We start from the raw sequence: 55,430 nt of genomic DNA on the forward strand, positions 1-55,430 counted from the left end.
CCGCGGTGTACTGCGTCTTCGCCGGCATGCCGGTGTCTGCGCAGCGTGCGCTGGTGATGACCGCCGTGGGGCTCGGGGCCTTGTTGTGCAGGCGTGGCGGGTCCGTCCCTGCTGCGTTCGGGCTCGCCCTGGCGCTGGTGCTGGCAGCCGATCCCCTTGCGGTGCTCGATCCCGGGCTGTGGCTTTCTTTCGGTGCCGTCGCCACCATCATCGCCGCAGTTGCCGGCCGCCGCGCCAGCCCGGGCCTGTTGCCCGCAGCGCTGCGTATCCAGGCAGCCCTGGCCGTGGGGATGCTGGTGTGCACGGTGGCCTGGTTCGGTCGCGTCTCCCTGGTGGCGCCCTTCGCCAACCTGCTGGCCGTACCTTGGTTCAGCCTGTTCGTGGTGCCGCCGGCGCTGGCGGGCGTGGTATTGAGCTGGGCATTGCCTCCGGCCGGCACTGCCGCATTGCTGTTCGCCGCCGAGGCCACGGCGCAGGGGCTGGCCGTGATCGAGCGCGTGGCGGCGTGGCCGTGGGCGGCTCATGCCCCCGCGACGCCGTCCGCCGCGGCGTTGCTGCTGGCGGCCGTCGGGGCCGCGTGGAGCCTCGCGCCGCGGCCGGCGCCGGCGCGCTGGTGCGCGGCCTTGCTGTTTGCGCCGCTGTTCCTGCCGGCGGCGCCACCCGTGGCGCCGGGGGGCTTCGAGCTGCGCGTGTTCGACATCGGTCACGGCCTGTCGGTACTGGTGCGCACGCGGGACCACGCGCTGCTGTATGACGCGGGCCCCGCCTGGCCGGGCGGAGACGCGGCAACCTGGAGCGTGTTGCCGGCGTTGCGCGCGCTCGGTGTGCGTCGGCTCGATCTCATGGTGCTGAGCCACGGGCATGCGGACCATGCCGGCGGTGCGCCGACCGTGCAGGCGAGATTCCCGGGGACGCCGGTCATGGGCGGGCATGGCACCGAGGCCGCGGCCGGCCGCCGTTGCCCGGCCGGCGCTTCATGGGCCTGGGACGGCGTGCGGTTCACGCTGCTGCACCCGGAGCCCGGTTTCCGCGGCGGCACCAACGACGGTTCCTGCGTGCTGCTGGTCGCCGGCGCCGGGGGCAGGGCGCTGCTCACCGGCGACATCGAGGCGCGCGGCGAGCGCGTCCTGCTCGGCCGGCGGGCCCGGCTGCCGGTGGACGTGGTCGTGGCGCCGCATCACGGCAGCAACACGTCCTCCGGTCCTGCGCTGGTGGCCGCGACGCGGCCGGCATGGGTGGTGTTCTCGACCAACTGGAAAAATCGCTGGGGATTCCCCAGCGCACCCGTGCTGGCGCGCTGGCAGTCAGCCGGTGCGACGCTGTTGTCGACCGAGCGTCATGGCGAGATTGTGCTGCGCTTCGATGCGGCCGGTCCGGCACCGCCGGCGCTGCGGCGACGGCAGGCCTGCCGGCCGTGGCTGGACTGCCCCGGCGACGACGTGCGCCGCGTCGCTGCACGCTCCGACGTGTCTCCGCGTCCGCAGCCCTGAGCAGCCTGATGCGGTATCATCCGCGGCAGTCCTGAGGTCGCGAGACGCCATGATCGAAATCATCCGCGCCGGCGGGTGGCTCATGCTGCCCATCATCCTGTGCTCCATCATCGCCGTGGCCATCACGATCGAGCGCGTCTGGACCCTGCAGCGACGGCGCGTGCTGCCCAAGGACCTCGCCACCCGGGTCTGGGAATGGGCGCGGGACCGCCAGCTCGACCAGAAGCACCTCGACATCCTCGCCGCCAACTCGCCGATGGGGCAGGTGCTGGCCGCCGGGCTGGCCAGTCGCGGCCAGGCACGGGACGTGCTCAAGGAAAAGGTCCAGGACACCGGGCGCCACGTGGTGCACGAGCTGGAGCGCTATCTCAACACCCTCGGCACGATCGCCGCCGTCACGCCGCTGCTCGGCCTGCTCGGCACGGTGATCGGCATGGTGAAGGTGTTCACCGCCATCACCACCGCGGGCGTCGGTAACCCGGGTGTCCTGGCGGGCGGAATTTCGGAGGCCCTGATCACGACGGCGGCCGGCCTGTCGGTCGCCATTCCCTCGCTGATCGCATATCGCTACCTGCGCGGTCGCGTGGACGCCCTGGTGGTGGAGATCGAGAAGGAAGCGATGAAACTGATCGACGCCCTGCACCGGTCGGGCCAGCGGGAGGGCGCCGCCTGATGGACCTGCGCACCCGCCCGCGCGAGGACCCGGAGATCAACCTCACCTCGTTGATCGACGTGGTCCTGTTGCTGCTGGTGTTCTTCATGGTGTCGACCAGCTTCCTCAAGGCCACCGAGGTGCGCCTGCAGCTGCCCCAGGCCGAGGCGCTGCCGCGGGAGGAGCCGGCGCGGGAGATCGAGATCATCGTCACTGCCTCGGGCGATTATTTCGTCGACGGCCAGGAACTGGTGAACCGCCGGCCGGAGACGCTGCAGCGGGCCTTGCAGCGCGTCGCCGGCGAGGGCCGCGAGCTGCCCGTGACCATCCGTGCGGATGCACGCGCCAGCCACCAGTCCGTGGTGACGGCCATGGACATCGTCGGCCGCCTCGGCTTTCGCGAGATCCTCATCGCCACGGTCAGCGAACCCGAGTGAAGACGTCCGCGGAGCAGGTCCAGGTCGACGAGGCGGGCAAGGTGTACCGCCGGTTGTGGAGCTACTCCGGTGCCTACCGCGCGATGTTCGCTGCCGCGATCCTTGCCATGGCGGTTTACGCCGGCAGCCAGACGGCTTTCGTCTACATCACCAAGCTGGTGACCGACCAGAGTTTCGTCGAGCGGGACATGCAGTTCATACGCTGGGTGCCCTTCATGATCCTCGGCGTTTTCTTCATCCGCGGTATCGCCGATTACGTTGCCACCTATTCCATGAGCTGGGTGGGGCGCCAGGTGATCAAGCGCATGCGCGAGGAGGTGTTCGCCAAGTTCCTCGCGCTGCCGACGCGCTTCTACGACCAGAGCTCTTCCGGCGCCTTGCTGTCGCGCCTCACTTTCAACATCGAGCAGGTCGCACAGGCCGCCAGCCAGGTGCTCACGACGCTGTTCAAGGATCTGCTCACCATCGTCGGCCTGGTGATCTACATGTTCTGGGTCAGCCCGCGGCTGTCGCTGTTCGTGCTCGTGGTGGGGCCGCTGATCGGCTTGATCATCCGCGGCCTGTCGAAGCGCTTCCGGCGCTACAGCACCCGCATACAGAATTCCATGGGCGATGTGACGCAGGCCGCCGAGCAGGTGCTCGAGGCGCACAAGGTGGTGAAGGTCTTCAACGGCGAGGCCCAGGAAATCGAGGGTTTCGAGCGGGTCAACGAGAAGAACCGGCGCCTGAACATGAAGCTGGCGGCGGCCAAGGCGGCCAGCGGCCCGATCATCCAGCTGGTGGCGGCCATCGGCCTGTCCTCGGTGGTCTTCGTGGCGACGCGCGACGACCTGTCCGGCGGCATGAGCGTGGGCGAGTTCGTCTCTTTCATCGGCGCGATGCTCCTGATCATGGCGCCGCTCAAGCACCTCACCAACATCAACGGCCCGCTGCAGCAGGGTATTGCGGCCGGCCAGAGTATCTTCGAGTTGCTGGATGCGCCGGCCGAGGACGCAGGCGGGGCGCGCCGCGTCGAGCGTGCGCGCGGCGAGCTGGAGTTCCGCGACGTGAATTTCCTCTACCAGGAGGAAAAGGGCGCCGTGCTGCGCGACATCCAGCTGCGCGTGGCCCCGGGCGAGCGGCTCGCCATCGTCGGTCGCTCCGGCAGCGGCAAGAGCACCCTGGTGAGCCTGATCCCGCGCTTCTACGACCCCACGGCCGGCGCGGTGCTCCTCGACGGGCATGACCTGCGCGAATACCGGCGCGACGACCTGCGGCGGCAGGTGAGCCTGGTGAGCCAGGACGTGAAGCTGTTCGACGACACCATCCGCGCCAACATTGCCTACGGGGCCATGCGCGATGCGAGCCCAGAGGAGATCGAGCAGGCGGCCCGTGCGGCGCACGTGTTGGAATTCACGGAGCGGTTCCCGGAAGGGCTCGAGACCCAGGTGGGCGACCGCGGCGTCACCCTGTCGGGCGGCCAGCGCCAGCGCGTCGCAATCGCCCGCGCGCTGTTGAAGAACGCCCCGGTGCTGATTCTCGACGAGGCGACCTCGGCGCTGGACACGGAATCCGAGCGGCACATCCAGCAGGCGCTCGAGGTCCTGATGGAGAATCGCACCACCCTCGTGATCGCGCATCGACTCTCCACCATCGAGAACGCCGACCGGATCGTGGTCATGGACCATGGCCGTATCGTGGAGATGGGGAGTCATGCCGAGCTGATGGCGCGCGACGGCGCGTACTCCGCCCTCCACCGCATGCAGTTCGCCGGCGAGGCGGGTGACCGGGCCGACGCGTGAGCCGGGTGGAGCAACGCTTGCTGGAGGCCTGGTACCAGGGCGGGCCGGTGCCCTGGTGGGCAGCGGCGCTGGAGCCCGCTTATCGCCTGGTCGCCGCCATGCGCCGCAGCGCCTACCGTCGTGGCTGGAAGCGCTCCGGGCACCCGGGCCGTCCCGTCATCGTCATCGGCAACCTCACGGCAGGCGGCGCCGGCAAGACACCGCTGGCCATCTGGCTGCTGCAGGCCCTGGCGCGCAACGGCCGGCGTCCGGCCCTGGTGAGCCGCGGCTACGGTGGGGCCGAGCCCGCTGTGCCCCATCGCGTGGCAGCGAGCGACCCGCCCGGGCTGGCGGGAGATGAGCCCCTGCTGGTGCTGCGTGAGACGGGGGTCCCGGTGTGGGTGTGCCGCGATCGCCTCGCCGCCGCGCGCGCCGCCGTGGCGGACGGGGCCGACGTGATCGTCGCGGATGATGGCCTGCAGCACTACCGGCTGCGGCGCGACTTCGAGATCGTGGTGGTGGACGCGCAGCGCGGCTTCGGCAACGGCCGGCGCCTGCCCGCGGGCCCGTTGCGCGAGTCCGTCGAACGCCTGGCGGGGGTCGACGCAGTGGTGTGTAACGGCAGCGGACCGCATTGCCCCGCGGGGTCCCTGCGCATGACCTTGTCCGGCAGCGAAGCGGTGCGGCTCGACGGCGGCGCGCGGCGCGCGCTGGCATCCTTCGCCGGCGGACCGGTGCACGCGGTGGCCGGTATCGGGCACCCTGAGCGGTTCTTCGCCTTGCTGGAAGCACAGGGCCTGCAGGTGCAGCGCCATCCCTTGCCGGATCACGGCGAGGTTCCGCCCGGGGCGCTGGCGCCGGCCGACGGGCGGCCGGTGCTCATGACCTCGAAGGACGCCATGCGCTGCCGCGGCAGCGCAGCCGCCGCAGCCGCCTGGGAGGTCCCGGTGGCCGCGACGCTGCAGGACGGCGGTGCGCCGCTCCTGGCGCGACTGGCAACCTGCCTCGCCTTGAGCGAAGCTTGAGCGCATGGATCACGGGCTACTGGATATCCTGGCCTGCCCCATCTGCAAGGGGCCGCTGCTCTATCGCCGCGAGCAGCAGGAGCTCGTATGCCGCGGCGACCGGCTCGCCTGGCCGCTGCGGGACGGCGTGCCCTGCCTGCGCGTGGCGGACGCGCGCGAAATCTCCCAGCCGGAACTGCTGGCGATGGAGCGGCGGTGAGCGGTTTTCATGTCGTCATCCCGGCCCGCTACGCGTCGGTACGGCTGCCTGCCAAGCCGCTGGCACGGATTGCCGGGCGGCCGATGATCCAGTGGGTTTGGGAGCGCGCCCGCGCGGCCGGGGCGGAATCGGTCACCGTGGCGACGGATCACGCTGCCATCGCCAGCGCCTGCGAGGCGTTCGGCGCCGAGGTGTGCATCACGGACGCTGCCCATGCCAGCGGCACCGACCGCATTGCTGAGGTGGCTGCGCGGCGTGGTTGGGACGAATCGCTGGTGGTGGTCAACGTGCAGGGCGATGAGCCGCTGTTGCCGCCCGCGCTGGTGGTGCAGGTGGCCGAGTTGCTGCGCCTGCAACCGGAGGCAGACATGGCCACGCTCGGGACACCCATCCACGACCTGGCCGAGTACCTCGATCCGAATGTCGTGAAGCTCGTGGCCGCGGCCGACGGCCGCGCCCTGTATTTCAGCCGCGCGCCGATTCCCTGGCATCGCGACGGAGCGCCGTCCGGCCTTGGCTCACAGCAGCACTGCGCGGGGGCGCTGCGACACCTCGGGCTGTATGGCTATCGCGTCGGGGCGCTGCAACGCCTGGCGGCCACGCCGCCGTGCCATCTCGAGCAGGTCGAGCGCCTCGAGCAGCTGCGGGCCTTGTGGCTGGGGATGCGCATACAGGTCGACACGGCGCTGGAGGTGCCGCCCGCGGGTATCGATACGCCCGAGGATCTCGACCGGGTCAACCGCCTGCTGGCGACGGGTCCTCCGGCAGCTTGACCAGCCGCATTTCCGCGGACAGGGAGCAACCGTCCGGTCCGAACACCGGCAGCTCGTAAAGCTGGGGCGCGTGGCGCATCGGCTTGCCGAAGTTGTCTGCCTGGATCACCGGCGCCGCATCTGCCGGCCTGAGCACGAGCACCGGCGGGTCGGACAGCAGGTCCAGTACCGTGCATCGCATCCCCTGGTAATTCACTTCCCGGCCCACGAAGGGCGCCAGCCGCGCCAGGATTTCACTGCTCGTGTTCACCCGTGCATCATAGCCTGACACGGGTCACGGTATCAGCGCGGCCGGTGTGATTAGGATGAGCGTATCGCCATGGAAAAGGCCGCCTGCGGGCGGGGACACGAGACATGACATCGCAAATGGACCGTCCGGAACACTCGGTGCTGTTTGTCTGCCTCGGAAACATCTGCCGGTCGCCTACGGCGGAAGGTGTGTTCCGACACCTGGCGCGTGAAGCCGGGCTGGAAGAGCGCATTCGCATCGACTCCGCCGGCACCGGCGGTTACCACATTGGCGCGCCGCCCGATGCGCGCGCGATGGCTGCGGCGCAGGCGCGCGGTTACGACCTGGCGGCAATCCGCGCGCGCAAGATCGCGCCGGAGGATTTCGAGCAATTCAACCTGATCCTGGCCATGGACGAGGACAACCTCGTGCATTTGCGCGGGATCGCGCCGGAGACCAGCCGCGCCCGACTCGGGCTGCTGCTGGACTACGCGCCGGGCCGACAGGAACGCGAGGTGCCCGACCCGTACTACGGCGGCCGCAATGGCTTCGAGCAGGTGCTCGACCTTGTGAACGAGGCCTGCGCCGGGCTCCTCGAGGAGCTCCGGCGCAACCTGCCCTAGGGCCTCACCCTTCCCGCGGCGGCTCAGGCCTCGGCTCAGGCCTCGGCTCGGGCTTCGGCTCGGGCTTCGGCTCGGGCTTCGGCTCGGGCTTCGGCTCGGGCTTCGGCTCGGGCTTCGGCTCGGGCTTCGGCTCGGGCTTGGGCTCAGGCCTCGGCTCAGGCCTCGGCTCAGGCTTCGGCTCAGGCTTCGGCTCAGGCTTCGGCTCAGGCTTCGGCTCAGGCTTCGGCTCAGGCTTCGGCTCAGGCTTCGGCTCAGGCTTCGGCTCGGGCTTCGGCTCAGGCCTCGGCTCGGGGGCCACGGCAACAGGCGTGCCGGGCACCGGCGCCTTCATGGGGAGCGACTGTTGCCTGGGCGTTTCGGGTGCCTTGTCGGCCGGGGATGGTTGGGCGGCACCAGCCGGCTGGTCGCCCGGCGCCGGCTTTTCCGCACGCCCGGAGGTGTCATTCCCCCCGGCACCTGGCCCCGCATCGCCTTCAGCGTGGGTTGATTGCTGCTGAGCGCCGTCCTGGCGCGACTTGCCACGACCGCCGCGGCGGCGCCGACGGCGCTTACTCGTCGACTGGCCGCCGCCGCCATCCTGCGCCGCGCCCTTGTCCTGTCCCTCGGGCTGCGTCTGCGGCTGGGGCTGGGGCTGGGGCTGGGCTTGGGACTGCGGCTGCGACGGCTGCTCGGCCGCTTCGCGCTTGTCCGCACGACCTTCCTTTTCGCGCTCGCGATCCTTGTCGCGCTGCTGTCCCTGGCGCTGGCGTTCGTCGCGCCGGCCCTCGCCGCCCTGGTCGCTGCGGTCACGGCTCCGAGTGCGCTTGTTGCCGTCGGGCTTCTGCCGCTCACCGCGGCGGCGGCGCGTGTCATCGCGCTGCTGCGGCTTGCGCCCGGGCTCGGACCTGCGTGCAGGTTTGGGCTTGCGCTCTGGCTCATCCGCCTGCGGCTTGCTCGCGCCAAGGCTGTTGAACCAGGCCGCGATCCTGGCCCACAGGCCGGGTCGCGATGGCTCGCTCGGCTCGCTGCGCTGTGGCGTCGGCGCCGGCGTGGCGGGCACGATGCCGGATACCGCCGGCTGCTCCGGGGCGCGGCGGGGCTTGAGCCCCGGGGTCGTGCTGTCCACCGCCTCGGCTTCGCTCGGCGGCATCTGGTAGCTGATACCGGAGTTCTCCGGCAGCGCCACCGCATCGTCCCGAACGCGCCGGATGAAGAACTTCGGCGACTCGAGCTGCTGGCGCGGCACCACGATGATCTGCACTTCGTCGCGCTGCTCGATCTCGCCCAGCCACTCGCGCTTCTCGTTCAGCAGGTAGGTGCCGACATCCACAGGCACTTCCGTGATGATGCGCGAGCTGCGCTCCTTGCGGGCTTCCTCGCCGATGAGCCGCAGGATGGACAGGGAGAGGGACTCCACGCTGCGGATGGCACCCCAGCCCTGGCAGCGCGGACAGGTGATGTGGCTCGACTCGCCCAGCGAGGGGCGCAGGCGCTGGCGCGACATTTCCAGCAGGCCGAAGCGCGAGATGCGGCCGATCTGGATGCGCGCACGGTCCATCTTGACCGCGTCGCGCAGGCGGTTCTCAACCTCGCGCTGGTTGCGCTGCGGTCCCATGTCGATGAAGTCGATGACGATCAGGCCGCCGAGGTCGCGGATGCGCAGCTGGCGTGCGATCTCGTCGGCCGCCTCCAGGTTGGTGTTGAGCGCCGTGGTCTCGATGTCCTCGCCCTTGGTGGCGCGCGCGGAGTTGATGTCGATGGACAGCAGCGCCTCGGTGTGGTCGATGACGATGCTGCCGCCGGACGGCAGCTCGACCATGTGCGAATAGGCGCTCTCGATCTGGCTCTCGATCTGGAAGCGCGTGAACAGGGGGACCGGGTCGTCGTAGCGCTTGAGCTTGCGCAGGTTGTGCGGCATCACCCGTTCCATGAACAGGCGCGCTTCCTCGAAGACATCCTCGTCATCGACCAGGATCTCGCCGATCTCGGCCGAGAAATGGTCGCGCAGGGCGCGCAGGATGGCGTTGCTTTCCTGGTAGATGAGGAACGGTGCCGGGCGTTCCACTGCGGTCCGCTTAATGGCCTCCCAGACCTGCAGCAGCGTGTCCAGGTCCCACTGCAGTTCCTCGAGGCTGCGGCCGACGCCGGCCGTGCGCACGATGGCGCCCATGCCGTCGGGCACTTCCAGGCCTTCCATGGCTTCGCGCACCGCCTCGCGGTCGTCGCCCTGGATGCGGCGCGACACGCCGCCGGCCTTGGGATTGTTGGGCATCAGCACGAGGAAGCGGCCGGCCAGGCTGAGGTAGGTGGTGAGGGCGGCGCCCTTGTTGCCGCGCTCGTCCTTTTCCACCTGCACGACGATTTCCTGGCCTTCGCGCAGTGCCTCGCGGATGTTGACGCGGCCGCCGTTGCGGTCGGCGTCGCCGACGAAGTACTCCGGCGAAATTTCTTTCAGCGGGAGAAAGCCGTGCCGGTCGGCGCCGAAATCGACGAAGGCGGCCTCCAGGCTGGGCTCGAGACGCGTGATGCGTCCCTTGTAGATGTTCGCCTTACGCTGCTCGCGCGAGGGAATCTCGATATCGAGGTCGTAGAGCTTCTGGCCGTCGACGACGGCCACGCGCAACTCTTCGCGTTGAGTTGCGTTCACCAGCATTCTTTTCATTAATCTTGACTCGCTGATCGGGGTCGGCCACACATCCACCTTTTCCGGAGGAGCGTGTCGTGGCGCGGGGCAGGTGGGGGCACGGCGCAACGGTCCCGGCAGATGTCGGGATGCGCAGCCAAGCGATCAGGACCCAAGTCAGAATGCCGGTCATGTCGTCCGTGCCGGTCACCGCCCGCGGCCTGCTGTGCGCTCCTCGCGCCTGGTGACCCGGATTCGGGGCCAGGGTGGGCGCTGCGGCCGAGCGATGGGAAGAAACCTGTTGCATGCCGGTCAACGAATGCTTCGCGACCGGCCCGTATCCAGGGCCCGCGACTCACCTCACGACGCCTTAGCGTCGAGCAGTGCACGCGGTCCATGGCGTACTATAGCAACCGCCCGAGCCCCCAGCAATCGCTAAGCCCCTGAATCCGGGAGGAGAATTTGGCTTCGTCATCGAGTCCCGTGCGTCCCGCGGTGGAATACGTCGAGATTACGGCGGAGGCAGCCGGCCAGCGGCTGGACAATTTCCTCGTCACCCGGCTCAAGGGGGTGCCCAAGTCCCATGTGTACCGGCTGCTGCGCAAGGGGGAGGTGCGGGTCAACAAGGGCCGTGCGAAGCCGGAATATCGGCTGGCAGCCGGTGACGTCGTGCGCCTGCCCCCGGTGCGACGCCCCGGGCCGGAGCAGGCTTCGCCGCGGGGACGGGCGGCCGGCCTCCGGCTCGAGACTGCCATCCTGCACGAGGACGAGCGGCTCATCGTGCTCGACAAGCCTGCGGGCATCGCGGTGCACGGTGGCAGCGGTCTCTCCCACGGGGTCATCGAGGCGCTGCGGGCGGCCCGTCCGGATGCGCCCTACCTCGAACTCGTGCACCGGCTCGACCGCGAGACCAGCGGCTGCCTTCTCGTTGCCAAGCGCCGCAGCGCCCTGCGGGCCTTGCACGAGCTGTTGCGCAACGGCCAGATCGAGAAGCGCTATCTCGCGCTGGTGCAGGGCCGCTGGGACCTGGGCCAGGTCAAGCTCGAAGACCGCCTGCGCAAGACGATCCGCGGCGGCGAGCGCGTGGTGACGGTGGACGAGAGCGGCAAGGCCGCGGCGAGCATTTTTCGTCCGGTGGAGATCCGCAACATCGCCAGCCTGCTGGAAGTGCACATCATGACCGGCCGTACGCACCAGATCCGGGTGCAGGCTGCTGAGGCGGGCCATCCGCTGGCCGGGGACGAGCGTTATGGCGACCGCGAGTTCAACCGGCTCATGAAGACGCTCGGCCTGGAGCGGCTGTTCCTGCATGCAGCGTCCATCGGCTGGGAAGATCCGGCCAGCGGCGAGTGGCGCATGTACTCGGCGCCGTTGCCGGATGACCTGCGCGCCGTGCTGTCCCGCCTGGAGGCTCGTGGTGGCTGAGCCGCGCCGGCTGGTGGTGTTCGACTGGGACGGCACGCTGATGGATTCCACCGGCCAGATCGTGGCCGCCGCCATGGCGACCATCAGCGACCTTGGCCTGCCGGAGCGTTCGCCGGACGCCGTGCGCGACATCATCGGCCTCGGCTTGCGCGAAGGCTGGCACCGGTTGTTCCCGGAGCTCGACGCCGCCGGTTTCGCCGCTTTCGTCGATGCTTACCGGGAGCGCTTCCTGTCGCCGGCTTTCCAGACGGCGCGCCTGTTCGAGCGCGCTGCGGAGGTGGTGGAGGAACTCGCGGGGCGTGGGCTGGTGCTGGCCGTGGCCACCGGGAAGAGTCGGCGCGGGCTGGACCGGGACCTGGTGGCCACCGGCCTCGGCCGCTTCATGGCGGCGTCGCGCACCGCGGAAGAGACACGCTCGAAGCCCGATCCCGCCATGTTGCTGGAGCTGATGAAAGGCACCGGCGCCGCGCCCGAGACCACCGTGATGGTGGGTGACACGGAATGGGACCTGGAAATGGCGCGCCGCGCCGGCGTCCGCGCGGTGGCGGCGGGCTACGGCGCCCATGCGCCGGAGCGGCTGCAGCGTTATGCGCCTTTGGCGTGCATGGACAGCATTGCGGCGTTGCCCACCCTGCTCACCTGAGCGTTCAGATGACCTCGACGCCGAGCCGGCGCAAGGCCTGCGCCACCCAGATCAAGGGCAGCCCGATCAGGCCGGTGGGGTCCTGGCTGTCGATGCGCTCGAACAGGGCGATTCCGAGCCCCTCGGCGCGGAAGCTGCCGGCGCAATCCAGCGGGCGCTCGACCTCGACATAGCGCCGGATTTCCCCGGCTTCCAGCGGGCGGAAGACGACGCGGGTGATGTCGATGTGTTCTTCGGGCTCATCCGCGCGGCCGGGCGCGAGGATGCACACGCCGGTGAGAAACTCGACGTGGCGGCCGGCGGAGCGTGCCAGTTGGGCCATGGCCTCGTCCGCATTACCCGGCTTGCCGAGGATATCGTCGCCCCGAACCGCGACCTGGTCCGAGCCGATCACGATGGCGTCCGTTGCGGTGCTGGCGACGGCCTGGGCCTTGCTCCGCGCCAGGCGCATCACCAGGTCAGCAGGCGATTCCCCGCGCCGCGGCGTCTCATCGATGTCGGCGCTGCGCTGGCGGAAGGGCAGCCCGAGCCGTTCCAGCAGCGCCCGACGATAGGGCGAGGCGGAGGCGAGTACCAGTTCGGGCTTGGCAGCGGAAGATGAGGTGCTCATGTGCGCCAGACTATATCGGCCGGGCTTCCGCCGCAAAACCTCCCTGCTTTCAGGGCTTTGACAGGAAAGTGGGGGACAGATATTCTAGCCGGCTTATGTCTGCCGAGCTGGACCGTCTGCTTGAGCCTGCCGGGCTGGCCGCGAAGGGCTGGCGCTGGGCGGGGGAGACGCCGTTGGCGCAATGGCCGCGACTGGCAGCGGTCGATGCCGTCGGCGCCGAGGCGGGCCATGATGTGACGCTCGAGTTGTCATGGCGGGAAGACGAGCACGGCGTGCCCATGCTCGAGGCCGAGCTGGCATGGCGCGTGAATGCGACCTGCCAGCGCTGCCTGGAAGAGATGGAACTGGCCTTGCGGGCCAGCTCGCGACTCTTCTTCGGAACGCAGGCGCAGCTCGACGCCAGCATGGCCGGTGCGGGGTTCGAGCCGTGCGAACTGGAGCCCGGCACGACGTTGCGACAGCTGCTGGAAGACGAATTGCTGCTCACGCTACCGGCGTTCCCGGCGCATGAGCAGGCTGAGGAATGCGGCGCGCTGGCGAAAAAGCTGGCGCAACTTGAGCCCGATAACGACGGGCAGAGCGGATCGAGCCCCTTTGCGGTGCTCGCTGAACTGAAGCGCAAGAACTGACAGACGGAGCATCGCCACCATGGCTGTACAACAGAATCGGAAGAGCTCTTCCAAGCGCGACATGCGGCGTTCGCACGATGCCCTCGGCACGCCGACGGTGTCGGTCGACCCCACCAGCGGCGAAACCCATCGGCGTCACCACGTGACGGCCGACGGTTTTTATCGCGGCAAGAAGGTGATCCAGACGGCTGCGGTACCGGACGAGGAATAGCACAGCGGCGTCCGCGCGGCTGATTGCCGCGCAAGACGCGCTGGCACCTCACCATGCCCGAGGCGCTGACCATAGCGATCGACGCCATGGGTGGCGACAGTGCGCCGTCCGTGCCTGTCGGCGCGACGCTGTCCCTGCTGCGGCGCCAACCTCGTCTCCATGCCATCCTGGTCGGCCCGCCTGACCAGATCGAGCCATTGCTGCAGCATCGCTCCGCGGCGCTGCGCGAGCGCGTCACCGTCGCGCCGGCGAGCCAGGTGGTGGCCATGGACGAGCCGCCCGGTGATGCCCTGCGGCGCAAGAAAGACTCTTCCATGCGCGTGGCCATCAACCTGGTCAAGGAAGGCAGTGCGCAGGCCTGTGTCAGTGCGGGGAACACCGGCGCGCTGATGGCCACCGCGAAATTCGTGCTCAAGACGCTGCCCGGGGTGGACCGCCCGGCGATCATTTCCGCCATCCCCGCGCTGGGTGGCCAGACACTCATGCTGGACCTCGGGGCCAACGCGATCTGCACCGCCCGGCAACTCTGCGAGTTCGCCGTCATGGGCGACATCGTGGCCTGCGACATGCACGCCGTGGAGAAGCCGCGGATCGGGCTGCTCAACATCGGCACCGAGGACATCAAGGGCAACCCCACGCTCAAGCAGGCGCACCAGTGGCTGCGCCGCAGCGACCTGAATTACCAGGGCTTCGTCGAGGGCACGGACATCATGTCGGGTCGCGTCGACGTGGTGGTGACGGACGGGTTCACCGGCAACGTGGCGCTGAAGACCATCGAGGGCACGGCGCGCATGCTGTCCCAGGTGACGCGCGAAGAGATCCGCCGCAGCATTCTCAGCCGGGCCATGGCGCTCGGTGCAGCGCCGCTGTTTCGCTCCCTTGCAGCAAGAGTCGACCCGCGCCGCTACAATGGAGCCAGCTTCGTCGGCCTGCAGGGCATCGTCATCAAGAGCCACGGCGGCGCCGACGAGACCGCGTTCGCCACCGCAATCGAAACCGCGGTGCTCGAAGTCGAGCAGGGCGTCCCGACGCGCATCGGCCAGGTGATGGCCGCGCAGTCCTTCGGCGAGGAGTGATAGTGATCTATTCGCGCATCATCGGCACCGGCCGCTATCTTCCCGAGAAGGTGCTGACCAATGCCGACCTCGAGAAGATGGTCGACACCAGCGACGAATGGATCCGCTCGCGCAGCGGGATCGAGCGGCGCCACATCGCGGTCGAGGGCGAAGGCACCACGGACCTGTGCGAGCACGCCGCCCGCGCAGCCATCGAGGCGGCCGGCATCGAACCGGGTGAGATCGACCTGATCGTGGTCGGAACCACGACCCCCGACCAGGTGTTCCCCAACGCCGGCGTGCTGCTGCAGGCGCGACTGGGCATTCACGGCTGCCCCGCGTTCAGCCTGGAGGCGGCATGCACCGGCTTCATCTACGCGCTGGCGGTGGCCGACAAGTTCATCCAGACCGGCGCCGCGAAGACGGCGCTGGTCGTCGGCGCCGAAACGATCAGTCGCATCGTGGACTGGACGGACCGGGCTACCGCCGTGCTGTTCGGCGACGGTGCCGGCGCCGTGGTGCTGCGCGCCGATACGGCGCCCGGTGTCGTCTCCACCCACCTGCACGCTGACGGGCAGTACCGGGACCTGCTGTATTTTCCCTCGGGCGTGGGTAACGGCATGAAGCCCGTGGGCGGCGAGAACGCCATCCAGATGAAGGGCAACGAGGTGTTCAAGGTGGCCGTGAACACCCTCGGCCGGATCGTGGACGAGACCCTGGAGGCGAACGGCCTGCAGAAGCAGGACATCGACTGGCTGATCCCGCACCAGGCCAACATCCGCATCATCCAGGCGACGGCCAAGAAGCTGGAGCTCCCCATGGAGCGGGTCGTCGTCACGGTGCAGGAGACCGGCAACACCTCGGCGGCCTCGGTACCGATGGCCCTGGACGTGGCAGTGCGCGACGGCCGCATCAGGAGCGGCGACCTGCTGCTGCTGGAGGCTTTCGGCGGCGGCTTTACCTGGGGCTCAGCCCTGGTACGCTGGTAAGCGCGGACGCGCTAGCGCAGCCGTCAGCCACATCAACGCTGGCAGGGCCACCGCCCAGCACAGGCCGACCGCAACGCCGTAGAACCAGCCCGGCACCGCCAGTTCCACCGCGCCGATCCGGGCGCCTACCCAGTACGAGAACCCCCCGCCGAGAAGTCCGAAGACGGACGCCAGGGCCGGCCGCGGCCGCAGCCACGCCAGGGAGTGGCCGAGCGTGAGGGCGAAGGCGGCCCATAACGTGACCAGCCAGATCGGGGCGAAGTAGGGGGACGGCCAGCCGGCCGCATAGCTCAGCGCGCCGGACAGCGACCAGGCGCTGTCGATGAGGATGCCGGCGAGCGCAAACACGGTCATGGCGGCGACATCGTAGCGCCGCTGCGTCGAGATGCGCAGTTGCAGGACGGCAAAGGCGGCCAGGGCCAGCGGGCCGGCCCAGGCCAGTCCCGCTGCGGCCCCGAACACCGTGGCCGCCCAGACGATGTTGAAGGCGACGGCATTGAAGACGGTCGGCAGCCAGGGCGAAGCGGTCAGTCGTGGCGTGTTCATGTAAGCTATTTCGGTTAGTGCCGCGGCACGGATTCGCGGCGCGTTACCCAGAGGTTTCCGACAGCATGAACGACAAAGACCGCTCCGCCCAGTTTCACAGCTGGCGGCCCCACCCCTGGCATGGCCTGGCCCCGGGTCCCAACCCGCCGCTGGAGGTCCGGGCCTACATCGAGATCACGCCCTTCGACCTGGTGAAGTACGAAGTGGACAAGGAGTCCGGTTACACCATCGTCGATCGTCCGCAGCGCACGTCGGCGGCGCCGCCGGTGCTGTACGGCTTTATCCCGCAGACCTACTGCGACGAGCGCGTGCGCAAGCTGACGCCGGGCGCCAAGCGTGCCGACGGCGACCCGCTGGACATCTGCGTGATCAGCGAGCGCCAGATCGAGCGGGGCGACATCCTGCTGAACTCCCGCGTCATCGGCGGCATCCAGATGATCGACGGCGGCGAGGCGGACGACAAGATCATCGCCGTGCTGCGCAACGACTACATCTGGAGCGAGGCGCACGACATCAAGGACCTGCCCGACGTGCTGATCCAGCGCCTGCAACACTACTTCAGCACTTACAAGATGGGCGCGAACATGACCTCCGGGGTCGAGATCACCGCCACCTACGGTCGCGACCATGCCGCCAGGGTGGTGACTGCCGCGATCGAGGATTACACGGACGTGTTCGGTCCCAGCCAGCGTGCCTGGGAGCAGCTCGAGGAGCGCATGCTGCTGGATAACGTTGAGGCGCAGGGCAAGGGCTGAGACACCGGCGGCGGGGCGCTCAGCGGTGCAACTCGTCGTAGAGCGCCTCGAACTCCGCGGTCAGCTTGTGGCGCGGCGCGAGATGTATCAGCGGCAGGCATTGCTCGTGTGACTCGCGCATCTTGACGCTGGACGACAGCAGGGTGTCGAGCACCGGCAGTCCCTCGTCGCGCAACTCGTCTACCAGGCGCTGCGGCAGGTTGGCGCGGGACAGGAACTGGTTGATCACGATCCCTTCCAGCTTCAGGTCCGGGTTGTGGTCGGCCCGCGTTTCCTCGAGATTGTCCATCAGGGTGTAGAGGGCGCGGCGCGAGAAATCGTCGCAGTCGAACGGGATCAGGCAACTGTCGGCGGCGATGAGCGCGGACAGCGTGTAGAAGTTGAATGCGGGCGGCGTATCGATGTAGATGGCGTCGAACTGTTCCGACAGGCGCAGCAGCAGTTCCTTCAGCTTGAAGATCTTGTGCTTCGACTCCAGCTTGGCCTGCAGCTCTGCCAGCTCAGGCGAGGAGGCCAGCACGTGCAGCCCGTCGAACTCCGTCGGCGTCAGGTAACGCAGGGGGTCGCGCGGCAGCAGCCGGATGGAGAGCGCGTCGTTGAAGAAGGCCGCGATGTCACTTTCCGCGGTCTCCCAGGCGTCGCCGAGCAGGTACTGGCTGGCGTTGCCCTGCGCATCGAGGTCCACCACCAGCGTATCGCGACCGCGCGCCGCACTGATGGCTGCGAGGTTCGCCGTGATGCTCGACTTGCCGACGCCGCCCTTCTGGTTGAAGACAACCCTTCGCATGATCTCTCCGTGCGCAGCGTGCGGCGGCTAAAGTACGGGCGCGGGGTCTTTCTCGCGCCGGCGCGCCATGCGCTCCCGCAGCTGGTCGCGCCGGTCACCGAGCTTCCTGGCCCGCGTGGCCGGGTCCCGGCGCAGGCGGAAGCCGGAGTCGTACTTCTGGCGGAACTCGCAGAAATCCTGGTAGGCCTCGACCTCGTGGCGCAGGTCGCGGAAGGCAAGCTCGATCATGATCGCGTCGTCGAGCAGGCCGATGCCGGGGATGTCGTCCGGAATCATGTCGTCGGGGTCGGAGAAATAGGCCAGCACCGCCAGCATGCGTTCGCGTTCGCCGCGCGTGAGGGGCCATTCCTTGTCTTCCATCATGCCGATCATCGCCTGCAGGCGGTCGGTGCGCTCGCGCACGTAATTCGGCAACTTGCGGTTCTTCAGGTCCAGCAGCAGGGTGCGCGCGGCCTCGAGGATGTCGTCGTCGTCCGTGTCCCGCACGGTATGCCGCGCCTTGCGCATGGCGTCGCGCATGTGCTTGACGTCCTTCGGGCTGAGTTCGATCGAGATCCTGAGGCTCATGACGCGTCTCCCTGTGGGTGCAGGAAGCCTAAGGTTCGCTCGTCGGAGCGTCAACTGCTTGCTGGAAGGGGGGTATGCCGCAGCGGGGCCGCAGCGGTTAAAATGTCGCCACGACTTGTACTGGCTGCCGGATGAAGAACTTGATCAAGACGCTGCGCTCAGTTGTGTTGCCCGCATGGCTGCTGCTTGCTGCCGTCCCTGTGGCGGCGGCGAGTTTCATCCTGCCGCCCGAAGGCGTGGATCTCGTCGGCGCCCCGAACTGGATGCACACGCGGCACGAGGACACGCTGCTCGACGTGGCGCGCGACTACAGCGTCGGCTACCACGAGCTGCAACGCGCAAACCAGGGCGTGGACACCTGGATCCCGGGCGGCGGCACCCGCGTCCTGCTGCCGACGCGCTACGTGCTGCCGCCGGGGCCGCGCGAGGGCATCATCATCAACCTGCCGGAATACCGGTTGTACTACTTCCCCAAGCCCGCCAAGGGTGAGCGCGCCGAGGTCCAGACCTATCCCATCAGCATCGGCAAGATGGACTGGAACACGCCGCTCGGCACGCACCGGATCATCGGCAAGCAGGAAAAGCCGTCCTGGTATCCGCCCGAGTCGATCCGCCAGGCGCGGGCCGAGCGCGGCGAAATCCTGCCCCGCGTGGTCCCGCCGGGCCCGGATAACCCGCTCGGCAACTACGCCATGCGGCTCAACCTGACCTCGTACCTGATTCACGGCACCAACAATCCCGACGGCGTAGGGATGCGCGTGACCTCGGGCTGCATCCGCATGTTCCCCGAGCATATCGAGCGGCTGTTTCCGCTGGTGCCGGTGGGCACGCCGGTGCGCATCATGAGCGAGCCGATCAAGGTCGGCTGGGCGGCGGACACGCTGTATGCGGAGGTGCATCCGCCGCTGGAAGAGGAGAGCGAATCGCAGCTGCGCATGCGCTTTACCAGCCTGCTGCGCGCCGCGGCCTACGAGCGTGGCGTGGAGATCGACTGGGCGCGGGCTGATGTCATCTTTGCGGCGGCGACCGGGGTGCCGACGGAGGTGCCGCTGCGGGAGCTGAGAGTGGCGACGCCGTAGCGGAGCCTGTAGCGGAGCCCGTGGCGGAGCAAGGAATCCCGGGCAAGAAAAAAGGCCGCAGCAAGCTGCGGCCTTTTTTGTGGGTGCGAACCCGTCTTACTTCGACATGGAGCGCTGGAACATCCGCTCGATGCGATCCGTGTTGGCAGCAGCAGCAGCCTGGGCTTCGCTGGCGGCCTGGGCGGCACGGTTGGCGGTGTTCTGCGCGTTGGTGGCGATGCGCTTGGCTTCCTCGGCACCGGCGGTGGCGGCACGCGCCTCGCTCAGGGCCTGCTCAGCAGTGGCGCGCACGGCGTCCAGCTGTTCGGAAGTCACGGACGCACAGCCGCTGGTCACGCCGAGCGCGAGGATGGCGGCGCCGGCATACAGAAAATTCTTCTTCATGGATTGCAATCCCCTGGTAACTACGTTGGTTCTTAGCATGCTTGGTCTGCGGCGGAGTCGTTCCACCGCGCATATGCGCACCAATTAAGTTACATAACGCCGGCGACTAATACAAGCCGGAGCCTGGCTGCGGAAGACAGGGCTTGCCAGCTGTTGGGGGCTGTATATAATCCCAATACTGTCCATGAATACAGGTAACAGCCGATGGTCGAGGGTCTCACTGCACGCCAGCGCCAGGTACTCGAACTGGTGCGAGAACACATCGAGGAATCAGGCATGCCGCCGACCCGGGCGGAGATCGCCACGGCGCTCGGCTTCCGTTCCGCCAATGCCGCCGAGGAGCACCTGCGGGCGCTGGCCCGCAAGGGGGTGATCGAGCTTGTGCCCGGCGCCTCGCGTGGCATCCGCCTGAAGGACAGCGTCCAGGAAGGCGACAGCCTGCCGCTGGTCGGCCGCGTGGCTGCCGGCCGGCCGATCCTGGCCGAGGAGCACATCCAGGGGCGTTACCGGGTCGATCCGGCGCTGTTCCGGCCGCGTCCCCACTACCTGCTGCAGGTGCAGGGCATGAGCATGAAAGACGCCGGCATCTTCGACGGCGACCTGGTGGCGGTGCATCGCACGCCGGAGGTGCGCAGCCGCCAGATCGTGGTCGCGCGGCTTGAAGACGAGGTGACGGTGAAACGCTACCGCCAGGAGGGGAAGATCGTCTGGCTGCTGCCGGAGAACGCCGATTTCGAGCCTATCCGCGTCGACCTCGACCGCCAGCCCATCGTCATCGAGGGCGTGGTGGTGGGCGTCGTGCGGCGCAGCTGAGGGCGCGGCAACCCTTGCATCATGACCAAGACTGCGGTGCATGCACTCCTGGAGGACCCGCGTGTCTGGCGTGCCGGGCGCCGGGACGCGCGCTGGCCCGTCCTCTCCAGCGGTCACCCGCAGCTCGATGCCTGGCTCCCCGGGGGTGGCTGGCCTGCCGGCCGCCTGACCGAGTTTGCCGTGGAGCGCTGGGGCAGCGGCGAGCTGGCGCTCCTCATGCCGCTGCTGGCCCGGCTGTCGTCCGGGAGTGCGGACCGTAGCGGGCGCTGGATTGCCTGGATCGCGCCGCCCTTCCTGCCTTATGCCCCGGCGCTGGCGGCGGCCGGGCTCGAGCTGGCGCAGCAGCTGCTGGTGCGGCCTGCCCATGATGACGAGACCCTGTGGGCGGCCGAGCAGGCCCTGCGCTCGGGCAGCTGCGCGGTGGTATTGGCCTGGGTCCGGCATGCGGCCGGGACCTGCCTGCGTCGCCTCCAGCTGGCAGCCGAGGCCGGCGACACGCCGCTGCTGTTGTTCCGCCCTCCCGCCGCGCTGGCGACCCCGTCACCAGCGTCTTTGCGGCTGAGTATCGAAGCCGCCGCGCAAGGCGCCAGCCTGCGACTGCACAAGCACCAGGGGGGCGCGACCGGCACATTGCCGCTCGCTGCGCTGCAACCGCGATGAGGCAGGCTGCCGCGCAGGCGCGCCCGGCAATGTCCGGGGCGCCGGATGCCCCGTCCGCATCTGCCGGTGATGACCGCGCTCGTCCTGCGCCGTTGTGGCTCTGTCTCGGCTTGCCGCGCCTGCCGCTGGAGGTGCGTGCAGCCGGTCGGGAAGCACACGAGCCCTGCGTGCTGGTTGGCTCCGACGGCCGGGTGGTGCAGGCCGGCGAAGCGGCGGCAGAAGCGGGAGTCGCACCCGGATTGCCGCTCAATGCCGCCCTGGCGTTGTGCCCGGGGATGGTCGTGCTGGCGCGCGACGAGGCGGCGGAAGCGGCGGCGCTGGCGCGCCTCGCGGCCTGGGCCGGGGCGTTCACTTCCATGGTGAGCCTGGAACCGCCGGCGGCGCTGCTGCTGGAGGTGCGCGGCAGCCTGCGGCTGTTCGGCGGCCTGGAGCCGTTGCGGCATCGGCTGCGCCGGGCCCTGGCCCGGACCGGGCATGCGGGACGCGATGCCGTGGCGCCGACGCCGCTGGCGGCCTTGTGGCTGGCGCGCGCCGGCGAGCGGGAGGCCGTCACCGAGCCGGCTGCGCTGGCCGGCCGGCTCGGGCGCCTGCGCCCCGCGGTCACTGCCTGGCCGCAGGCTACGCTGGAAAAGCTGCAGAGCCTCGGTGTCGAGACCCTGGCGGACTGCCTGCGCCTGCCCCGCGACGGCTTTGCGCGCCGCGTCGGCCGCGGCCCGCTGGCAGACCTCGACCGGGCACTGGGCCGCCTGGCCGATCCGCGTCCTGCCTTCCGCCTGCCGCCGCGTTACCGCGCCGAGGTGGAACTGGCGGCAGAGACGGGCGACACGGCCCGGCTGCAACAGGTGGCAGAGGGCCTGTTTGCGGAACTGGAAGGCTTCCTGCGCGCCTGCCAGCGCGCCGTCACCCGCATCGTGGTGCGCTTCCGGCACCTCGGCCGTGCGCCGAGCGCGCTGGGTATCGGCCTGGCGGCGCCGGGGCTGGAGGCGGCCAGGTTCGGGGCGTTGTTCGCCGCACGCCTGGAGCGGCTGGCGCTGCCGGCACCGGTGATCGCGCTGTCGGTGGAGGCTGAGCCCGGCGAAGCGCTGATCCCCGTTCGCGTCGGATTGTTCGGCGACGAGCCCGGCAGCGAAGCCGGGCTGCAGCTGGTCGAGCGCCTGCGGGCACGACTCGGGCGCGAGGCGGTGCAGGGGCTGGCGCTGGGCGACGACCATCGTCCCGAGGCGTCCTGGGTGGTGCGGGAGCCGGGGTCGGGGGCCTGGCCGGCTGTGGACTCCCGCGCGGCTGCGGCGACGCGGGCGGGGGCGCTCGCGGCCGCCTTGCCGCGCGCCGCCAGGCCGAGCTGGCTGCTCGATCCGCCGCAGCGCCTGAGGAGTCGCGGTGGCCGACCCTGGCACGAGGGCGAACTGGTGCTGGAGCGCGGGCCTGAACGCATCGAGACCGGCTGGTGGGACGGGCAGGGGATCGCGCGCGACTACTGGGTGGCGCGGACGCCGGCCGGGGCGCGGCTGTGGGTGTTCCGACAACGGCCGGACGCGGCAGACGTCCGCCCGCAATGGTTCCTGCACGGGGTGTTCGGATGAGCATGCCGCCGTATGCCGAGTTGCATTGCCTGTCGAACTTCAGTTTCCTGCGCGGCGCCTCCCACCCGGCCGAGCTGGTGGAGCGGGCGGCCGAGCTTGGCTACCGCGCCCTGGCCCTGACCGACGAGTGCTCGGTGGCCGGCGTGGTGCGGGCCTGGGAGGCGGCGCGCGAATGCGGGCTGAAGCTGATCATCGGCAGCGAGTTCCGGCTCGAGGACGGGCTGCGGCTGGTGCTGCTGGCGGCCGACCGCGAGGGCTATGGCCGCCTGTGCCGGCTCATCACGCGCGGCCGGCGCGCGGCGCCCAAGGGCGATTACCGGCTCAGCCGCGACGACCTGGTGGATGGCCAGGCCGGGGGGCCGCCCGGCTGCCTGGCGTTGTGGCTGCCGGGACAGGCGCCGGACGAGGACGAAGGTCGCTGGGTGGCGGCGCAGTTCCCCGGGCGGGCCTGGCTGGCAGTGGAGCTGTTTGCCGGTGGCGACGACGCCGCGCGGCTGGCTGCGCTCGAGGCGCTGGGTGAACGGCTCGGCCTGCCGCGCGTGGCGGCGGGCGACGTGCACATGCACGACCCGGCGCGTCGTCCACTTCAGGACCTGGTGACCGCCATCCGACTCAACACCCCACTGCACGCGCTCGGCCGGCGACTGTTTCCTAATGGCGAGCGTCACCTGCGCCCGCGCAACCGCCTGGCGCGGCTGTACCCGGCAGCACTGCTGGAAGAGAGCGTGGCCATCGCGGCACGCTGTGGCTTCACCCTCGACGAGCTCGACTGGCGTTACCCGGCGGAGCTCGTCCCCGCCGGACAGACGCCGGCCTCCTGGCTGCGTCGACTGACGCGGGACGGCATGGCGCGACGCTGGCCCGGCGGCGCGCCGGAGACGGTGCGCCAGACCGTCGACCGCGAGCTGGCGCTGATCGAGGAACTCGGTTACGAGGCCTACTTCCTCACCGTGCACGACATCGTGCGGCACGCCCGCAGCCTGGGCATCCTGTGCCAGGGTCGCGGCTCCGCGGCGAACTCGGCAGTGTGCTTCTGCCTCGGTATCACCGAGGTGGATCCCGCACGCATGTCGGTGCTGTTCGAGCGGTTCATTTCCAAGGAGCGCAACGAGCCGCCGGACATCGACGTGGACTTCGAGCACGAGCGGCGCGAGGAAGTGATCCAGTACATCTACGCCAAGTACGGCCGCCACCGCGCCGCGCTGGCCGCCACCGTGATCCGCTACCGGCCGCGCAGCGCCCTGCGTGACGCCGGCAAGGCGCTCGGCCTGGCGCCGCTGCAGTACGACGCACTGGCGCGGGCCATGCGCTGGTGGGACGGCCGCGAGATCGCGCCGGAGCGGGTGCGCGACGCCGGCTTCGACCCGGACAACCCCGTGATCGCACGCGTGCTGGCGCTGGCGCGGCAGCTGGTCGGCAGCCCGCGTCACCTGTCCCAGCATGTCGGCGGCTTCGTCATCGCCGACGGCTGCCTGGAGGACCTGGTGCCGGTGGAGAACGCCGCCATGTCCGAGCGCACGGTGATCCAGTGGGACAAGGACGACCTCGACGCCGTCGGCATGATCAAGGTGGATGTGCTCGGGCTGGGCATGTTAAGCGCCATCCGCCGCAGCTTCGCGCTGGTCGAGAAGTTCTGCGGCCGGGGCTGGACTCTGGCCACCGTGCCGGCCGAGGACCCGGCGGTGTACGAGATGATCTCGGATGCCGACACCATGGGCGTGTTCCAGGTCGAGTCGCGCGCCCAGATGGCCATGCTGCCGCGCCTCAGGCCGCGCTGTTTCTACGACCTCGTGATCGAGATCGCCCTCATCCGCCCGGGGCCGATCCAGGGCGACATGGTGCATCCCTACCTGCGGCGCCGGAACGGCGAGGAGGCGGTGAGCTATCCCAGCGAGGAGGTGCGCCAGGTGCTGGAGCGGACGCTGGGCGTGCCCATCTTCCAGGAGCAGGTGATGCAGCTCGCCATCGTCGCGGCCGGCTTCAGCGCCGGCGAGGCCGACCAGCTGCGCCGCGCCATGGCCGCCTGGCGGCGCAAGGGCGGGCTGGGCCCCTTCGAAGAGCGTCTCATCGAGGGCATGCGTGCGCGCGGCTACACCGCGGACTTCGCCCAGCGCATCTTCCGCCAGATCACCGGCTTCGGCGAATACGGCTTTCCCGAGTCCCATTCCGCCAGCTTCGCGCTCCTGGTCTACGTGTCCGCCTGGCTCAAGCGCCATGAGCCGGCGGCTTTCCTGTGCGCGCTCATCAACAGCCAGCCCATGGGCTTCTACGCGCCCTCGCAGCTGGTGCAGGACGCCCGGCGGCACGGCGTGGAAGTGCGGCCAGTCGACGTCGCCGCCAGCGACTGGGACTGCACCCTGGAGCCGGGCGAGGCCGGCCACGAGGAGCAGCCGGCGGCGCGGCTGGGAATGCGGCTGGTCGCGGAATTGTCCGCCGCCGGGGCGGCGCGGCTGGTGGCGGCGCGGCGCGAGCAGCCTTTCCAGGACGTGGACGACCTGGCGCGGCGGGCCCGGCTGGATCGCGGTGATCTCGGCGCGCTGGCGCGCGCCGGGGCGCTACGCGGGCTGTCCGGCCATCGCCATCGCGCCGCCTGGGCCGTGGCAGGGATCGAGGCGCCCCTGCCGCTGCTCGAGGAGGCGTCCATCCGCGAGGGGCTGCCGCTGCTCAGGGCGCCGACCGAGGGCCGCGACATCGTCGCCGACTACCGCAGCACCGGCCTGACGCTGGGCCGCCATCCGCTGGCGCTGCTGCGTGAGCGGCTGGCCGAGGACGGCCTGGTGAGCACCGGCGAGCTGAATGCCGCGCCGCATGGCGCCTACGCCGCCTGCGCCGGCGTCGTCATCAACCGGCAGCGGCCCGGCAGCGCCAAGGGGGTGATGTTCGTGACCCTGGAGGACGAGACCGGCCAGGCCAACATCGTGGTTTGGCAGCAGGTCTCCGAGGCCTGGCGCAAGCCGCTGCTCGGCGCGCGGCTCTTGGAAGTTGCGGGGCGGGTGCAGCGGGAAGGGCAGGTGGTGCACCTGGTGGCCGAGCGCATGCGCGATCGCAGTGCGCTGCTCGGGCAGCTCGACGTGCGCTCGCGGGACTTTCACTGACCGCGGCCGTGGCGCCTGCGCCGCGTCGCTGTCCCCGTGCCTGGCCGCGGCAGCGACCGCGCACGCTTCCCGCTTGGCTCAGATGCCTGCGCGTGAGGCGTGCGCGTCCGCTGCCGCTGCATCGGGGCGCCTAAGCCGCCGCGTTGCATGGCCGCTGTCGTGGCTGTGCTGGCGGGCCAGGTTCAGTGAGCGGGCGGTGGTTGTGCTGTTAACAGCCCGCGGCTTGACAATCTCGATTACATTCGTAATCTGTAGGTAAGTTTACGGGTGTAATCAAACATGCAAATCAGTGAAGCGGAATCTGTGGTGATGCAGGCCCTTTGGCAGTCGAGCCCCTTGACGGCAGAAGACGTCTTCGCGGCGGTGGCGGAAGATCAGGACTGGCAGGTGCCGACAGTAAAGACCCTGCTCAATCGCTTACTCAAGAAGGGCGCGATCACCGCCAGGCGCGACGGCCGGCGGTTCCTTTACAGCCCCGTGCTGGACCGGGAGACATGGCTGGACCAGCAAAGCGAGAGCCTGCTTGACCGATTGTTTGGCGGACGGGTCGGGCCGATGGTTGCGCACTTCAGCGAGCGCGGCCGGCTGACGGAGAAAGACGTGGTGGAGCTGCGCCAAATCCTGGAGAAGTTGGATGACGGCAATTGAGAGCTGGTCTCTGTTAGCGGAAATCACGTTGGCGACATCAGTTGCCGTCCTACTGGTACTGGCGATGCGACGCCCTGTGCGCCATGCCTTCGGCGCGGGCGCGGCCTACGGGCTGTGGGCGATGGTGCCCGTGATGCTGCTGGCAGCGCTTCTCCCAGCGGCAATCGAGCCGGTGCTTCCGCTACAGGGCGTGGCTGCCCCGGTACTGGATGCCATCACGCCGTCGGCATCCTCACAGGATACGGGCACAGATGCCTTCGCTTGGATGCCCTGGGCTTGGGGCAGCGGCGTCATGACAATGCTCGCCATCCTGGGGTGGCAACAGCACCGTTTCTTGGCTGGCCTGGGCCCGCTGCGCCGGCGCCCGGATGGCCTCTACCAGAGCCTTGCGACGCGTGGTCTGCCCGCAGTGGTGGGCTGGCGGCCGCGCATCGTGCTGCCAGGTGATTTCGAACAGCGCTACAGCGCGGCGGAATGTGAGCTGGTACTGGCGCATGAGCGTGAACACCTGCGCCGCGGCGATCTCCCAGCCTGCCTGGTGGCCGCCCTGTTTTGCTGCCTGTTCTGGTTCAACCCCCTGATTCAGTTCGCCGCGCGCTGTTTCCGGCACGACCAGGAGCTGGCCTGCGACACCGGGGTGTTGCGCCGTTTCCCGAAGCATCGCCACACCTACGCCAAGGCCATGCTCAAGACCCAGCTTGCAAACCAGCCGCTGCCGCTCGGCTGTTACTGGTCCGGGTTCCATCTGATCAAGGAGCGCCTTGCCATGTTGTCCCGTCCTTTGCCTTCCCTGTCGCGCCGGCTCGGTGGCCTGGTCGCAGTCTCAGTCCTGGTGGTTTCCGCCGCCGCGGCCGCCTGGGCATCGCAGCCCGGTCATCCAGCTTTAGTGCCGCCCGGCAAGCTGTTGCTTGAACTGGCCATCCAGGTGGACGAAGAGCCCGTTCGCGACATCCGCGCCGTGGTGGTCCCCGGGGTGCCCTACGAAGAACGTTTCGACCATGCGGAGCAGTCCTGGTATACACGCTGGACCACCGTGCAGCTCGATGACGGAACCTTCGATCTCAGCGCGACGCTCGAGCGGGATGGCGAAGTTCTGGCGGAGCCGCGCATCGTTTTGCGCGACGAAGCCTCGATCCATATCGGCAGGGAAACGGAGATCGGCGACTTCAATGGCTTGAGCATCTACCTCCGGATCAGTGCCGGCGCTCCGGCGGAGCCCTGATCAGCAGGGCCGCGGACTCGTCATGTTCACTCGCAGGCATCTGAGCCAAGAGGGAACATGACGAGGTCGCAGCCCGGTCCCGGAGCGGTCGACCCGGCCTGCCCCGGCGCTGCACCGGTTCGCCCGGGCCCGGAAACGCAAACCGGGCCTCACGGCCCGGTCTGCTGCGCAGGGTCTGCGGCCGGAGGCCGCGCGCCCTCACTCGAAATCGAAACTGTCCAGGTCGGCCAGTTCCTTGGCGGCCCGCTTCATCTCCATGTACTCCTCCACGCGCCGGCGCGCGTTCTCGCCGGCGTGCCGCGAGGAGGCGCTGGAGGGCAGGTCCTCAAGGAGGCCAGGGAAGTCCTCTTCTTCCATTTCATCCTCTTCACCATCGAAGGAGTCTTCGATGTCGTCGTTGGTGTCGTCGGTGTCCGTTTTCATAACTTCCGGCCAGGGACGGTCCAAAATGCCCCGCAGGGGGTCCTAGGGCGCGACATATACATCGACCTGCGCGCGGGGGCAATAGCCAATTTCCAAATCCGCGCCGCCCGCCGTCGCCTGACCCGCCTTGCCCGGCCGCGCGCGGGACCCCGTGACGGCCCCTCTCGGTTAATGAGATGCCCTCGAGTGGCCGTCACGGGGTCCCGCGCGCTACCGAGCCGGTTTCCGGTACCGCCGAGCGCGTTGTGACTGCAGGGGCTCGCGCCTCGTGGCGCCGGAGGGAGGCGGGCTGTGCCGCATGTCCGTGGCAACCGGGTCACCCCGACGTTGCTGGGCCTGCAGCCCGGAGAGCCCGACGGGGATGTGGCCTGCACGGCCTACGCAGCAGTGGCGGGACAGCGCATGTCTCACTCGCAGGCATCTGAGCCAAGAGGGAGGCATGCGCTGGTCCGCCACGGTCCCGAAACGGGCGCGTCCTGTGCCGCACTCGGTCGGGTCAGGCAACGAGCTGGTTGAGCTGGAAGATGGGCAGCAGGATCGCCAGCACGATGGCCAGCACGATCACGCCCATGAACAGGATCAGCACCGGCTCCATGATCGAAAGCATGGCGCCGACGAGGCTGTCGACCTCGCGCTCCTGGTTGTCGGCTGCGCGCTCGAGCATGTTCTCCAGCTCGCCACTGGCCTCGCCGCTGGAGATCAGGTGCATGGTCATGGGCGGAAACAGGCGGCTGGCGCCCAGCGAGCGGCCGAGCGGCGCGCCCTCGCGCACGCGCACGGCGGTCTCTTCGATGGCCTCGCGCATGGGCACGTTGCCGACCACGTCGCCGGAGATGCGCAGCGCTTCCAGCACCGGCACGCCGCTGCCGGCAAGGATGCTCAGCGTGCGGGTGAAGCGGGCGGTGTTGATGCCGCGGGTGAGCCGGCCGACCAGGGGCAGCCGCAGCAGGAAGCGGTCCCAGCGCCGACGGAATTCGAGCCGGCGCAGCAGCCGCGAGAAAATGAACAGGCCGAGGGCAATGACCCCGAGCAGGACGAAGCCGTAGTCACGCAGGAAGTCGCTGCCGGCAATCATGGCGCGAGTCAGGCCCGGCAGTTCCTGGCCGGTGTTCTCGAACACGCCCACGACCTTGGGCACGACGTAGACGAGCAAGGCGCTGACGATGAAGATGGCCAGCGTTACCAGGATCACGGGGTAGATCAGCGCGTGCGAAATACGCTGGCGGAGCTGCTGGCGGCTTTCGGTGTAGTCCGCGAGGCGCTCGAGCACGGGGTCGAGATGCCCCGACTGCTCGCCCGCGGCGACGGTGGCGCGGTAGATCTCGGGGAAGGCCTGCGGGAATTCCCCCAGGCCCGACGCAAGGGTGTGGCCCTCCATCACCCGGGAACGCACGCCGAGGATGATGCTTTTCAGCCGCGGCTTCTCGCTTTGCTGGCCCACGGCGAGCAAGGTTTCCTCCAGCGGCATGCCGGAACGCAGCAGGGTGGCCAGCTGGCGTGTCACCAGCGCGAGGTCGGCGGCGCTGATGCCGCGCCGCAGGCTGAGACCGGGCTTGCCGCTCGAGGCACTGCGCCGCTGGCGCTCCATGACTTCGTTGACCTGCGTCGGCAGCAGGCCCCGGTCGCGCAGCAGCTGGCGCACCTGGCGCGGGGTGTCGCCCTCCAGCACGCCCTTGTGCTGGCGTCCGCCGCGGTCGACTGCGGTGTATTCGAATGCACCCATGGGCGGGGAACGCGCCTCAGTCGTCGCGCGTCACGCGCACGACCTCTTCGAGGGTGGTGACGCCCTCGAGCACCTTGCGCACGCCGTCGTCGCGGATGCCCGGGCTGAGGGTGCGGGCGTAACGCTCCAGGGCCTGTTCGCTCTCGCCCTGGTGGATCATGGCCTGCAGGTGGTCGTCCACCGGGATGAGTTCGTAGATGCCGGTGCGGCCGCGATAGCCGCTGGCGTTGCATGCCGGGCAACCCACGGGGTGGTAAATGCGCTGGGCCGTGCCCGCTTCGATACCGAGGACCTTGCACTCGCTCTCGTTCGGCGGCGCGGGACGACGGCAGTCGGTGCACAGCACGCGCACCAGCCGCTGCGCCATGACGCCGAGCAGGCTGGATGCGAGCAGGAAGGGCTCCACGCCCATGTCGCGCAGCCGCGCCACCGCGCCCACCGCGGTGTTGGTGTGCAGGGTCGAGAGCACGAGATGGCCGGTGAGAGAGGCCTGCACCGCGATCTCCGCGGTTTCCAGATCGCGGATTTCGCCGACCATCACCACGTCCGGGTCCTGGCGCAGGATGGCACGTAGCCCGCGCGCGAATGTCATGCCGACCTTGGTGTTCACCTGCGTCTGGCCGATGCCGTCGATGTAGTACTCGATCGGGTCCTCGACCGTCATGATGTTGCGGCTGGTCTGGTTGATGCGCTCCAGGCCGGCGTAGAGCGATGTGGTCTTGCCGGAGCCGGTTGGGCCGGTGACCAGGATGATGCCGTGCGGCCGGTGGATCAGGTGATCCATCAGCTTCTCGGTCTGCGGGTCCATGCCGAGGCTGGACAGGTCGAGGCGGCCGGCCTGCTTGTCGAGGAGGCGCATGACCACCCGCTCGCCATGCCCCGAAGGGATGGTGGAAACGCGCACGTCGACGGCGCGGCCGGCGACCTTGAGCGAGATGCGGCCGTCCTGGGGCACGCGCTTCTCGGCGATGTCGAGCCGCGACATGACCTTGATGCGCGACACCACCAGCGGCGCTACTGCGCGCCGTGACTGCACCACCTCACGCAGCACGCCGTCGATGCGGAAGCGCACCACCAGCCGGTTCTCGAAAGGCTCGATGTGGATGTCGGAGGCATTCTCTTTCACCGCCTGGGTGAGGATCGCGTTGATGAGGCGGATGATCGGCGCATCGTCTTCGCTCTCGAGCAGGTCGGAAGGCTCAGGCAGGTCCTGCGCCACCTGCGACAGGTCGGTCTCGCTCTCCAGGCCCTCGGCCATCTGCATGGCTGCGTTGGAACCGCTCTCGTAAGCGCGGTTGAGCAACTGGTCGAACTCTTCCTCGCTGACCTCGCGCAGTTCCAGGGGCACGCGCGCGAAACGCCGCGCCTCGGCCAGGCTCAGGGCCTTCACGTTGGGGCGGCACACGGCCTGGCCGCGCTCGTCGCCCATTTCGGTGATCAGGATGCCGTGCCGCTTGGCGAAGGCGAAGGGCAACAGTCGGCCGCGACCACCCCGGGTGCGGGGAGCTGCCGGCTCGGGCGCCGGGCCGGCAGCAGCAGCCATTGCGTCGCTATCGGTTGCCATGCTCAGTCACGCGGCTCCGGCGGATTCTCGGTGCTGTCGTCTTCCTCGTCCTCGATCGGCTCGGGCGGGCGGTAGCCTGCGGAGGCAGGCTTGAGTTCCTCGATTGTCGGCACCGCAGGCCGCTCCATGTTGCGGTTCAGGAACTGGTTGCCGCGCCCGGCGGCCTCCTGCTGCGCGTTCTGCATGAGGCGGTACTTGGCGTTCGTTTCCATGGAAGACTGCACGCCGTCGCGCAGGATCACCGGGCGTAGGAACACCATCAGCGTGCGCTTTTCGGTGGTGGCGCTCTGCGAGCGGAACAGGTGTCCAAGGATCGGGAGGTCGCCGAGCAGGGGCACTTTCTGCTCGGACTGGATCATGTCGTCCGACACCAGGCCGCCGAGCACCAGGATCTCGCCGTCCTCGATCAGGACGCGCTGGGTGATGGTGCGCTGGTTGGTGATGAGGTCCACGGCGCCGCCGACAGAGCCCGCGATATTCGAGGTCTCCAGCGAGACATTCATCACGACCGCGTCGCCCTCGTTGATCTTGGGCGTGACTTTGAGTGTCAGGCCGACGTCCTTGCGCTCCACGGTCTGGAAGGGGTTCACCGAGCCCTGCGCCGCCCCGGTGTTGGTGAAGCTGCCGGTGACGAAAGGCACTTCCTGGCCGACCTTGATCTCCGCTTCCTCGTTGTCCATGGTCACGATGGACGGCGTCGACAGGACATTGGTGTCGGAGTCGCTGAGGAGGGCCCGCAGCACCACGCCCCAGTTCGTGCCTGACTCGCTGTTGAGCCGCCCGCCGCCGAGCAGGATGCCCTGGGGCAGGTTGGCCACGGCCTGGCCGACGGCCGAGTCGCCAGCCAGTGCAGCGCCGGCCAGGTCGGCGATGCCGCCGGTGCCCAGCTTGGTGAGCCCAATGATGTTGTTGTCGTTGCTGCCGTCCAGCGCCCAGGTGACCCCCAGTTCCGCGGCCCGGTTGTAGGACACTTCCGCGATGATCGCCTCGACCAGCACCTGGGCGCGGCGGATGTCGAGCCTGTCTATGACCATGCGCAGGCTGCGCATCACCTCGGCCGGGGCAGTGATCACCAGCGCATTGGTGCCGGGATCGGCCCAGATCACCGCGTCCTCGCGGGCACGGTTCTGTGCGCCGCCGCCCGGGGCCGCGGCACCGTCTCCGCCCGTCGACATGGCGGCTGCGACCGCCTGGTCGCGCAGGCGGGTGGCCAGGTCCTCGGCGTCCGCGTAGCGCAGGTAGACGACCTGGGTGTTGCCGCCGTCTTCCAGCGGCGTGTCCAGGTGGGAAATGAGCACGCGCAAGCGCAGCCGCGCCATGTCGTCGCCGCTGATCAGCACGCTGTTGGTACGGTCGTCGGCAACCAGCCCGAGGGGCTTGCCGGTCTCGCCGCCGCTGCTCGCCTGTTGCAATGCCGTGACCACGCGTACCACGTCACCCGCGGAGGCGTGCTCCAGCGGGATGACCTCGATCTCGGCGTCCGCGCCATGATCGATGCGGTTGATGATGCGCAGCAGCCGGGTGACGTTGGCGGCGCGGTCGGAGATGATCAGCATGTTCGAGGCCTGGTGCGCCGCGAGGTGGCCGTACTGGGGAATCAGGGGCCGCAGGATCGGCACCAGCTGGGCCGCCCCCACGTTGCGCACCGTGATGACCTGGGTGACGATCTCGTCCGCGCCGCCCGGTGCGCCGGTCGCCGTTTCCAGCCCGGGGACCTGGCGGGCGTTGGCGTCCGGCAGGATCTTGATGAGGTCGCCGGCCGGCACCGCGACGTAGCCGTGCACCTCGAGGATGGAGAGGAACGCCGCATAGAAAGCGTCCGGGCTCATGGGCTGCGACGACAGCAACGTCACCTGGGCCCGGACACGCGGATCGACGATGAAGTTGCGCCCCGTGATTGCGCTCACCGCCTCGACGATCTGGCGCAGGTCCGCCTCCTTGTAGTTCGGCGTGATGGTCGGCTCCTGCGCCGGCGCTGTCGCGGCGGCGAGGGCCAGCGCGAGGGCGCCGACCACGGCGAGGAGGCGGCGCCTGGTGCCGCCCGGACTGTTGAGAGTGTTCATCATGGCAATCCGCCGTGGGCTCATTCTGTGGGTGTCCCCTGGTTTTCCTGCAGGCTTTGCTGCAGGGCCGAGGTGTCGAGCGTCAGCATCTCAACCTGGCCGTTGCGATCTACGGTCAGGGTGACCGAAGTCGCCTCGGCAAGGCTGCGAAAAATTTCCATGCCGCGCGTGGGATCGTCCAGCGCCATGCCGTTGATCTGCGTGACCAGGTCGCCGGGCCTCAGGCCGAGCTGCGCGAACTGCTGGCGCTGCCGCCCCGGGTAGACGCGGTAGCCCTGCTGGCGACCGTCCTTGAACACCGGCTGCGGCCGGATGATCTCGGTCAGGCTGGCCGGGTTCTGGCTCACGACTTCCTGGATGGTGGTCGCCCGGGTCGGGGCGGTCACCGGCGTCCGGCTTCGCGCCGGCGCGGCCGCACTGCGCGGCGCAGGGGCCTCGTCGCTGCGCGGCAGGCGCAGCGCCTCCAGCCTCCCGGCGCGGCGCAGCAGCACTCGATCCATGTAGACGGCGTGCAGCGTGGCGCCGCCAGGGACGGCATCACCAACGAAATAGACTTTTTCCTCGCCGCCACGTTGGGCGATGATGGCCAGGGCGCGATCCTCGTCCGTCGCCGCGACGGTGCCCCGCAGCTCCAGGCTCAGCTGTGTATCGGGCGCGTCCTGCTGCTCGACCAGGGCCACTTCAGGCTGTTCCGCGCCCGGCACGCCGAACAGGTGCGCGTTGATGATGGTGTCTACGTTCACGCTGGAAGCGGGAGCGCTGCTCGTCGCGCGCGTGGCCGGCTGCACCGGCGGCAGCTCGGGCGTGGCTGGGCCGGGTACCAGCAACCAGGCGGCCTGGGCCAGCTGCCAGCCGATCAGGATGACCAGCAACAGCGACACCCAGCGCGGCAAGACGCGCGATGCCTCGGCCCAGAGCTGCGCCGGAGGCATGCGTGTCCACTGGTTCAGCCGGTCAGTTAAGGCAGCCACGAGACCCCATCGTCTTCAACACCCCGGTTGCGCCCGCCCTGCGGAGCGCAGGCATCGCTCGATAATACGCGGTGGATGGAGCGAGGCTCAAGCAATTGGCCGTGCTTCCCTGGAACCGGGCCGGCGCTATCGTGGTTACCCGAAAGTCAAGGGGTTGTCAGCGTCGGCAGCCGTCCCTATAAATGATGGTCATGTCGGACCCGGGTGAAAAGCAGGATCGGGGCATGGCCCTCGAGGAGGCGCGGCCGCAGGTCAAGCGGCCGCCGCTGTTCCGCGTGGTGATGCTCAACGACGACTTCACGCCCATGGAATTCGTGGTCGAGGTGCTGGAAAAGTTCTTCGGCCTCGACCGCACGCGGGCCACGCGCATCATGCTCGAGGTGCATACGCGTGGCCGCGGCGTTTGCGGCGTGTTTCCATACGACATCGCGGAGACCCGCGTGGTGCAGGTCACCGATTACGCCCGCCAGCATCAGCATCCGCTGATGTGCACGATGGAAGAGGCCTGATAAATGCTGAGCAGCGAACTGGAATTCTGTCTCAATGAGGCGTTCAGACGCGCCCGTGAGCAACGCCACGAGTTCATGACCGTGGAGCACCTGCTGCTGGCGCTGCTCGACGTGCCCGCGGCCATCGACATACTGAAGGCCTGCGGCGCCAACCTGACGCGGTTGCAGGACGAGTTGCGCGAGTTCATCGACGAGACGACCCCGCGCCTGGGTGAGAACGAGGAGCAGGACGTGCAGCCGACCCTGGGGTTCCAGCGCGTGCTGCAGCGGGCCGTGTTCCACGTCCAGTCGAGCGGGCGCAAGGAAGTCACCGCAGCCAACGTGCTGGTGGCCATTTTCGGCGAGAAGCAGTCGCATGCGGTCTACCTGCTCAGCCTGCAGGACGTTTCGCGCCTCGACGTCGTGAACTACATCTCGCATGGCCTCACCCGCGCCGGGGAGGAAGGCGAGGAGAAGCCTGAGAGCGTCGAGGCGGCCGAGGGCGAGAAGGATGCGGAGCCGGATGCGCTGGAGAAGTACGCCACCAACCTGAACAAGCTGGCGGCGGAGGGCAAGATCGATCCGCTCATCGGGCGCCAGCTCGAGATCGAGCGCACCGTCGAGATCCTGTGCCGCCGGCGCAAGAACAACCCGCTCTACGTGGGCGAGGCCGGCGTCGGCAAGACCGCCCTGGCCGAGGGCCTGGCGCTGATGATCGAGGAAGGGCGGGTGCCGGACGTGCTCAACGACGCCGTCATCTACGCCCTGGACATGGGCACGCTCGTTGCCGGTACCAAGTATCGCGGCGATTTCGAAAAGCGCCTCAAGGCCGTGCTCGCCGCCCTGCGCAAGAACCCCGGCGCGATCCTGTTCATCGACGAGATCCACACCGTGATCGGGGCCGGGGCGGCCTCGGGCGGGGTGATGGACGCCTCGAACCTGATCAAGCCGGTGCTGGCCAACGGGCAGCTGCGCTGCATCGGGTCGACCACCTACCAGGAATACCGCGGGATCTTCGAGAAGGACCACGCGCTGGCGCGGCGCTTCCAGAAGATCGATGTGTCGGAGCCGAGCGTCCCCGAGACGGTCGAGATCCTCAAGGGCCTGCAGTCGCGCTTCGAGGAGCACCACGGCGTCAAGTACAGCGAAGAGGCGATCAAGGCTGCGGCCGACCTTTCGGCGCGTCACATCAACGACCGTCACCTCCCGGACAAGGCCATCGACGTCATTGACGAGGCCGGCGCCAGCCTGCGCCTGCAGTCGCCGGACCCGGCCAGCGCGGTCGTGGATGTCGAGCTGATCGAGAGGATCGTCGCCAAGATGGCGCGCATACCGCCCAAGAGCGTGTCGGCCTCGGACAAGGACCTGCTCAAGAACCTGGAGCGCAACCTGAAGCTGGTCATCTACGGCCAGGACCAGGCCGTCGAAACCCTGTCTTCGGCGATCAAGATGGCGCGCTCCGGCCTGCGCGACGAGAACAAGCCGGTCGGCAGCTTCCTGTTCGCCGGCCCGACGGGCGTCGGCAAGACCGAGGTCACGCGGCAGCTGGCCATGGCGCTGGGCATCGAGCTGGTGCGCTTCGACATGTCCGAGTACATGGAGCGTCACACCGTGTCGCGCCTGATCGGCGCGCCGCCGGGCTATGTCGGCTTCGACCAGGGCGGCCTGCTGACGGAGGCCATCTCCAAGTCGCCGCATTGCGTGCTGCTGCTCGACGAGATCGAAAAAGCGCACCCGGAAGTGTTCAACCTGCTGCTGCAGGTGATGGACCATGGCACGCTGACCGACAACAACGGCCGCAAGGCGGACTTCCGCAACGTCATCATCGTCATGACGACGAATGCCGGCGCCCAGGAGATGAGCCGTGCCAGCATCGGCTTCACCGAGCAGGACCACACCACCGACAGCATGGAGGCGATCAAGAAGCTGTTCTCGCCAGAGTTCCGCAATCGCCTCGACGGCATCATCGAGTTCACGGCGCTGGATCCGAAGACCATCAGCCGGGTCGTGGACAAGCTCGTGGTGGAGCTCGAGGCGCAGCTGCAGGACAAGCTGGTGACGCTGGAGCTGGACGACGATGCGCGCGAGTGGATCGCCGCCAAGGGCTACGACCCGAGGATGGGCGCGCGCCCGATGGCGCGTGTGATCCAGGAGCACATTAAGCGGCCGCTCGCCGAGGAACTGCTGTTCGGCTCGCTGGTGGCAGGCGGGCACATCCGCGTGCGCCTGGATGCGGCGGCGGATCGGCTGGTGCTGGAGACCGAGGCGCTGGAGGCTGAGGAGACGGTCTAGGCGCGAATTTGCGCCCCTGCGGGATCAGCGGCCGCGGTAGACGATGCGGCCCTTGGACAGGTCGTAGGGCGTCAGCTCCACGGTGACCTTGTCGCCGGTGAGGATCCGGATGTAATGCTTGCGCATCTTCCCGGAGATGTGTGCGGTCACGATGTGGCCGTTGTCCAGTTCTACCCTGAACGTGGTGTTGGGCAGGGTCTCTACGACCTTGCCTTCCATCTGGATTGCGTCTTCCTTCGACATGCGGGGGTTAACTGCTCCGGTGCTGTGACCGCGCGCATTGTGCAGAAAGGCCGGCCCCATTTCAATGCGAGGCGGCCGGGGGCCTCACCTCGACCCGCTCGCGCGACCAGCAGTCCGGTCCCGGCGACGGCTCGGAAAGGCACTCCTCCAGCAGCGCCAGGAAGTCCCGCCGTGACAGGTTGCGTGCGCCCAGGCGGGCGAGATGGGCCGAGGGCAGCTGGCAGTCGATCATTCTCAGCCCGTGCGCCGGCAGCGCCGCGGCGAGGTGGACGAGGGCGATCTTGGACGCGTTGCTCACCCGGCTGAACATGGATTCGGCGAAGAATGCGCCGCCCAGGCTGACGCCGTACAGGCCGCCGACCAGCATGCCGTCGCGCCAGGTCTCCACGGAATGGGCATGGCCCAGCGCGTGGAGTCGCCCGTAGGCCGTCATCATCTCCGGGGTGATCCAGGTCCCCGGCTCCGGGTCGTCGAGACGGGCGCAGCCGCGGATCACGGCGCCGAAGTCGTTGTCGAACGAGGCCGTGAAGCTTCCCCGCGCCAGTTCGCGGCGCAAGCGGCGCGACACGTGGAGTTCTTGCGGCAGGATCACCGTGCGCGGGTCCGGCGACCACCAGAGTATCGGCTGGCCTTCTTCGTACCAGGGGAAAATGCCGCGGCGATAGGCCGCGAGCAGTCGCTGCGGCGAGAGATCGCCACCGGCGGCCAGGAGGCCGTTGGGTTCACGCAGGGCAGCTTGCGGCGGCGGGAAGGAGACCGGGCTGCCGGCCGGCCCCAGCCAGTGCAGGCCGCGGCTCACGTGGCTCCCGCATCGCGGCGGAAGGGCAGGTGCTGCGCGGCTGCCTCGATGTAGGCTGCGACGTGCTGGCGCTCGCGGGCCAGCCATGCCTCCACAGCGCGGGCGAAGGCCGGGTGCGCCAGCCAGTGGGCGGACCAGGTCGGGACCGGCCGGAAACCACGCCGCAGCTTGTGCTCGCCCTGGGCGCCGGGCTCGAAACGGTGGCAGCCCTCGGCCAGGGCGAGCTCGATCCCCTGGTAGAAACAGGTCTCGAAGTGCAGGCTGTGGTAGTCCTGCAGGCAGCCCCAGTAGCGCCCGTACAGCACGCCGCCGCCGAGGAAGAAGATTGCCGCAGCCACCGCCACGCCCTCCTTGCGCGCCAGCACCACGCGGATGTTCCCGGGCATGCGCTCCAGCAGGAGGGACCAGAACGCGGGCGGGAAGTAGGGCGCCATGCCCCGGCGCAGGAAGCTGGAGGCGTAGAAGTCGTAGACATCGTCCAGCAGGGTCCCGCCGATGTCTTCGCCGCGGAGCCACTCGAAGTGGATGCCGGCCTCCTGCACGCGGCGCCGCTCGCGACGGAATTTCTTCCGCTTCTCCGCGGTGAGCGCACCGAGGAAGCCCTCGAAATCGCCGTAGCCGTCGTCGAACCAGTGGAACTGGCAGTCCTGGCGCAGGCTCAGTCCGGCAGCGCCGAGGGCTTCGAGCTGGGGCTCGGCGGGCAGCAGCAGGTGGAGCGACGAGGCCCCGAGCTCGCCGGCCAGGCTGCGCGCGGCCTCCAGCAGCTGCACGGACGCCGCGGTCGTGTCAGCGGCCCCGGCGAGCAGCAAGCGCGGGCCGGGCACCGGCGTGAACGGCACTGCAGCCACCAGCTTCGGGTAGTACTCGAGCCCGGCCTGGCGATAGGCGTCGGCCCACGCGAAGTCGAACACGAACTCGCCCCAGGAATGGTCTTTCAGGTACAGGGGCAAGGCGCCGAGCGGCCGGCCGCCGTCCTCCAGCAGGAGGTGCTGCGGATGCCAGCCGGTGTCGGGGCTTACCGCGCCGCTGCGCTCGAGGGCCTCGAGGTAGTCCCAGCGCAGGAAAGGATTGTCCGGCCCGGCAAGGCGGTCCCAGTCGGCGCGCGGGACCTCGGCCAGCGAGTGCAGGATGCGCAGCTGCATGCCGGCGGCTCAGCCCGCCTGCGCGACCTCCAGGGGCGTGGTAAGCCCCGCGGTCTCCAGCCAGCGTTCAGCATCAAGCGCCGCCATGCAACCGGAGCCGGCGGAGGTCACGGCCTGGCGATAGATCGGGTCGGAGACGTCGCCGGCCGCGAACACGCCGGGCACGCTGGTGGCCGTCGCGTTGCCGCGGCTGCCGCTGGTGACCTTGATATAGCCGTGCTCCATCTCCAGCTGGCCCGCGAAGATGCCGGTGTTGGGCGTATGGCCGATGGCAACGAACATGCCGGTCACCTCGAGGTCCTGCGTGAGTTGCGGGTTCCTGGTGTTGCGCACGCGCACGCCGGTCAGGCCAGTCTCGTCGCCGAGCACCTCGTCGACCACGTGGTCCCAGAGCAGCGTGACGTTGCCGCCGGGGCCGGCCTTCTCGAACAGCTTTTGCTGCATGATCTTCTCGGCGCGCAGCGCATCGCGCCGGTGCACCAGGGTGACGTGCGAGGCCAGGTTGGAAAGGTACAGGGCCTCCTCCACGGCGGTGTTGCCGCCGCCGATCACGGCGACCGCCTGGTTGCGATAGAAGAAGCCGTCGCAGGTCGCGCAGGCGGACACGCCGCGGCCCTTGAACTTCTCTTCCGAGGGCAGGCCGAGGTAGCGTGCCGTGGCGCCCGTGGCGATGATCAGCGCGTCGCAGGTATAGCTGCCGCTGTCACCCTCGAGCAGGAAGGGACGCGAGCTAAGATTCACCTTGTGGATGTGGTCGAAGACGATCTCGGTCTCGAAGCGCTCGGCGTGCCTGCGCATCCGTTCCATCAGTTCGGGGCCCTGTACGCCGGCGTCGTCGCCGGGCCAGTTGTCGACGTCGGTGGTGGTCATCAGCTGGCCGCCCTGCTCGACGCCGGTGACCAGCACGGGACGCAGGTTGGCGCGCGCGGCGTAAACCGCTGCGCTGTAGCCGGCAGGGCCGGAACCCAGGATCAGGACCCGGCAGTGCTTGGGATCGCTCATGTATAATTCCGCCCTTGCGAGTTTTCCCTATGGTATGAGAAGCGACTGGCTCCGGCAAAGCGCGCCGGGCGGTCCGGGCCCGAGCATCCAGGAGTCAATCATGCGTATCGGTGTGCCGCGCGAGATCAAGCCGCTGGAGGGCCGCGTCGGGCTCATTCCGGCCGCCTGTGCCGAGTTGGTGCGTGCAGGTCACGAGGTCTTCATCGAGGCCTCGGCCGGAGTCAAGAGCGGTTATGCCGACCCCGCCTTCGAGGCGGTCGGCGTGCAAGTGCTGCCGGATGCGGCCGAGGTATACGGCCGCGCCGAGATGATCGTCAAGGTGAAGGAGCCGATCGAGGGGGACCTGGCCCTGCTGCGCAAGGACCATCTCCTGTTCTGCTACCTGCACCTGGCGGCCCTGCCGGCGCTGACCGAGCGCCTGTGCCAGATCGGCTGCACCGCGGTGGCGTTCGAGACTGTCGAGGACGAGCGCGGGCGGCTGCCGCTGCTCGCACCCATGAGCGACATCGCCGGGCGGCTGTCGATGCAGGTTGCGACCCACCTGCTGCACCAGCCCCAGGGCGGCAAGGGCATCCTGCTCGGCGGCGTGCCGGCGGCCAAGCGGGGCAAGGTCGTGGTGCTCGGCGGCGGCGTCGCCGGGAGCAACTCCGCGATCATCGCGGCCGGGCTCGGGGCCGAGGTCACGATCTTCGACATGGACCGCGACAAGCTGGTGGCGGCGCGCGCCATCGGGCCGAACGTGACCGGGCTGTACCCGCACACGCATGACGTCGCCGATGCCGTGGCGCAGGCGGACATCGTCGTCGGCTCGGTGCTGGTCACCGGCGAGCGCGCACCGCACGTGGTGAGCGCGGAGATGGTGCAGGCCATGCAGCCGGGCAGCGTGATTGCCGACATCTCGGTGGACCAGGGCGGTTGCGTCGAGACCACGCGCCCCACCACCTGGGAAGATCCCACCTACATCGAGCATGGCGTGGTGCATTTCACGGTGACGAACATGCCCGGCGCCGTGCCGCGCACTTCGTCCCAGGCCTTGTCGGCGGCGATTGCGCCGTATGCCATGCGGCTCGCGGCCGGCAACTGGCGCCAGGTGCCTTCCCTGCAGAAGGGTATCAACGTGGACGCCGGCGAGGTTGTCCACCCGGCGCTTTTCAAGTAGCTTTAGAAAATAAAAACATATAGTTGCGTAATTTAATTCAAGTGGAATCAGCGATTGAGCAAGGCGACTGAGACCAAGCCCAGCCTGATGGGCCTGTCCGTCGGGCGGGCGGCCCGGGAGGGTGCCTTGTGGATCGGCTGGGCGCTGGCGCTGATCCTGCTCTGGGCGCTGGCCAGTTACAGTCCGGCGGACCCGGGCTTTGCCTCCACCGGGGCGGGCGGCGAGATGAGCAACGCCGCCGGGCCGGCCGGCGCCTGGGTCTCGAGTTTTCTTTACGTCCTGTTCGGTCACCCGGCTTACCTGTTCCCGGTCCTGCTGGCGGGCGCGGGCTGGTTCATTTCCCGCGGCGGCTCGGCCGCCGACCTGCCGGAGAGCCGCGTGCTGGCACTGCGCGGCGGCGGGTTCCTGGTGACGCTGGCTGCGAGCTGTGGTCTCGCCACGCTGCATTTCGCCGGCAACGGCCTGCCCGAGACGGCAGGCGGGATCCTCGGCCAGCTGACCGGCCTCGGCCTCGCCGCGGTGCTCAGTTTCCTCGGCGCGACCTTGCTGCTTCTGGCGCTGTGGCTTGCCGGCGTGTCCCTGTTCACCGGCGTGTCCTGGCTCGCAGTCATGGACCGGGTCGGACGGCTGACGCTCGCCGCCGGGGCCGCCCTGCAACAGGGCATCGAGAACATTCGCGACCGGATCGCCGGGCGCAAGGCGGCACAGGCCCGGCAGGAATCGGTGGAGCGCAAGAAGCGCAGCGTGGTGCGCAAGGCGCCGCCGCGCATCGAGCCGGTGCTGGCGCCGGTCGAGAAGAGCGAGCGGGTGGAGAAGGAACGCCAGGTGCCGCTGTTCGAGACGCCGGCGCCGGGCGAGATCCCGCCGCTCGGCCTGCTGGACGAGGCGCCGCCGAAAGTGGGCGGCTACTCGGACGAGGCCCTCGAGGCCATGTCGCGCCTGGTGGAACTGAAGCTGCGCGATTTCGGCGTCGAGGTCGAGGTCGTGGCGGTCCATCCCGGGCCGGTGGTGACGCGCTTCGAGCTGGCCCCGGCGCCGGGCGTGAAGGTCAGCCAGATCAGCAATCTCGCCAAGGACCTGGCGCGGGCGCTGTCCGCGATCGCGGTGCGCGTGGTCGAGGTCATACCCGGCAAGCCGACGGTGGGCCTGGAGATTCCCAACGAGCGGCGCGAGCTGGTCACGCTCGGCGAAATCCTCACCTCGCGCGCCTACGACGAGATGAAGTCGCCGCTGGCGCTGGCGCTGGGCAAGGACATCGGCGGGGCACCGACGGTCGCGGACCTGGCGCGCATGCCCCACCTTTTGATCGCCGGCACCACCGGCTCGGGCAAGTCGGTGGCCATCAACGCCATGGTGCTGTCGCTGCTCTACAAGGCCACGCCCGAACAGGTGCGGCTGATCATGGTGGACCCGAAGATGCTCGAGCTCTCGGTGTACGAGGGCATCCCGCACCTGCTGTCGCCGGTGGTGACGGACATGAACGAGGCCGCCAACGCGCTGCGCTGGTGCGTGGCGGAGATGGAGCGGCGCTACCGCCTCATGGCCGCGCTCGCGGTGCGCAACATCGGTGGTTTCAACCGCAAGCTGAAAGAGGCCGAGCAGCGCGGCGAGCCGCTGCGGGATCCGCTGTTCAAGCCGGAAGACCATATCGAGGGCACGGAGGCGCCGTTGCTGACCCCGCTGCCGTTCATCGTCGTGGTGATCGACGAGCTCGCCGACCTGATGATGGTGGTGGGCAAGAAAGTCGAGGAGCTGATCGCGCGCCTGGCGCAGAAAGCGCGCGCCTCGGGCATCCACCTCATCGTCGCCACGCAGCGGCCGTCGGTGGACGTGATCACCGGCCTGATCAAGGCCAACATTCCCTCGCGTATCGCCTTCCAGGTCTCCGCCAAGGTGGATTCCCGCACCATCCTCGACCAGATGGGCGCGGAGAGCCTGCTGGGTCATGGCGACATGTTGTTCCTGCCGCCCGGGACCGGCGTGCCGCAGCGCGTGCACGGCGCCTTCGTGTCGGATGCCGAGGTGCTGCGGGTGGTCAAGCACCTCAAGGCGGCCGGGCCGCCGGTGTATCTCGACGAGGTGCTGGAAGGACCGTCCCAGCCTGTGCCGGGGCTGTCGCCCCAGGCCGGCGGCGGCATCATGGACGACGGCGAGCAGGACCCGCTCTACGACGAGGCGGTGCGCATCGTCACCGAGACCCGCAAGGCCTCGATCTCGGGCGTGCAGCGGCGCCTCAAGATCGGCTACAACCGGGCCGCGCGCCTGGTCGAGACCATGGAGGAGGCCGGGCTGGTCGGGCCGCTGCAAACCAACGGCAGCCGCGAAGTGCTGGCGCCGCCGCCGCCGGAGGATTGAAGCGGGAGCTTTCCCGGCTCCGCGCGGTCGAATCGACAATGGACAGGATCAGCATGATGCGTCGTTTTCCCTGCTTTGCATGCGCCGCACTGGCGTTGCTCGCGGTGGCTGCCGCGTGGGCGCCCGCTGCGGCCCGCGCCCAGGACGTCCCCGGGACGGAGCAGCCTTCCCGTGCGCCGGAGTTGCTGCGAGCCTTTCTCGCCGAGACGGTCACGCTCGAGGCCGCTTTCAGCCAGGTGCTGCTGGAGGCTGACAGCCAGCACACCCAGGTCAGCACCGGGCGCTTCTACCTGCATCGACCGCAGCGCTTCCGCTGGGACTACGAGGCCCCGGTGCCGCAACTGGTGGTGGCCGACGGGGAGAACCTCTGGCTCTACGATCCCGACCTCGAGCAGGCCACGATGCGCCGGCTCGACGATGGCCTGTCCAGCACGCCGGCGATGCTGTTGTCCGGCGACGGCTCGCTGGATGACTCTTTTCGCATCGGCGCTGCGTACCGCGAGGATGGCTTCGACTGGGTGGAGCTGGCGCCGCTCTCCGGCGAGGCCGATTTTGCCGGCGTGCGCGTGGGCTTCGTCGATGGGGTGCTGGCGTCGATGGAGCTGATCGACGCGCTGGGGCAGACGACCATCATCCGCTTCGAGGAGGTGGTGGTGAACGAGCCCCTGGACGCCGCCTTGTTCCAGTTCGTGCCGCCGCCGGGGGCTGACGTCATCCGCGACGCGGGATACTGATGATCGCCCGCCTGGTCATGGCCTGGCGCCTGCTCGCCTGGGGCATGGCGCTCGCGATCCTCGTCGGCAGCTTGTGGCCGAGCATGCCGTCCGTGGCCGGCGGAATCTCCGACAAGCTGCTGCATTTCCTCGCCTACGCGGCGCTGGCGCTGGTGTTTGCCGCGGCTTTCAGCCGTCGCCACTGGCTGGCCATCGCCCTGGGACTGGCCGTGTTCGGCGCCCTCATCGAGATGCTGCAGCACTGGCTGCCCGGCAGGCGCGCGGGGGAATGGATGGACCAGGCGTCGAACCTCGGCGGCATCGCGGTGGGGCTGACGCTCGCGCTGGCGGTGCCGCATCGCTGGCGCCGCAAGCTGGACCGCGTGCTCGGCCGTCCGGAGGGCGTGGCGTGATGGCGCGCGGCGAGAGCGGGGCGGACATGCGCCCGCTGGCGGATCGCATGCGTCCACGTTCCCTGGCCGAGTATGCCGGGCAGGCGCACCTGGTCGGCAGCGGGCGGCCGCTGGCGCACGTGGTGGCCGGGCGCGGGCTGCATTCCATGGTGCTGTGGGGTCCGCCCGGCAGCGGCAAGACCACGCTGGCGCGCCTGGTGGCGGGCCAGTACGAAGCGGAGTTCATCGCGCTGTCCGCGGTGCTGGCCGGCGTCAAGGACGTGCGCGCCGCGGTGGAGCGGGCCCAGGCGCTGCAAGCCGAGGGCCGGCGCACGGTGCTGTTCCTCGACGAGGTGCATCGCTTCAACAAGGCCCAGCAGGATGCCTTCCTGCCCTGGGTCGAGGACGGCACGCTGACGTTCATCGGCGCCACCACCGAGAATCCCAGCTTCGAGCTCAACAGCGCCCTGTTGTCGCGCGCCCGCGTGTACGTGCTCAAGGCGCTGTCGCAGGAGGCCCTGCTGGCCATCCTGCGCCAGGCGCTGGGCGACACGGAGCGCGGCCTCGGGCCGCGGGCCCCGGTGCTGAGCGATGAGCAGCTTGCCGCGATTGCCGAGGCCGCCGACGGTGATGCCCGGCGCGCCCTGAATCTCCTCGAGCTGGCCGCGGACCTCGCCGACGCCGCGCAGGCCGATGGGGAGCCGCCCCACGGGGCGCGCGAGCTCGACGAGGCGACATTCGCAGCCCTGCTCTCCGGCGGGTACCGGCGTTTCGACAAGCGCGGCGAAGCCTTCTACGACCAGATCTCGGCGTTGCACAAGTCGGTGCGCGGCACCGATCCCGATGCCGCACTGTACTGGCTCGCGCGCATGATCGACGGCGGCTGCGACCCGGTCTACATTGCGCGGCGCGTGGTGCGCATGGCGAGCGAAGACATCGGCAACGCCGATCCCCGCGGCCTGGCGCTGGCCCTGGATGCGTGGGACGCCTACGAACGTCTCGGCAGTCCCGAAGGCGAACTGGCGCTGGCGCAGGCGGTGGCCTACCTGGCGTGCGCGCCGAAAAGCAACGCCGTTTACCGTGCCTGGGGCCAGGCGCAGGCGGACGCGGCGAAACTGGGTTCATTGCCGGTGCCGCTGCACCTGCGCAACGCGCCGACGCGCCTGATGAAGGAGCTAGGCTACGGGCGCGACTATCGGTACGCCCACGACGAGGCCGGCGGGTTCGCAGCGGGCGAGCAGTATTTCCCGGACGAGATGCAGCCGCGACGCTATTACGAGCCGCCGCCGCGCGGGCTGGAGTTGAAGATCGGCGAGAAGCTCGCCAAGCTGCGCGAGGAATCCGCCGCCGCACGGCAACGGCGCGGCGCCAAGGAAGAGAAGAAGGACTGACATGCTCGATCCCAAGCTGTTGAGGAATGACCTCGAAGGCACGGCCCGCGCCCTGGCGCGGCGCGGCTATGAACTGGACACTGCGCGCTTCGCGGGCCTGGAGGCGCGGCGCAAGAGCCTGCAGGTGCAGGCGGACGAGTTGCGCAACGAGCGCAACACGCGGTCCAAGGCCATCGGCCGCGCCAAGGCATCCGGCGAGGACGTGACGCCGTTGCTGGCCGAAGTGGCCGACCTGGGCGATCGGCTGAAGGGGGCGGAGACGGCGCTGGCGGAGGTCCAGGCAGAGCTGGAAGCGGGGCTCTACGACCTGCCCAACTTGCTCGATGCGAGCGTGCCGGACGGCGCGGATGAAAACGCCAACCTGGAGGTGCGGCGCTGGGGCGAACCGCGCAGTTTCGACTTCGTGGCGAGGGACCATGTCGACCTGGGGCTGATCGATTTTGAGGCGGCCGCGAAGATTTCCGGCGCGCGTTTTGCCGTGATGCGGGGGTACGTCGCGCGCCTGCACCGGGCGCTGATCCAGTTCATGCTCGACCTGCACACCAGCGAGCATCGCTACACGGAGATCTACGCGCCTTACATTGTCAACGGGCAGAGCCTGGTCGGCACCGGCCAGCTGCCGAAGTTCCGCGCCGACCTGTTTGCCCTGGAGGGCGAGCAGGATTTCTATCTCATCCCCACGGCCGAAGTGCCCGTGACCAACCTCGTGCGGGGAGAGATCCTGCCGGCCTCAGAACTGCCCCTGCGCATGACCGGGCACACGCCGTGCTTCCGTTCGGAGGCCGGCGCCTATGGCAAGGACACGCGCGGCATGATCCGCCAGCACCAGTTCGAGAAGGTCGAGCTGGTGCAGGTGGTGCGGCCGCAGGATTCGATGGCGGCGCTGGAAGAGCTCACCGGCCACGCCGAGCGCGTGCTGCAGCTGCTGGAGCTGCCGTACCGCGTCATGCTCCTGTGCAGCGGCGACACCGGCCAGGCCTCGATGAAGACCTACGACCTCGAGGTCTGGCTCCCCGGCCAGCAGCGGTACCGCGAGATCTCGTCCTGTTCCAACTGCGGCGACTACCAGTCGCGGCGCATGCTGGCGCGGTGGCGCAACCCCGAGACCGGCAAGCCCGAGCTGGTGCACACGCTGAACGGCTCCGGCGTGGCGGCCGGGCGCGCGCTGGTCGCGGTGCTGGAAAACTACCAGCAGGCCGACGGCTCAGTCGTGGTGCCGGACGTGCTGCAGCCCTGGATGGGCGGCGTCGAGGTCATTCCAGCCGTGGCCAGCTAGGGACGCCCGGAATTCGAGCCGAGGGGCGCGAGGCCGAAATCCGCCGCGCGCGCAGCGAGGGCGAGCAGACCGGCAACAGTGAGTGAATCGGTGATGCGGCCGTCGAGGGCGGCATGCACCGCCTCCTGCCAGGGCACCGTGATCACCCACAATTCCTCGCTCGCCTCGGGGGCCATCGCGCCTTCCGTCAGCTCGCGGGCGAGGAACACCGTGCCGACCTCGTCAGTGACCGAGTTGGAGAGCTGCACCTGCGGTAGCAGCAGCTCCCAGTGCTCGGCCGTGAGCCCGGTTTCTTCCTGCAGTTCGCGCCGTGCGCCGTCCAGCAGGTTGGCCTCCAGCGGCACGCCGCCCATCGGCAACTCCCAGGTGAATTCGTCGACGGCATAGCGGTGCTGGCCTACCAGCCACACCCGCCCATCCGGCTCCAGCGGCAGGATGCCGACCGCCCGGTTGCGGAAGGAAATAATGCCGTAGTCGAAGTGGCGCCCGGCGCGGCCGTTCCAGGCCTGGTCTTCGAAGATGGTGAAGAAGGGATTGGCGAAGCGCTGCGCCCGGCTGTCGCGACGCCAAGGTGTTTCGGCGAGGGGCGAGCCGTCCGGTCGTGCGGCGGGCGCGTGCTTGAGTTCCTTGCGGGCAAAGCGGTCCATGATGCTCCCGGTTTCCTGGCATGGGGCGTTCACCCCATTTAACACTGGCGTGGTGCAACTACCTTGATGATAGGGGTGGATTTTACCCCTGGCCCCGCTCCGGTGGCCCAACGTGCAGCACATGGTCGCTGCCGGCAGTCCCACGGGGGTGGACGGACTGGATCTCGAGCCTCGAGGAGGCTGGCCATGAACACATTCAAGCAGACAACGAGGAAACTGGTGCTGCTGAGCTGCGCCGCGCTCTTCAGCGCCATGGTGTGGGCAGCGCCCCCGGAGGGGGCGGGGGGTGGCGGCGGTAACCGGCCGCCAGGACATGGCGAGGAAACACAGGGCAATAATCTGTCGTTTCCGGCCCTTGCGGTAGACGGCTACCCGATCACCGCCATCGAGGGTGTGCAGCACACCGTGCCTTTCACGGGTCCTTACACGGGATTGAGCGTGGAAGAGATTGCCACATTGGAAGCCAGTGGCCCGTGGTACGCCCAGAAGACCGACGGCAACACCTGGCAGGCCGACTACCTGACGGACCAGACCGTCGAAGTCACCTACGTCGACTGGGGTGACGTCATCGAGTCGGTCAACCCCAAGGTCGGACGGCCGTTCCGTGTTGAGGTACAGCTCTACAAGCTGCTCCACGAGTGGGCGGACTTTGATGGCACCAACGGCATGACGGGCTACCTCATGGCCATGCTCGCGAATCCCAGCAGCCCTGACGAGGTGCAGGGTAACAACAAGGTCACATACAACGGTAACCTCGCCACGGTCGTGTCCAACCTGTGGAAGCTGCGGATCCAGAAGTGCGGCGATGCGATTCCGAGCCGTGAGGACAACGACCTGTACTGGAACGTAGACCGGTGGGTGTCACCCTCAATCACCTGCACGGACGAGCCGATCTCCTTCGCCGTCGAGCTGAACGTCGGCGGCAAGCTGATCTATGGCGCCTCGACGGGCGGCTGGAAGGTGAAGAGTGCGGGCTGGTATCGCATCACCTTCTACGGTCCGCCAGGCACCAACCTGAGCCTGAAGGATGCCGTCGTCGCCAACTACGACGACTTCAAGGCGGCACCGGAGCCGGTGCTTGCGGCTGAGGAGGATGAGACGGGTGCGGCGACGCCGGTGGTGGATAGCTTCAATAACATCAGCTACGTCGACGTCCTGGCAGTCGCCAGTGGCGGTGGCGGTGGTGGCGGCAAGCCGAAGGCGCCCAAGAGCAACAACGGCAAGAAGGGCCTGAACAAGTAGCTTCGGCGCGCCATGACGCAAACAAAAGGGGCGCACCCCGGAGGGTGCGCCCCTTCCTTATCGGGCACCCGAGCGCTTACTCGTCGCTGAACACGCCGAGCAGGTGCAGCAGGCTAGTGAACAGGTTGTAGATGCTCACGTACAGCGTGACGGTCGCCATGATGTAGTTGGTCTCGCCGCCGCGCACGATCTCGCTGGTCTGGTACAGGATCAACCCGCCCATGGCCAGCACGAACATGCCGGACACGGCCAGCGACAGCGTCGGCATGTTGAACAGCAGCGCCACGATGCCGAGGATGAAGGCGCCGAGGATGCCGACGAACAGGAAGCCGCCCATGAAGCTGAAGTCGCGCTTGCTCTTGATGGCGTAGGCAGACAGTCCGACGAACACCGCGCCGGTGGTACCGAGGGCGGTCATCACCACCTGGTTGCCGTTGGGCAGCATGGTCAGGTACAGGTTGATGATGGGACCCAGCGTCAGGCCCATGAACCCGGTCAGGGCGAACACGAACAGCAGGCCCATCGCGCTGTTGCGCGTCTTCATGGTCGCGAACAGCAGTCCGAAGTAACCCGCCAGGACGATGAAGGGATTCAGCGGCGGCATGTTGGTGAACATCGCGATGCCGGCCGTGAAAGCGCTGAACAGCAGCGTCGCGGCGAGCAACAGGTAGGTGTTCTTGAGGACCTTGTTGGTCTCGAGGACGCCCGGCTGGGCGATCGAGGTGTAGGTCGTACGGGCTGGCTCCATGGGGGTCGGCCTCTCCTGTCATGTTGGATGAAAACTGGACGCAGTCTAGCAGACCGCTGCCGGGCTCCGAAGTTCCGGGCGCCCGGCCGGAACTGGCCTCCACAGTCCGGACCGCGACGGGGTGGATTGTGGAGGATTCCACCATTGCCTGCCATACGTACCATAATCAGCCCCATGGACCACCGAGACCCCGTGCCCAGTCCAGACGTGACGCCGCCGAGCCAGGGCGGGCAGGTCGCCGCCGAGCTTGTGCCCGGCGCGGAGGACGGGGGCACATTGAGCGCCCGGGGTGAATGGGTCCTGGACAACGTCGAGCAGCTCAACGCAAGGGTCGATGCGTTGGCCAGCGGGGCCGGCAAGCTGGATGCCAGCGGTATCACGCGGCTGGACGCCTCTGGCGCGCTGCTGCTGGAGCGCCTGTTGTGCCACACCGGCCAGGATGCGGCCGGCGCCGGGCTCAGCGGACAGTGGCGCGTGCTGTTCGAGGCCGTGGATACGGCCTGCGACGACACCCGGGCGCCGGCACCGGTCTACGAGCCCCCGTGGCGGCAGATTCTCGGGCGGATCGGCCGGGCCACCGTCGAAGTGGCCCAGAGCACGCGCGAGCTGCTTGGCTTCCTGGGAATCACCGTGCACCGCCTGGGCCGGACCGTGCTGCAGCCCAGGCGATTCAGGTTCACCTCGACCGTGCACCACATGGAGGCGACCGGGCTGGATGCGGTGCCCCTGCTGATCCTGCTCAGCAGCCTGGTCGGCGCGGTGGTCGCGTACCTGGGCGCCACCGTGCTGCGCGACTTCGGCGCGGAACTGTTTGTCATCGACCTGGTGACTTTTGCCTTCGTGCGCGAATTTGGCGTGCTGCTGGCGGCCATCCTGCTGGCCGGGCGCACCTCCAGCGCGTTTTGCGCGCAGATCGGCATGATGAAGCTGCGCGAGGAGATCGATGCGATCCGCACCCTGGGTCTCGACGAGATCGAGGTGCTGGTCCTGCCGCGCCTGGTCGCCTTGCTCATCACGTTGCCGCTGCTGGCCTTCATCGCGACTCTCAGCGGCCTGTTCGGCGGGTTCGTGGTCTCGGTCGTGTCGCTGGACATCACCCCGAGCATGTTCCTGGACCGGCTGGAACAGACCATCACCCTGCGCCATTACCTGGTCGGCATGATCAAGGCGCCGATCTTTGCCGTAGTGATAGCGCTGATCGGCTGCATGGAAGGCCTGAGGGTCTCCGGCACCGCGCAGTCGGTAGGGGAGCACACCACCACGGCCGTGGTGCGCAGCCTGACGATGGTCATCATCCTGGATGCGATCGCCGCGATCTTCTTCATGGAGATCGGCTGGTGAGCGCGGCGGCCATGAAGCAGGACGCCGAAGCAGTGATTCGGGTGCGCGGGCTGGAGACCCGCTTCGGCGCGGACGTGATCCACCGCGCGCTGGACCTCGATGTCCACCGCGGCGAGATCCTGGGCGTGGTCGGCGGGTCGGGTACCGGCAAATCAGTGCTGATGCGTGCCATTCTCGGCCTCCTACGTCCCAGCGGCGGCTCCATCGAAGTGTTCGGACAGCGCCTCGAAGACACCGAGGACGCGCAACGGATCATGTCGCGCCGGGCCGGGGTCCTGTTCCAGGACGGCGCGTTGTTTTCCTCGCTGACCGTGCTCGAGAACGTCGAGCTGCCCCTGAAAACCCACCGGCCAGACATCTCCCGGCAACTGCGGCGCGACCTGGCGCGCTCCAAGATCCAGCTGTCCGGGCTGCCCGACTCGACCGGCGCGAAGATGCCCGCCGAGCTGTCCGGCGGCATGCGCAAGCGCGCAGCCCTGGCGCGGGCGCTGGCGCTGGAACCGGAGCTGCTGTTTCTCGACGAACCGACCGCCGGGCTGGATCCGATCGGCGCAGCGGATTTCGATCGCCTGTTGCACACGCTGCAGCGCGCCCTCGGCCTCACGGTGTTCCTGATCACCCACGACCTCGATACGCTTTACTCCATCTGCGACCGCGTGGCAGTGATCGCCGACGGCAAGATCCTGGCCGCCGCGCCGCTGGGCGAAATCGAAACACTCGAGCATGAATGGATAAGGGACTACTTCCACGGGCCGCGCGCGCGCGCGGTCCGGGAACGCGAGCCTGCCACGAGCTGAAGGACACGGTATGGAAACAAGAGCCAATTACGTTGTCATCGGCGCATTCACCCTCGCCGCCGCAATCGCGGCGGTGGCGTTCGGCTTTTTCGCCGCGAACTACGCCGCCGACAGCGCGTGGAACAGGTACCAGGTCCTGTTCGAGGAATCGGTCATCGGCCTGTCTGACGGCAGCCCGGTGCTGTACAACGGCGTCAGCATCGGGCGCGTCACCGACATCGAGCTGGATCCCGCCGACATCCGCCAGGTGATCGTAACGATCGAGGTCGAGGCGGGTGTGCCCATACACAAGGACTCCGTGGCCACTATCCGGCTGACCGGGCTGACCGGCACTGCTGCGATCCAGCTGAGCGGCGGGACTCCCGGCAGTCCGCTGCTGCCTCCGGGCATCGGAGAAGGACACCGTATCCGGGCGATGGCCTCGCCATTCACCCGGCTGCTGGAGTCCTCCGAAGGCATCACCGTGACCGCCAACAAGGTGGTCAAGCAGCTGGACGCATTGCTCAGCGACGCCAATATCCAGCGCATCGACAGGACGCTGGCCTCGCTGGAGCAGTTCAGCAGTTCGCTCGCGAGCCCGGACAGCGAACTGGCTCGCCTGATGGAGAACATGGCCGAGGCCAGCGAATCGCTGCCCGGGTTGCTGGTCGAGCTGCAGGCCACGACTGTGCGCTTCGAGGAAGTCCTTGCCGGTATCGACCAGGGCCTGCTCGAGGACCTGCCCGAGCTGAAAGAACGCCTCGGTGCCACACTGAGCAACCTCGAGTCGCTGTCCGGCCGCGTCGACAGCATCTTGGCGAGCAACCAGGGCGAGCTCAGCCGGATCGGCGGCGCCGGGATGCGCGAGATCGCGGGCAGCATGGAGTCCTTGCGAGGCCTGGTGCGCGACCTGTCCCAGCTCGTGCGCCAGATCGATAACGACCCCACGCGCTTCCTGAGCGGCGGCGAACGACCCGAGGAGTATCCGACCCGATGATCCCCGCTAACAGAAATCCCTGGACGTCTGCCGCGGCCGTGCTGGCGGCGGCGATGGTCGTGAGCGCCTGCTCCATCCTTCCTCGCAGCGACCCGGTGCAGCTGCTCGATCCCCGGCTAGCGGCGCCCGTCGAGGTGAGCGAAGGGCTGGAATGGACATTGAATGTGGCGCTGCCCGAGACCGACCCGGCACGCGACTCGACGCGGGTGCTGGTGCGCACCTTGGAAGGCCGGCTGCAGGTGCATCCCAGCGCGCGTTGGGTGGCCCCGGCGCCGGCGCTGTTGCGCACGTTGCTCGTTCGTTACTTGCGCGACGGCGGGATGCTATCCCAGGTGGGGGCAGGCGCGGGGGGCATGGACCGGACGCTGGCGCTGGACCTGCGGCATTTCGAGCTGAACGAGACCGCGGCCGGGCAGCTGGAAGCCCGGATCAGGATCGAGGCCCGCCTCTACGACGGCCGCGCTGCGACGCTGCTTGCGCGGCGGATGTTCGAGGCCCGGCAGCCGGCGCGCTCCGCACAAGCCAGTGATGTCCTGGCCGGGTTCGAGGCGGCGCTGGGCGAAATCATCCCCGCGCTGGCGGGCTGGGTCACGGGTTACGTGCCGCCCGAAGAGGACGTGGCGCGGGAGTGATGGCGCAGGGGAGGGATGCGCCGCCCCTGCGGGACGGCATCTCCGCCGGTTATTACTTCGAGGGCTCGACTCGCGCTTGCGCGAGGGCGTCGTTTTACGACGACGATCCGCATGACCGCTCGCTCGCGGGCGGCAATCCCTGGTCGGGTACGGGGTCGAATCTGGCGGAGAGGGAGGGATTCGAACCCTCGAAGGTGTCGCCACCTTGCCGGTTTTCAAGACCGGTGCATTCAACCGCTCTGCCACCTCTCCGAGGGGCGCATTGTCCATGGGCGCCGGGGGCGACCGCAAGCAACCGGCGGGCGCGGGCAGGCGATGGCTTGAATGGCCGCGTATGATGACGGAGAGTTTCTCATCGGACCGCAGCGCCAGAATCCATGCAACAGATACGCATACAGCTACAGGGCCCCGGCGGGGGGCCGGGCAAGCCGCCCGGGCTGCTGGCCCGCATCTTGTTCAGCATCCTCGCGGTCATCCTGCTGGTGTCCGCGGCCTTCCTGGGGGCGATGTTCTTCCTCGCCGCGCTCGGTGTTTTCTTCGTCGTGTCGATCGTCGTCGCCGTGCGGCTGTGGTGGGCACGACGGCAGATCGAGGCGGCGATGCGCCGGGGCGAGGCGCCGGGACAGCGTCCTGGGCCGCAGGGTTCGGAGCCGCGGCAGCGCGGTCGCGACCGTAGTTCGACTGTCATCGACGGCGAATACCGTGTCATGAAAGAAGAGCGCGAGGACACGCGCGGGCGCGACGGCGAGGCACAGTGACATGGCGACGCTCAAGAAGGACCACCGGGGACTGAGACGGCGGCCGCTCTACACGCCGCTGGCCATCGTCATCGTCTCGGTACTGGCAGCGCTCCTGGTGGGCGCCTGGCTGGTCGCCTCGTGGGGCACCACCACCGTGGTGCTGGTGCGCCACGGTGAACGGATACAGCAGGAGGGCGACTCGCCCCTTTCGCCGGCCGGCGAGGCGCGCGCTGCGGCGCTGGCGCGGATGCTGCAAACGGCGGGCCTGGACGCCATCTATGTCACCCAGGCGCTGCGCACCCAACAAACGGCTGCGCCGACGGCGCAGGCCACCGGCCTGGAGCCGCGCGTTATCCCGGCGGATAATCACGGCAGGCTGCTGCGACGCCTGAAGTGGCGCCACCGCGGCGACGTGGTGCTGGTGGTGGGACACAGCAACACCGTGCCGCTGATTGCTGACGGGCTGGGGGCGCCGATCGACGTCATCGCGGCGGACGAGTATTCCGGCTTCTGGATCATCACGTACTCCCGGCTGCGCGGGACGAGACTGCTGGCGCTGCGGTACTAGCCATGCGCATGCCGCACACGCTCGCGCTCCTGTTCGCGATGATGCTGCTTGCGCTGGTGATGACCTGGACGCTGCCGCAGGGCGAGTTCGAGACAGCGCTGAACGCGCAGGGCAGGGCGGTGGTGGTGCCGGGCACTTTCACGCTCGCCGCGGAGCGCACCTGGCTGCCGCCCTGGGTGGTGTTCACGGCCGTGCCGCGGGCGCTGGCGGATGCCCAGGTGATCATCTTCTTCCTGCTCATCGTCGGCGGCACCA

The 55,430-nt window shown here is 68.8% G+C and carries 56 protein-coding genes and 1 tRNA gene (1 of these 57 running past the window's edge); 38 read left to right on the top strand and 19 right to left on the bottom strand.

The window, feature by feature from the left end:
• From G8346_RS04775 to kdsB, 7 genes are all read left to right on the top strand, one after another.
• A partial coding sequence (locus G8346_RS04775) for a DNA internalization-related competence protein ComEC/Rec2 (RefSeq protein ID WP_166048764.1) occupies positions 1-1,490 on the top strand: 1,490 nt, incomplete at its 5' end.
• A 49-nt stretch (positions 1,491-1,539) separates the two neighbouring features.
• A complete protein-coding gene (locus G8346_RS04780; RefSeq protein ID WP_166048767.1) occupies positions 1,540-2,163 on the top strand; it encodes a MotA/TolQ/ExbB proton channel family protein in 624 nt (207 codons plus the stop codon).
• The gene (locus tag G8346_RS04785; RefSeq protein WP_166048769.1) at positions 2,163-2,579 is read left to right on the top strand and encodes a biopolymer transporter ExbD; all 417 of its coding nucleotides are present in this window, start codon (positions 2,163-2,165) and stop codon (positions 2,577-2,579) included. The genes G8346_RS04780 and G8346_RS04785 overlap by 1 nt, the downstream gene beginning before the upstream one ends.
• Positions 2,576-4,360, top strand: coding sequence for a lipid A export permease/ATP-binding protein MsbA (gene msbA, locus G8346_RS04790; protein ID WP_166048770.1), 1,785 nt, complete (start codon positions 2,576-2,578; stop codon positions 4,358-4,360). The genes G8346_RS04785 and msbA overlap by 4 nt, the downstream gene beginning before the upstream one ends.
• Positions 4,357-5,364, top strand: coding sequence for a tetraacyldisaccharide 4'-kinase (gene lpxK / locus G8346_RS04795; protein ID WP_206202592.1), 1,008 nt, complete (start codon positions 4,357-4,359; stop codon positions 5,362-5,364). The genes msbA and lpxK overlap by 4 nt, the downstream gene beginning before the upstream one ends.
• A 4-nt stretch (positions 5,365-5,368) precedes the next feature.
• Positions 5,369-5,563 (top strand): Trm112 family protein, encoded by a 195-nt coding sequence (locus tag G8346_RS04800; RefSeq protein ID WP_166048772.1) that lies wholly within the window; start codon positions 5,369-5,371, stop codon positions 5,561-5,563.
• Positions 5,560-6,336: a 3-deoxy-manno-octulosonate cytidylyltransferase gene (kdsB, locus tag G8346_RS04805; protein WP_206202630.1), complete on the top strand. Its 777-nt coding sequence runs from the start codon at positions 5,560-5,562 to the stop codon at positions 6,334-6,336. Before G8346_RS04800 ends, kdsB begins: the two co-directional genes overlap by 4 nt.
• Here kdsB and G8346_RS04810 read toward each other — a convergent pair.
• Complete coding sequence (locus tag G8346_RS04810; RefSeq protein ID WP_166048776.1) at positions 6,299-6,586, bottom strand: hypothetical protein; 288 nt, start codon at positions 6,584-6,586, stop codon at positions 6,299-6,301. The genes kdsB and G8346_RS04810 overlap by 38 nt on opposite strands.
• 116 nt (positions 6,587-6,702) lie before the next feature.
• On the opposite strand from G8346_RS04810, the gene G8346_RS04815 reads away from it, so the two are divergent.
• Entirely contained in the window at positions 6,703-7,188 is a 486-nt protein-coding gene (locus tag G8346_RS04815; protein ID WP_166049495.1) for a low molecular weight protein-tyrosine-phosphatase, read from the top strand.
• Positions 7,189-7,192: 4 nt separating this feature from the next.
• Here G8346_RS04815 and G8346_RS04820 read toward each other — a convergent pair whose 3' ends face one another.
• Complete coding sequence (locus G8346_RS04820) at positions 7,193-9,829, bottom strand: Rne/Rng family ribonuclease (protein WP_166048778.1); 2,637 nt, start codon at positions 9,827-9,829, stop codon at positions 7,193-7,195.
• A gap of 423 nt (positions 9,830-10,252) precedes the next feature.
• Here G8346_RS04820 and rluC point away from each other — a divergent pair, with 423 nt between their 5' ends.
• Positions 10,253-11,215 carry a 23S rRNA pseudouridine(955/2504/2580) synthase RluC gene (gene rluC / locus G8346_RS04825; RefSeq protein WP_206202593.1) on the top strand — a complete coding sequence of 321 codons (963 nt, stop codon included), beginning with the start codon at positions 10,253-10,255 and terminating at the stop codon, positions 11,213-11,215.
• Positions 11,208-11,858: an HAD-IA family hydrolase gene (locus tag G8346_RS04830; protein WP_166048780.1), complete on the top strand. Its 651-nt coding sequence runs from the start codon at positions 11,208-11,210 to the stop codon at positions 11,856-11,858. Before rluC ends, G8346_RS04830 begins: the two co-directional genes overlap by 8 nt.
• 4 nt (positions 11,859-11,862) lie before the next feature.
• Here the strand turns inward: G8346_RS04830 and G8346_RS04835 are convergent, their stop codons facing one another.
• Positions 11,863-12,468 carry a nucleoside triphosphate pyrophosphatase gene (locus G8346_RS04835; RefSeq protein WP_166048782.1) on the bottom strand — a complete coding sequence of 202 codons (606 nt, stop codon included), beginning with the start codon at positions 12,466-12,468 and terminating at the stop codon, positions 11,863-11,865.
• Between the two features lie 95 nt (positions 12,469-12,563).
• Here G8346_RS04835 and G8346_RS04840 point away from each other — a divergent pair, with 95 nt between their 5' ends.
• Genes G8346_RS04840 through G8346_RS04855 form a run of 4 tightly spaced genes read left to right on the top strand, consistent with a single transcriptional unit; the run spans position 12,564 to position 15,352 of the window.
• Positions 12,564-13,097: a YceD family protein gene (locus G8346_RS04840; protein WP_166048784.1), complete on the top strand. Its 534-nt coding sequence runs from the start codon at positions 12,564-12,566 to the stop codon at positions 13,095-13,097.
• A 19-nt stretch (positions 13,098-13,116) separates the two neighbouring features.
• On the top strand, positions 13,117-13,308 hold the full coding sequence (gene rpmF / locus G8346_RS04845) for a 50S ribosomal protein L32 (RefSeq protein ID WP_166048786.1): 192 nt from the start codon (positions 13,117-13,119) through the stop codon (positions 13,306-13,308).
• 53 nt (positions 13,309-13,361) lie between these two features.
• Positions 13,362-14,384 carry a phosphate acyltransferase PlsX gene (gene plsX / locus G8346_RS04850; RefSeq protein WP_166049499.1) on the top strand — a complete coding sequence of 341 codons (1,023 nt, stop codon included), beginning with the start codon at positions 13,362-13,364 and terminating at the stop codon, positions 14,382-14,384.
• Positions 14,385-14,386: 2 nt separating this feature from the next.
• A complete protein-coding gene (locus G8346_RS04855) occupies positions 14,387-15,352 on the top strand; it encodes a beta-ketoacyl-ACP synthase III (RefSeq protein WP_166048788.1) in 966 nt (321 codons plus the stop codon).
• Here the strand turns inward: G8346_RS04855 and G8346_RS04860 are convergent.
• Positions 15,332-15,898: a DUF2878 domain-containing protein gene (locus tag G8346_RS04860; protein ID WP_166048790.1), complete on the bottom strand. Its 567-nt coding sequence runs from the start codon at positions 15,896-15,898 to the stop codon at positions 15,332-15,334. The genes G8346_RS04855 and G8346_RS04860 overlap by 21 nt on opposite strands.
• A gap of 65 nt (positions 15,899-15,963) precedes the next feature.
• Between G8346_RS04860 and G8346_RS04865 the strand changes: the two genes are divergently transcribed.
• Positions 15,964-16,653, top strand: coding sequence for an inorganic pyrophosphatase (locus tag G8346_RS04865; protein WP_166048792.1), 690 nt, complete (start codon positions 15,964-15,966; stop codon positions 16,651-16,653).
• A gap of 19 nt (positions 16,654-16,672) precedes the next feature.
• On the opposite strand, the gene G8346_RS04870 is transcribed toward G8346_RS04865, so the two are convergent.
• Together G8346_RS04870 and G8346_RS04875 are read right to left on the bottom strand one after the other, a co-directional pair.
• Positions 16,673-17,440: a ParA family protein gene (locus G8346_RS04870; protein ID WP_166048794.1), complete on the bottom strand. Its 768-nt coding sequence runs from the start codon at positions 17,438-17,440 to the stop codon at positions 16,673-16,675.
• Between the two features lie 27 nt (positions 17,441-17,467).
• A complete protein-coding gene (locus G8346_RS04875; protein WP_166048796.1) occupies positions 17,468-18,007 on the bottom strand; it encodes a DUF1232 domain-containing protein in 540 nt (179 codons plus the stop codon).
• A gap of 131 nt (positions 18,008-18,138) precedes the next feature.
• On the opposite strand from G8346_RS04875, the gene G8346_RS04880 reads away from it, so the two are divergent.
• On the top strand, positions 18,139-19,086 hold the full coding sequence (locus G8346_RS04880; RefSeq protein WP_166048798.1) for a L,D-transpeptidase family protein: 948 nt from the start codon (positions 18,139-18,141) through the stop codon (positions 19,084-19,086).
• Positions 19,087-19,182: 96 nt separating this feature from the next.
• Here the strand turns inward: G8346_RS04880 and G8346_RS04885 are convergent, their stop codons facing one another.
• Entirely contained in the window at positions 19,183-19,470 is a 288-nt protein-coding gene (locus G8346_RS04885; RefSeq protein WP_166048800.1) for an Lpp/OprI family alanine-zipper lipoprotein, read from the bottom strand.
• Positions 19,471-19,674: 204 nt separating this feature from the next.
• Between G8346_RS04885 and lexA the strand changes: the two genes are divergently transcribed.
• The 6 genes from lexA (at position 19,675) to G8346_RS04915 (ending at position 27,488) form a co-directional block, all read left to right on the top strand.
• On the top strand, positions 19,675-20,283 hold the full coding sequence (gene lexA, locus G8346_RS04890; RefSeq protein ID WP_166048802.1) for a transcriptional repressor LexA: 609 nt from the start codon (positions 19,675-19,677) through the stop codon (positions 20,281-20,283).
• A gap of 21 nt (positions 20,284-20,304) precedes the next feature.
• Positions 20,305-20,943 (top strand): translesion DNA synthesis-associated protein ImuA, encoded by a 639-nt coding sequence (gene imuA, locus G8346_RS04895; protein WP_166048804.1) that lies wholly within the window; start codon positions 20,305-20,307, stop codon positions 20,941-20,943.
• Entirely contained in the window at positions 20,940-22,523 is a 1,584-nt protein-coding gene (locus tag G8346_RS04900) for a DNA polymerase Y family protein (protein WP_166048806.1), read from the top strand. Before imuA ends, G8346_RS04900 begins: the two co-directional genes overlap by 4 nt.
• A 2-nt stretch (positions 22,524-22,525) precedes the next feature.
• A complete protein-coding gene (locus G8346_RS04905) occupies positions 22,526-25,618 on the top strand; it encodes an error-prone DNA polymerase (protein WP_166049501.1) in 3,093 nt (1,030 codons plus the stop codon).
• A 279-nt stretch (positions 25,619-25,897) separates the two neighbouring features.
• Complete coding sequence (locus G8346_RS04910; protein WP_166048808.1) at positions 25,898-26,266, top strand: BlaI/MecI/CopY family transcriptional regulator; 369 nt, start codon at positions 25,898-25,900, stop codon at positions 26,264-26,266.
• On the top strand, positions 26,253-27,488 hold the full coding sequence (locus G8346_RS04915; RefSeq protein ID WP_166048810.1) for a M56 family metallopeptidase: 1,236 nt from the start codon (positions 26,253-26,255) through the stop codon (positions 27,486-27,488). Before G8346_RS04910 ends, G8346_RS04915 begins: the two co-directional genes overlap by 14 nt.
• A gap of 198 nt (positions 27,489-27,686) precedes the next feature.
• Here G8346_RS04915 and G8346_RS04920 read toward each other — a convergent pair whose 3' ends face one another.
• The 5 genes from G8346_RS04920 to gspC all read right to left on the bottom strand — a co-directional run bounded on the left by G8346_RS04920 (position 27,687) and on the right by gspC (position 34,232).
• Positions 27,687-27,911, bottom strand: a complete 225-nt coding sequence (locus G8346_RS04920) for a hypothetical protein (protein WP_166048812.1) — start codon at positions 27,909-27,911, stop codon at positions 27,687-27,689.
• A 496-nt stretch (positions 27,912-28,407) separates the two neighbouring features.
• Positions 28,408-29,634 carry a type II secretion system inner membrane protein GspF gene (gene gspF / locus G8346_RS04925; RefSeq protein WP_166048814.1) on the bottom strand — a complete coding sequence of 409 codons (1,227 nt, stop codon included), beginning with the start codon at positions 29,632-29,634 and terminating at the stop codon, positions 28,408-28,410.
• A gap of 16 nt (positions 29,635-29,650) precedes the next feature.
• A complete protein-coding gene (gene gspE / locus G8346_RS04930; RefSeq protein WP_166048816.1) occupies positions 29,651-31,198 on the bottom strand; it encodes a type II secretion system ATPase GspE in 1,548 nt (515 codons plus the stop codon).
• 2 nt (positions 31,199-31,200) lie between these two features.
• The gene (gspD, locus tag G8346_RS04935; RefSeq protein ID WP_166048818.1) at positions 31,201-33,264 is read right to left on the bottom strand and encodes a type II secretion system secretin GspD; all 2,064 of its coding nucleotides are present in this window, start codon (positions 33,262-33,264) and stop codon (positions 31,201-31,203) included.
• A gap of 17 nt (positions 33,265-33,281) precedes the next feature.
• On the bottom strand, positions 33,282-34,232 hold the full coding sequence (gene gspC / locus G8346_RS04940; RefSeq protein ID WP_166048821.1) for a type II secretion system protein GspC: 951 nt from the start codon (positions 34,230-34,232) through the stop codon (positions 33,282-33,284).
• Between the two features lie 191 nt (positions 34,233-34,423).
• On the opposite strand from gspC, the gene clpS reads away from it, so the two are divergent.
• Positions 34,424-34,741, top strand: coding sequence for an ATP-dependent Clp protease adapter ClpS (gene clpS / locus G8346_RS04945; RefSeq protein WP_166049503.1), 318 nt, complete (start codon positions 34,424-34,426; stop codon positions 34,739-34,741).
• 3 nt (positions 34,742-34,744) lie between these two features.
• The gene (clpA, locus tag G8346_RS04950; protein ID WP_166048823.1) at positions 34,745-37,012 is read left to right on the top strand and encodes an ATP-dependent Clp protease ATP-binding subunit ClpA; all 2,268 of its coding nucleotides are present in this window, start codon (positions 34,745-34,747) and stop codon (positions 37,010-37,012) included.
• A 24-nt stretch (positions 37,013-37,036) separates the two neighbouring features.
• Here the strand turns inward: clpA and infA are convergent, their stop codons facing one another.
• From infA to trxB, 4 genes are all read right to left on the bottom strand, one after another.
• Positions 37,037-37,255: a translation initiation factor IF-1 gene (infA, locus tag G8346_RS04955; RefSeq protein WP_166048825.1), complete on the bottom strand. Its 219-nt coding sequence runs from the start codon at positions 37,253-37,255 to the stop codon at positions 37,037-37,039.
• Positions 37,256-37,316: 61 nt separating this feature from the next.
• Entirely contained in the window at positions 37,317-38,054 is a 738-nt protein-coding gene (aat, locus tag G8346_RS04960; RefSeq protein WP_370520538.1) for a leucyl/phenylalanyl-tRNA--protein transferase, read from the bottom strand.
• Positions 38,051-39,196 carry a GNAT family N-acetyltransferase gene (locus G8346_RS04965; protein ID WP_166048829.1) on the bottom strand — a complete coding sequence of 382 codons (1,146 nt, stop codon included), beginning with the start codon at positions 39,194-39,196 and terminating at the stop codon, positions 38,051-38,053. The genes aat and G8346_RS04965 overlap by 4 nt, the downstream gene beginning before the upstream one ends.
• A gap of 9 nt (positions 39,197-39,205) precedes the next feature.
• Positions 39,206-40,198, bottom strand: a complete 993-nt coding sequence (trxB, locus tag G8346_RS04970; RefSeq protein WP_166048831.1) for a thioredoxin-disulfide reductase — start codon at positions 40,196-40,198, stop codon at positions 39,206-39,208.
• A 100-nt stretch (positions 40,199-40,298) separates the two neighbouring features.
• Between trxB and ald the strand changes: the two genes are divergently transcribed.
• The 6 genes from ald to serS all read left to right on the top strand — a co-directional run bounded on the left by ald (position 40,299) and on the right by serS (position 47,484).
• Positions 40,299-41,357 (top strand): alanine dehydrogenase, encoded by a 1,059-nt coding sequence (ald, locus tag G8346_RS04975; RefSeq protein WP_166048833.1) that lies wholly within the window; start codon positions 40,299-40,301, stop codon positions 41,355-41,357.
• Between the two features lie 87 nt (positions 41,358-41,444).
• Entirely contained in the window at positions 41,445-43,712 is a 2,268-nt protein-coding gene (locus G8346_RS04980) for a DNA translocase FtsK (RefSeq protein WP_166049505.1), read from the top strand.
• A 38-nt stretch (positions 43,713-43,750) separates the two neighbouring features.
• The gene (gene lolA / locus G8346_RS04985; RefSeq protein WP_166048835.1) at positions 43,751-44,446 is read left to right on the top strand and encodes an outer membrane lipoprotein chaperone LolA; all 696 of its coding nucleotides are present in this window, start codon (positions 43,751-43,753) and stop codon (positions 44,444-44,446) included.
• Positions 44,446-44,838: a VanZ family protein gene (locus tag G8346_RS04990; protein ID WP_166048837.1), complete on the top strand. Its 393-nt coding sequence runs from the start codon at positions 44,446-44,448 to the stop codon at positions 44,836-44,838. Before lolA ends, G8346_RS04990 begins: the two co-directional genes overlap by 1 nt.
• Entirely contained in the window at positions 44,838-46,208 is a 1,371-nt protein-coding gene (locus G8346_RS04995; protein ID WP_166049507.1) for a replication-associated recombination protein A, read from the top strand. Before G8346_RS04990 ends, G8346_RS04995 begins: the two co-directional genes overlap by 1 nt.
• 1 nt (position 46,209) lies before the next feature.
• On the top strand, positions 46,210-47,484 hold the full coding sequence (serS, locus tag G8346_RS05000) for a serine--tRNA ligase (RefSeq protein WP_166048839.1): 1,275 nt from the start codon (positions 46,210-46,212) through the stop codon (positions 47,482-47,484).
• Here the strand turns inward: serS and G8346_RS05005 are convergent.
• Positions 47,481-48,131, bottom strand: coding sequence for an NUDIX hydrolase (locus tag G8346_RS05005; RefSeq protein WP_166048841.1), 651 nt, complete (start codon positions 48,129-48,131; stop codon positions 47,481-47,483). The two genes, serS and G8346_RS05005, sit on opposite strands and share 4 nt — an antisense overlap.
• Positions 48,132-48,317: 186 nt before the next feature.
• Between G8346_RS05005 and G8346_RS05010 the strand changes: the two genes are divergently transcribed.
• Positions 48,318-49,373, top strand: coding sequence for a hypothetical protein (locus G8346_RS05010; RefSeq protein ID WP_166048843.1), 1,056 nt, complete (start codon positions 48,318-48,320; stop codon positions 49,371-49,373).
• Positions 49,374-49,449: 76 nt separating this feature from the next.
• Here the strand turns inward: G8346_RS05010 and G8346_RS05015 are convergent, their stop codons facing one another.
• Positions 49,450-50,121 carry a Bax inhibitor-1/YccA family protein gene (locus G8346_RS05015; RefSeq protein WP_166048844.1) on the bottom strand — a complete coding sequence of 224 codons (672 nt, stop codon included), beginning with the start codon at positions 50,119-50,121 and terminating at the stop codon, positions 49,450-49,452.
• 192 nt (positions 50,122-50,313) lie between these two features.
• On the opposite strand from G8346_RS05015, the gene G8346_RS05020 reads away from it, so the two are divergent.
• From G8346_RS05020 to G8346_RS05035, 4 genes are read left to right on the top strand one after another with little or no spacing between them, the layout of a single operon-like run.
• Complete coding sequence (locus tag G8346_RS05020) at positions 50,314-51,462, top strand: MlaE family ABC transporter permease (RefSeq protein WP_370520539.1); 1,149 nt, start codon at positions 50,314-50,316, stop codon at positions 51,460-51,462.
• Entirely contained in the window at positions 51,459-52,259 is an 801-nt protein-coding gene (locus G8346_RS05025) for an ABC transporter ATP-binding protein (protein ID WP_370520540.1), read from the top strand. The genes G8346_RS05020 and G8346_RS05025 overlap by 4 nt, the downstream gene beginning before the upstream one ends.
• Positions 52,260-52,269: 10 nt before the next feature.
• Positions 52,270-53,235, top strand: a complete 966-nt coding sequence (locus tag G8346_RS05030; RefSeq protein WP_166048848.1) for an MlaD family protein — start codon at positions 52,270-52,272, stop codon at positions 53,233-53,235.
• Positions 53,232-53,867, top strand: a complete 636-nt coding sequence (locus G8346_RS05035; protein ID WP_166048850.1) for an ABC-type transport auxiliary lipoprotein family protein — start codon at positions 53,232-53,234, stop codon at positions 53,865-53,867. The genes G8346_RS05030 and G8346_RS05035 overlap by 4 nt, the downstream gene beginning before the upstream one ends.
• Before the next feature lie 162 nt (positions 53,868-54,029).
• On the opposite strand, the gene G8346_RS05040 is transcribed toward G8346_RS05035, so the two are convergent.
• A tRNA-Ser gene (locus G8346_RS05040) sits at positions 54,030-54,119 on the bottom strand.
• A gap of 125 nt (positions 54,120-54,244) precedes the next feature.
• Here G8346_RS05040 and G8346_RS05045 point away from each other — a divergent pair.
• The 3 genes in view from G8346_RS05045 to G8346_RS05055 are tightly spaced (at most 2 nt apart) and all read left to right on the top strand, a layout consistent with a single transcriptional unit that may run on beyond the window.
• Positions 54,245-54,625: a hypothetical protein gene (locus G8346_RS05045; RefSeq protein WP_166048852.1), complete on the top strand. Its 381-nt coding sequence runs from the start codon at positions 54,245-54,247 to the stop codon at positions 54,623-54,625.
• 1 nt (position 54,626) lies between these two features.
• The gene (locus G8346_RS05050) at positions 54,627-55,175 is read left to right on the top strand and encodes a phosphoglycerate mutase family protein (protein ID WP_166048854.1); all 549 of its coding nucleotides are present in this window, start codon (positions 54,627-54,629) and stop codon (positions 55,173-55,175) included.
• Positions 55,176-55,177: 2 nt separating this feature from the next.
• Positions 55,178-55,430: the beginning of a YfcC family protein gene (locus G8346_RS05055; protein WP_166048856.1), read on the top strand. Its footprint extends 1,115 nt past the window's final position; the window shows 253 of its 1,368 coding nt (coding positions 1-253); it begins with the start codon at positions 55,178-55,180; its stop codon lies off the right edge, out of view.

This window comes from Thioalkalivibrio sp. XN279, assembly GCF_011089885.1.
Lineage (GTDB): Bacteria > Pseudomonadota > Gammaproteobacteria > Steroidobacterales > XN24 > XN24.

Coding starts and splice junctions, on each gene's coding strand:
- imuA (WP_166048804.1), top strand. CDS start 20,305: ATGACCAAGACTGCGGTGCATGCACTCCTGGAGGACCCGCGTGTCTGG.
- G8346_RS04835 (WP_166048782.1), bottom strand. CDS start 12,468: ATGAGCACCTCATCTTCCGCTGCCAAGCCCGAACTGGTACTCGCCTCC.
- G8346_RS05030 (WP_166048848.1), top strand. CDS start 52,270: ATGGAAACAAGAGCCAATTACGTTGTCATCGGCGCATTCACCCTCGCC.
- G8346_RS04910 (WP_166048808.1), top strand. CDS start 25,898: ATGCAAATCAGTGAAGCGGAATCTGTGGTGATGCAGGCCCTTTGGCAG.
- G8346_RS04885 (WP_166048800.1), bottom strand. CDS start 19,470: ATGAAGAAGAATTTTCTGTATGCCGGCGCCGCCATCCTCGCGCTCGGC.
- gspE (WP_166048816.1), bottom strand. CDS start 31,198: ATGGCAACCGATAGCGACGCAATGGCTGCTGCTGCCGGCCCGGCGCCC.
- G8346_RS04915 (WP_166048810.1), top strand. CDS start 26,253: ATGACGGCAATTGAGAGCTGGTCTCTGTTAGCGGAAATCACGTTGGCG.
- G8346_RS05010 (WP_166048843.1), top strand. CDS start 48,318: ATGAACACATTCAAGCAGACAACGAGGAAACTGGTGCTGCTGAGCTGC.
- G8346_RS04860 (WP_166048790.1), bottom strand. CDS start 15,898: ATGAACACGCCACGACTGACCGCTTCGCCCTGGCTGCCGACCGTCTTC.
- G8346_RS05015 (WP_166048844.1), bottom strand. CDS start 50,121: ATGGAGCCAGCCCGTACGACCTACACCTCGATCGCCCAGCCGGGCGTC.
- G8346_RS04840 (WP_166048784.1), top strand. CDS start 12,564: ATGTCTGCCGAGCTGGACCGTCTGCTTGAGCCTGCCGGGCTGGCCGCG.
- clpS (WP_166049503.1), top strand. CDS start 34,424: ATGTCGGACCCGGGTGAAAAGCAGGATCGGGGCATGGCCCTCGAGGAG.
- G8346_RS05050 (WP_166048854.1), top strand. CDS start 54,627: ATGGCGACGCTCAAGAAGGACCACCGGGGACTGAGACGGCGGCCGCTC.
- trxB (WP_166048831.1), bottom strand. CDS start 40,198: ATGAGCGATCCCAAGCACTGCCGGGTCCTGATCCTGGGTTCCGGCCCT.
- G8346_RS04980 (WP_166049505.1), top strand. CDS start 41,445: ATGGGCCTGTCCGTCGGGCGGGCGGCCCGGGAGGGTGCCTTGTGGATC.
- G8346_RS05005 (WP_166048841.1), bottom strand. CDS start 48,131: ATGGACCGCTTTGCCCGCAAGGAACTCAAGCACGCGCCCGCCGCACGA.
- clpA (WP_166048823.1), top strand. CDS start 34,745: ATGCTGAGCAGCGAACTGGAATTCTGTCTCAATGAGGCGTTCAGACGC.
- G8346_RS04995 (WP_166049507.1), top strand. CDS start 44,838: ATGGCGCGCGGCGAGAGCGGGGCGGACATGCGCCCGCTGGCGGATCGC.
- G8346_RS04990 (WP_166048837.1), top strand. CDS start 44,446: ATGATCGCCCGCCTGGTCATGGCCTGGCGCCTGCTCGCCTGGGGCATG.
- G8346_RS04780 (WP_166048767.1), top strand. CDS start 1,540: ATGATCGAAATCATCCGCGCCGGCGGGTGGCTCATGCTGCCCATCATC.
- G8346_RS04865 (WP_166048792.1), top strand. CDS start 15,964: ATGAACGACAAAGACCGCTCCGCCCAGTTTCACAGCTGGCGGCCCCAC.
- lexA (WP_166048802.1), top strand. CDS start 19,675: ATGGTCGAGGGTCTCACTGCACGCCAGCGCCAGGTACTCGAACTGGTG.
- G8346_RS05045 (WP_166048852.1), top strand. CDS start 54,245: ATGCAACAGATACGCATACAGCTACAGGGCCCCGGCGGGGGGCCGGGC.
- G8346_RS04905 (WP_166049501.1), top strand. CDS start 22,526: ATGCCGCCGTATGCCGAGTTGCATTGCCTGTCGAACTTCAGTTTCCTG.
- infA (WP_166048825.1), bottom strand. CDS start 37,255: ATGTCGAAGGAAGACGCAATCCAGATGGAAGGCAAGGTCGTAGAGACC.
- ald (WP_166048833.1), top strand. CDS start 40,299: ATGCGTATCGGTGTGCCGCGCGAGATCAAGCCGCTGGAGGGCCGCGTC.
- G8346_RS04900 (WP_166048806.1), top strand. CDS start 20,940: ATGAGGCAGGCTGCCGCGCAGGCGCGCCCGGCAATGTCCGGGGCGCCG.
- G8346_RS04875 (WP_166048796.1), bottom strand. CDS start 18,007: ATGAGCCTCAGGATCTCGATCGAACTCAGCCCGAAGGACGTCAAGCAC.
- rpmF (WP_166048786.1), top strand. CDS start 13,117: ATGGCTGTACAACAGAATCGGAAGAGCTCTTCCAAGCGCGACATGCGG.
- G8346_RS04815 (WP_166049495.1), top strand. CDS start 6,703: ATGGACCGTCCGGAACACTCGGTGCTGTTTGTCTGCCTCGGAAACATC.
- G8346_RS04920 (WP_166048812.1), bottom strand. CDS start 27,911: ATGAAAACGGACACCGACGACACCAACGACGACATCGAAGACTCCTTC.
- G8346_RS04800 (WP_166048772.1), top strand. CDS start 5,369: ATGGATCACGGGCTACTGGATATCCTGGCCTGCCCCATCTGCAAGGGG.
- G8346_RS04880 (WP_166048798.1), top strand. CDS start 18,139: ATGAAGAACTTGATCAAGACGCTGCGCTCAGTTGTGTTGCCCGCATGG.
- G8346_RS05035 (WP_166048850.1), top strand. CDS start 53,232: ATGATCCCCGCTAACAGAAATCCCTGGACGTCTGCCGCGGCCGTGCTG.
- G8346_RS04820 (WP_166048778.1), bottom strand. CDS start 9,829: ATGAAAAGAATGCTGGTGAACGCAACTCAACGCGAAGAGTTGCGCGTG.
- gspD (WP_166048818.1), bottom strand. CDS start 33,264: ATGATGAACACTCTCAACAGTCCGGGCGGCACCAGGCGCCGCCTCCTC.
- G8346_RS04965 (WP_166048829.1), bottom strand. CDS start 39,196: ATGCAGCTGCGCATCCTGCACTCGCTGGCCGAGGTCCCGCGCGCCGAC.
- lolA (WP_166048835.1), top strand. CDS start 43,751: ATGGACAGGATCAGCATGATGCGTCGTTTTCCCTGCTTTGCATGCGCC.
- G8346_RS04785 (WP_166048769.1), top strand. CDS start 2,163: ATGGACCTGCGCACCCGCCCGCGCGAGGACCCGGAGATCAACCTCACC.
- serS (WP_166048839.1), top strand. CDS start 46,210: ATGCTCGATCCCAAGCTGTTGAGGAATGACCTCGAAGGCACGGCCCGC.
- G8346_RS04870 (WP_166048794.1), bottom strand. CDS start 17,440: ATGCGAAGGGTTGTCTTCAACCAGAAGGGCGGCGTCGGCAAGTCGAGC.
- gspF (WP_166048814.1), bottom strand. CDS start 29,634: ATGGGTGCATTCGAATACACCGCAGTCGACCGCGGCGGACGCCAGCAC.
- plsX (WP_166049499.1), top strand. CDS start 13,362: ATGCCCGAGGCGCTGACCATAGCGATCGACGCCATGGGTGGCGACAGT.